45 protein-coding genes, 1 tRNA gene and 1 pseudogene (1 of these 47 running past the window's edge) are annotated in these 41,639 nt (G+C 58.0%); 33 read left to right on the forward strand and 14 right to left on the reverse strand.

The window, feature by feature from the left end:
* From V7650_RS15275 to V7650_RS15285, 3 genes are all read right to left on the reverse strand, one after another.
* On the reverse strand, window positions 1-339 hold the beginning of the coding sequence (locus tag V7650_RS15275; protein ID WP_335657105.1) for an HprK-related kinase A. It extends 534 nt beyond the left edge of the window; the window shows 339 of its 873 coding nt (coding positions 1-339); it begins with the start codon at window positions 337-339; its stop codon lies off the left edge, out of view.
* Entirely contained in the window at window positions 336-620 is a 285-nt protein-coding gene (locus V7650_RS15280) for an HPr-rel-A system PqqD family peptide chaperone (protein WP_335657106.1), read from the reverse strand. The genes V7650_RS15275 and V7650_RS15280 overlap by 4 nt, the downstream gene beginning before the upstream one ends.
* Window positions 621-692: 72 nt before the next feature.
* Complete coding sequence (locus V7650_RS15285; protein WP_335657107.1) at window positions 693-1,109, reverse strand: hypothetical protein; 417 nt, start codon at window positions 1,107-1,109, stop codon at window positions 693-695.
* A gap of 144 nt (window positions 1,110-1,253) precedes the next feature.
* Here V7650_RS15285 and V7650_RS15290 point away from each other — a divergent pair, with 144 nt between their 5' ends.
* From V7650_RS15290 to phoB, 7 genes are all read left to right on the forward strand, one after another.
* The gene (locus V7650_RS15290) at window positions 1,254-2,618 is read left to right on the forward strand and encodes a sensor histidine kinase (protein WP_335657108.1); all 1,365 of its coding nucleotides are present in this window, start codon (window positions 1,254-1,256) and stop codon (window positions 2,616-2,618) included.
* Between the two features lie 182 nt (window positions 2,619-2,800).
* Complete coding sequence (locus V7650_RS15295) at window positions 2,801-3,844, forward strand: substrate-binding domain-containing protein (RefSeq protein ID WP_335657109.1); 1,044 nt, start codon at window positions 2,801-2,803, stop codon at window positions 3,842-3,844.
* A 125-nt stretch (window positions 3,845-3,969) separates the two neighbouring features.
* Window positions 3,970-5,289, forward strand: a complete 1,320-nt coding sequence (gene pstC / locus V7650_RS15300; RefSeq protein WP_442955316.1) for a phosphate ABC transporter permease subunit PstC — start codon at window positions 3,970-3,972, stop codon at window positions 5,287-5,289.
* The gene (gene pstA, locus V7650_RS15305; RefSeq protein ID WP_335657111.1) at window positions 5,282-6,544 is read left to right on the forward strand and encodes a phosphate ABC transporter permease PstA; all 1,263 of its coding nucleotides are present in this window, start codon (window positions 5,282-5,284) and stop codon (window positions 6,542-6,544) included. The genes pstC and pstA overlap by 8 nt, the downstream gene beginning before the upstream one ends.
* A 52-nt stretch (window positions 6,545-6,596) precedes the next feature.
* Window positions 6,597-7,394: a phosphate ABC transporter ATP-binding protein PstB gene (gene pstB / locus V7650_RS15310; RefSeq protein WP_335657112.1), complete on the forward strand. Its 798-nt coding sequence runs from the start codon at window positions 6,597-6,599 to the stop codon at window positions 7,392-7,394.
* Between the two features lie 23 nt (window positions 7,395-7,417).
* Complete coding sequence (gene phoU, locus V7650_RS15315; RefSeq protein ID WP_335657113.1) at window positions 7,418-8,149, forward strand: phosphate signaling complex protein PhoU; 732 nt, start codon at window positions 7,418-7,420, stop codon at window positions 8,147-8,149.
* Window positions 8,149-8,850, forward strand: a complete 702-nt coding sequence (gene phoB / locus V7650_RS15320; protein ID WP_335657114.1) for a phosphate regulon transcriptional regulator PhoB — start codon at window positions 8,149-8,151, stop codon at window positions 8,848-8,850. The genes phoU and phoB overlap by 1 nt, the downstream gene beginning before the upstream one ends.
* Window positions 8,851-8,892: 42 nt before the next feature.
* Here the strand turns inward: phoB and V7650_RS15325 are convergent, their stop codons facing one another.
* Together V7650_RS15325 and epsC are read right to left on the reverse strand one after the other, a co-directional pair.
* On the reverse strand, window positions 8,893-9,243 hold the full coding sequence (locus tag V7650_RS15325; protein WP_335657115.1) for a DUF2794 domain-containing protein: 351 nt from the start codon (window positions 9,241-9,243) through the stop codon (window positions 8,893-8,895).
* Window positions 9,243-9,947 (reverse strand): serine O-acetyltransferase EpsC, encoded by a 705-nt coding sequence (gene epsC, locus V7650_RS15330; protein WP_335657116.1) that lies wholly within the window; start codon window positions 9,945-9,947, stop codon window positions 9,243-9,245. Before epsC ends, V7650_RS15325 begins: the two co-directional genes overlap by 1 nt.
* A gap of 153 nt (window positions 9,948-10,100) precedes the next feature.
* On the opposite strand from epsC, the gene V7650_RS15335 reads away from it, so the two are divergent.
* Entirely contained in the window at window positions 10,101-11,024 is a 924-nt protein-coding gene (locus V7650_RS15335; RefSeq protein WP_335657117.1) for a hydrogen peroxide-inducible genes activator, read from the forward strand.
* Between the two features lie 7 nt (window positions 11,025-11,031).
* On the opposite strand, the gene V7650_RS15340 is transcribed toward V7650_RS15335, so the two are convergent.
* From V7650_RS15340 to pgsA, 3 genes are read right to left on the reverse strand one after another with little or no spacing between them, the layout of a single operon-like run.
* Window positions 11,032-11,475: a molybdenum cofactor biosynthesis protein MoaE gene (locus V7650_RS15340; RefSeq protein ID WP_335657118.1), complete on the reverse strand. Its 444-nt coding sequence runs from the start codon at window positions 11,473-11,475 to the stop codon at window positions 11,032-11,034.
* On the reverse strand, window positions 11,472-11,735 hold the full coding sequence (moaD, locus tag V7650_RS15345) for a molybdopterin converting factor subunit 1 (RefSeq protein WP_335657119.1): 264 nt from the start codon (window positions 11,733-11,735) through the stop codon (window positions 11,472-11,474). The genes V7650_RS15340 and moaD overlap by 4 nt, the downstream gene beginning before the upstream one ends.
* Window positions 11,735-12,307, reverse strand: a complete 573-nt coding sequence (pgsA, locus tag V7650_RS15350; protein ID WP_335657120.1) for a CDP-diacylglycerol--glycerol-3-phosphate 3-phosphatidyltransferase — start codon at window positions 12,305-12,307, stop codon at window positions 11,735-11,737. Before pgsA ends, moaD begins: the two co-directional genes overlap by 1 nt.
* Before the next feature lie 164 nt (window positions 12,308-12,471).
* On the opposite strand from pgsA, the gene V7650_RS15355 reads away from it, so the two are divergent.
* The 5 genes from V7650_RS15355 (at window position 12,472) to V7650_RS15375 (ending at window position 17,370) form a co-directional block, all read left to right on the forward strand.
* Window positions 12,472-13,758, forward strand: coding sequence for an MFS transporter (locus tag V7650_RS15355; RefSeq protein ID WP_335657121.1), 1,287 nt, complete (start codon window positions 12,472-12,474; stop codon window positions 13,756-13,758).
* 534 nt (window positions 13,759-14,292) lie between these two features.
* On the forward strand, window positions 14,293-14,532 hold the full coding sequence (locus V7650_RS15360; protein WP_335657122.1) for a hypothetical protein: 240 nt from the start codon (window positions 14,293-14,295) through the stop codon (window positions 14,530-14,532).
* Between the two features lie 162 nt (window positions 14,533-14,694).
* Complete coding sequence (gene hslV, locus V7650_RS15365) at window positions 14,695-15,261, forward strand: ATP-dependent protease subunit HslV (protein WP_335657123.1); 567 nt, start codon at window positions 14,695-14,697, stop codon at window positions 15,259-15,261.
* A 41-nt stretch (window positions 15,262-15,302) separates the two neighbouring features.
* The gene (gene hslU / locus V7650_RS15370) at window positions 15,303-16,604 is read left to right on the forward strand and encodes an ATP-dependent protease ATPase subunit HslU (protein ID WP_335657124.1); all 1,302 of its coding nucleotides are present in this window, start codon (window positions 15,303-15,305) and stop codon (window positions 16,602-16,604) included.
* 133 nt (window positions 16,605-16,737) lie between these two features.
* Window positions 16,738-17,370, forward strand: a complete 633-nt coding sequence (locus V7650_RS15375; protein ID WP_335657125.1) for a peroxiredoxin family protein — start codon at window positions 16,738-16,740, stop codon at window positions 17,368-17,370.
* Here the strand turns inward: V7650_RS15375 and V7650_RS15380 are convergent.
* A complete protein-coding gene (locus V7650_RS15380; protein ID WP_335657126.1) occupies window positions 17,367-20,285 on the reverse strand; it encodes a M16 family metallopeptidase in 2,919 nt (972 codons plus the stop codon). The genes V7650_RS15375 and V7650_RS15380 overlap by 4 nt on opposite strands.
* Before the next feature lie 122 nt (window positions 20,286-20,407).
* On the opposite strand from V7650_RS15380, the gene V7650_RS15385 reads away from it, so the two are divergent.
* The 11 genes from V7650_RS15385 to V7650_RS15435 all read left to right on the forward strand — a co-directional run bounded on the left by V7650_RS15385 (window position 20,408) and on the right by V7650_RS15435 (window position 28,464).
* Entirely contained in the window at window positions 20,408-20,980 is a 573-nt protein-coding gene (locus V7650_RS15385; protein WP_335657127.1) for a NifU family protein, read from the forward strand.
* Between the two features lie 25 nt (window positions 20,981-21,005).
* On the forward strand, window positions 21,006-21,599 hold the full coding sequence (locus tag V7650_RS15390) for a malonic semialdehyde reductase (RefSeq protein WP_335657128.1): 594 nt from the start codon (window positions 21,006-21,008) through the stop codon (window positions 21,597-21,599).
* A gap of 7 nt (window positions 21,600-21,606) precedes the next feature.
* Window positions 21,607-22,233 carry a tRNA (adenosine(37)-N6)-threonylcarbamoyltransferase complex dimerization subunit type 1 TsaB gene (gene tsaB, locus V7650_RS15395; RefSeq protein WP_335657129.1) on the forward strand — a complete coding sequence of 209 codons (627 nt, stop codon included), beginning with the start codon at window positions 21,607-21,609 and terminating at the stop codon, window positions 22,231-22,233.
* A 3-nt stretch (window positions 22,234-22,236) separates the two neighbouring features.
* Entirely contained in the window at window positions 22,237-22,740 is a 504-nt protein-coding gene (rimI, locus tag V7650_RS15400; RefSeq protein WP_335657130.1) for a ribosomal protein S18-alanine N-acetyltransferase, read from the forward strand.
* A 106-nt stretch (window positions 22,741-22,846) separates the two neighbouring features.
* Window positions 22,847-23,263, forward strand: coding sequence for a MucR family transcriptional regulator (locus V7650_RS15405; protein ID WP_335657131.1), 417 nt, complete (start codon window positions 22,847-22,849; stop codon window positions 23,261-23,263).
* A gap of 113 nt (window positions 23,264-23,376) precedes the next feature.
* Window positions 23,377-23,799 carry a Fur family transcriptional regulator gene (locus tag V7650_RS15410; RefSeq protein WP_335657132.1) on the forward strand — a complete coding sequence of 141 codons (423 nt, stop codon included), beginning with the start codon at window positions 23,377-23,379 and terminating at the stop codon, window positions 23,797-23,799.
* 79 nt (window positions 23,800-23,878) lie between these two features.
* Window positions 23,879-24,625: a lysophospholipid acyltransferase family protein gene (locus V7650_RS15415; RefSeq protein WP_335657133.1), complete on the forward strand. Its 747-nt coding sequence runs from the start codon at window positions 23,879-23,881 to the stop codon at window positions 24,623-24,625.
* Between the two features lie 9 nt (window positions 24,626-24,634).
* A complete protein-coding gene (gene miaB, locus V7650_RS15420; RefSeq protein WP_335657134.1) occupies window positions 24,635-25,972 on the forward strand; it encodes a tRNA (N6-isopentenyl adenosine(37)-C2)-methylthiotransferase MiaB in 1,338 nt (445 codons plus the stop codon).
* Between the two features lie 23 nt (window positions 25,973-25,995).
* The gene (locus V7650_RS15425; protein ID WP_442955317.1) at window positions 25,996-27,012 is read left to right on the forward strand and encodes a PhoH family protein; all 1,017 of its coding nucleotides are present in this window, start codon (window positions 25,996-25,998) and stop codon (window positions 27,010-27,012) included.
* Entirely contained in the window at window positions 26,999-27,517 is a 519-nt protein-coding gene (ybeY, locus tag V7650_RS15430; protein WP_335657154.1) for an rRNA maturation RNase YbeY, read from the forward strand. The genes V7650_RS15425 and ybeY overlap by 14 nt, the downstream gene beginning before the upstream one ends.
* Window positions 27,518-27,525: 8 nt before the next feature.
* A complete protein-coding gene (locus V7650_RS15435; RefSeq protein ID WP_335657136.1) occupies window positions 27,526-28,464 on the forward strand; it encodes a hemolysin family protein in 939 nt (312 codons plus the stop codon).
* A 3-nt stretch (window positions 28,465-28,467) separates the two neighbouring features.
* Here V7650_RS15435 and V7650_RS15440 read toward each other — a convergent pair whose 3' ends face one another.
* The gene (locus V7650_RS15440; RefSeq protein ID WP_335657137.1) at window positions 28,468-29,121 is read right to left on the reverse strand and encodes an MOSC domain-containing protein; all 654 of its coding nucleotides are present in this window, start codon (window positions 29,119-29,121) and stop codon (window positions 28,468-28,470) included.
* 63 nt (window positions 29,122-29,184) lie between these two features.
* On the opposite strand from V7650_RS15440, the gene V7650_RS15445 reads away from it, so the two are divergent.
* The 7 genes from V7650_RS15445 (at window position 29,185) to V7650_RS15475 (ending at window position 36,487) form a co-directional block, all read left to right on the forward strand.
* Entirely contained in the window at window positions 29,185-30,366 is a 1,182-nt protein-coding gene (locus V7650_RS15445) for a glycosyltransferase family 4 protein (RefSeq protein WP_335657138.1), read from the forward strand.
* Window positions 30,367-30,368: 2 nt separating this feature from the next.
* Window positions 30,369-31,688: a replication-associated recombination protein A gene (locus V7650_RS15450; protein WP_335657139.1), complete on the forward strand. Its 1,320-nt coding sequence runs from the start codon at window positions 30,369-30,371 to the stop codon at window positions 31,686-31,688.
* Complete coding sequence (locus V7650_RS15455; RefSeq protein ID WP_335657140.1) at window positions 31,669-33,063, forward strand: serine hydrolase domain-containing protein; 1,395 nt, start codon at window positions 31,669-31,671, stop codon at window positions 33,061-33,063. Before V7650_RS15450 ends, V7650_RS15455 begins: the two co-directional genes overlap by 20 nt.
* The gene (locus V7650_RS15460; RefSeq protein ID WP_335657141.1) at window positions 33,060-34,061 is read left to right on the forward strand and encodes an NADPH:quinone oxidoreductase family protein; all 1,002 of its coding nucleotides are present in this window, start codon (window positions 33,060-33,062) and stop codon (window positions 34,059-34,061) included. The genes V7650_RS15455 and V7650_RS15460 overlap by 4 nt, the downstream gene beginning before the upstream one ends.
* A gap of 113 nt (window positions 34,062-34,174) precedes the next feature.
* Entirely contained in the window at window positions 34,175-35,422 is a 1,248-nt protein-coding gene (locus tag V7650_RS15465) for a mechanosensitive ion channel (protein ID WP_335657142.1), read from the forward strand.
* A gap of 86 nt (window positions 35,423-35,508) precedes the next feature.
* Window positions 35,509-36,381 (forward strand): hypothetical protein, encoded by an 873-nt coding sequence (locus V7650_RS15470; RefSeq protein ID WP_335657143.1) that lies wholly within the window; start codon window positions 35,509-35,511, stop codon window positions 36,379-36,381.
* A 30-nt stretch (window positions 36,382-36,411) separates the two neighbouring features.
* Window positions 36,412-36,487 (forward strand) — tRNA-Thr (locus V7650_RS15475).
* A 237-nt stretch (window positions 36,488-36,724) separates the two neighbouring features.
* Here V7650_RS15475 and V7650_RS15480 read toward each other — a convergent pair.
* From V7650_RS15480 to V7650_RS15495, 4 genes are all read right to left on the reverse strand, one after another.
* Entirely contained in the window at window positions 36,725-38,434 is a 1,710-nt protein-coding gene (locus V7650_RS15480) for a recombinase family protein (RefSeq protein ID WP_335657144.1), read from the reverse strand.
* Window positions 38,421-38,888 (reverse strand): DUF2924 domain-containing protein, encoded by a 468-nt coding sequence (locus V7650_RS15485; RefSeq protein WP_335657145.1) that lies wholly within the window; start codon window positions 38,886-38,888, stop codon window positions 38,421-38,423. Before V7650_RS15485 ends, V7650_RS15480 begins: the two co-directional genes overlap by 14 nt.
* On the reverse strand, window positions 38,885-39,118 hold the full coding sequence (locus tag V7650_RS15490; protein ID WP_335657146.1) for a DUF3489 domain-containing protein: 234 nt from the start codon (window positions 39,116-39,118) through the stop codon (window positions 38,885-38,887). The genes V7650_RS15485 and V7650_RS15490 overlap by 4 nt, the downstream gene beginning before the upstream one ends.
* A 487-nt stretch (window positions 39,119-39,605) precedes the next feature.
* Entirely contained in the window at window positions 39,606-40,313 is a 708-nt protein-coding gene (locus V7650_RS15495; RefSeq protein ID WP_335657147.1) for a ThiF family adenylyltransferase, read from the reverse strand.
* 357 nt (window positions 40,314-40,670) lie between these two features.
* Between V7650_RS15495 and V7650_RS15500 the strand changes: the two genes are divergently transcribed.
* Together V7650_RS15500 and V7650_RS15505 are read left to right on the forward strand one after the other, a co-directional pair.
* Window positions 40,671-40,907, forward strand: coding sequence for a hypothetical protein (locus V7650_RS15500; RefSeq protein WP_335657148.1), 237 nt, complete (start codon window positions 40,671-40,673; stop codon window positions 40,905-40,907).
* Window positions 40,898-41,095 (forward strand): annotated as a pseudogene (locus tag V7650_RS15505) (transposase); the annotation flags it as partial. The gene V7650_RS15500 and the pseudogene V7650_RS15505, both read left to right, overlap by 10 nt.
* Window positions 41,096-41,639: the final 544 nt, after the last annotated feature.

Here is a 41,639-nt window from a genome sequence, read left to right on the forward strand (position 1 = left end):
CTTTTCGACGCTGCTGGCATGGAGCAGGAGATGCCGGCGCCAGCCGAGCGCCATTTGCAGGTTCATCCCCATCTCGGCGGCCAGTAGTCCCTGCGCGAGTGGCAGCGGCGCGGCGTCGGGCAGCCAGAAATCGCCACCAATATGGACGGAGGGACGGATATGGCGGCGCCAGGGCTTTTCCGGTTCCAGCCGCACCGTGAAGTCGACGATGTCGTCCGGTGGTGCCGGATATTGCGCATATAGCGCGGCCAGTTGATCGAGCGGCTGCTGCCAGGCGGACGCGATCCGGAAGGCCGCCGGTCCGATTTTCAGCGAGATCTGATTCAGGCCGGGCATCATCCCGTGATCCTCGAGACCAGTCCCAGCGCGGACAATTCTTCCAGCCGCGCGAGGACAATGGTCTCCGTGTCGGTCGCCAGCTCGACATCATATTCGGTCGCGAGGAATGCAGCAATTTCGGGTGCCGACATCGCGCGGTCTGCCATCACGTCCAGGATCGCTGGGGCAGGATCCGCGAGCATATGGGTGATCCCGGAGGTGCGATGAAACAGCAAGGTCATGCTGTCCAGCTCGTGCCAGATCAGATCATCCGCGGCAGCGGCCCGATATTTAGGGGTCATGGCATATTACCTGCGATTCTGGTCCGACATGCCGGCCTGATAGCAGGGAAATGTTAAAATAGGCTGGTAATATCAGCGCGGCATTTGCAGCGAGGCGTAGCAGGTAAAGCCGCTCTGCCCCGCCTGCAGACGCCGGATGTAGTTGACATAGGCCTGGGACTGATCGGGCGCGGTGCCCGGCAGCGTCCGTCCGTTCATCGCCCGACGCACCTCCTCGCCGGTGAAGTTGCGACCGGCAGGCGGAAACGCGCCCGGTGTGTCCGCCGAGACAATCGAACCGTCCGCGCCAATATAGCCACCGGCGGCGTTGTTGCTGGGAACCGGGATTTCGCAATTGAGCACGGAGCCCGCGGTTTGCGCCAAGGCCGGCTTGATGCTGACCACCGCCGAAGCGGTTATGGCGCCCATCATCAGCGCGCGACGGCGGGTTACCACGCCGGATGCCTGCGGGCCAGCGGCTGCCGATTCCGGTTGAATTTGGTCTGTCATCAAGCTCGGGTCCGTGGTTTTCCTAGTTTCAGTTTTCGACGCATAAGCAGAAATCTCGCAAAAAGCGAGCAATCAGTCGCCGCCGGAAGAAGGCGTCTCCTATCGGGACATAGACATGAAAATTGTTAACATCGCCTATACGCGGTGCTGGTTGGTGCAGCGTCCGGCAATATTCCGTTTGCCGATCCGGCCCGGGTCCGCCTAAATGCCGCCCATGAATATGTCAGAATCGGCCAGATGACCGCGATTTCCCCCCTTCGGCTGCTGGTTGCGCTAGCATTCCTGGTCGGTGGCGCAATTCTCGCCGGACAAATGTCGCAGCCCGGCCAGCAGTTTATCGTGATCATCGCGAGCGGCGCCATCGCCCTGTTCACGGCGCTACAGGACCCCCCTGCCCCTCCCTTGCCCGATCCCGCGACGCTGGAACGCCAGCGCAAGCAGATATTGTATCAGGGACGGTCCGAGGCCTATCAGGATGTCATCGATCCGCTGACCGATCCGATATTGCTGGTGCGCAATGCCAAGGTGGCCGCTGCGAATCCGGCTGCTGCAAAAGTGCTCGGCAACCATATTGTCGGCGAGGATGTGCGGATTGCCATTCGCCATCCGGCTGCGGCCGACCGTCTCTCCAACCCCGAGGCGCGGCACACCGGCGAGCCGATCCTGCTGGTGGGGGTCGGGAGCACCGACCAGCGCTGGGAGCTGCGGATCAATACGCTGCAAGACGGTCTGAAGCTGGTCCAGCTTTCGGATCGCAGCAGCCGCTATGCCGCCGAGCGCATGCGCACCGATTTCGTCGCCAATGCCAGTCACGAGCTGCGAACGCCGCTGGCTGCGATCAAGGGCTTTCTCGAAACACTGGAGGATCCGGAGGCCGGCAAGGACGACGCGACCCGCGCCCGCTTCCTGAAGATCATGTACACCGAAGCCGATCGCATGCAGCGCCTGGTCGAGGACCTGATGTCGCTTTCCCGGATCGAAGCGGAAAAGTTCGAACTGCCGTCCGAGCAGATCGACCTCAGCGAACTGGTCACCGAAGCGAGAGACTTTTACATCAACAGCCGCGGCAAGAAGGAAACCGAGATCGTGGTCAATCAGCCGGTCAATATCCCGCTGATCCGGGGGGACCGGGCGCAATTGTCGCAGGTCGTGAACAATTTGCTCAGCAACGCATTCAAATATGGCAAGAAGGGTACGCCGGTCACGATAGATCTGGCGCCGAACAGAACCGGGACGATGCTTTGTCTGGCGATCCGGGACCAGGGCGACGGCATTGCCTCCGAACATATTCCCCGCCTGACCGAACGCTTCTACCGGGTGGACAAGGGGCGCAGCAAGTCGATCGGCGGGACGGGCCTCGGCCTGTCGATCGTCAAGCATATTTCCGAACGGCACGGCGGGCGCATGGAGATTGCCAGCGAAGTCGGCGTCGGCACGACCGTGTCGATCCTGCTGCCGATCGCAAGCAATTCTCTTGCCGGGGAAGATAGCCAGAATGCTCCGGTCTAGAGGCCCGATCCCGGTCGCCCTGCCGGCCGGGTACCGCAACTTCCGGCCTCGTCACATATCTGTAACATATCTGTAATGATCAGGACATTGCCTCTGCCTAGAAGCCACCGCATCGAGCCTGTTAAACGGGACCATGGCAGCTCTTGCCACGGACCCAACGCAGAGAAACTGGGGATTTTTTCATGACAGCACGACTCGCAATATTTGCGACCGCCTGCCTTGTCCTGTCCGCCTGCCAGGATCAGGCTTCCGGGGGCCAGGGTGGCACCAGAAGCGAGATCCGTATCGTCGGTTCGTCAACCGTTTTCCCCTTTGCGAAAGCCGTGGCCGAACAGTTCAGCATCAACGGTTCCAATCCCTCTCCCATTCTCGAGTCGACCGGCACCGGCGCCGGGATGAACCTGTTCTGCTCCGGTGTCGGTGCCGATACACCCGATATCGAGAATGCGTCGCGCCGGATAAAGGCTTCCGAACTGGAATTGTGCCAGAGCAATGGCGTCAACGATGTGGTCGAGGTGCAGATCGGCATCGATGGAATTGCCGTTGCCCAGGCCAATGAAGGGCCGTCCTATTCCCTGACCCCGGTGCAGATTTACCGGGCGATTGCTGAGCGGCCGTTCGGCAAGGAGAACAACGCCCGGAAATGGTCGGACATCGACGCCGCGCTGCCGGACCTTCCGATCAGCGTCTACGGCCCGCCATCCACATCGGGGACGCGCGATGCGCTCACCGAGCTGATCATGGAAGTCGGCTGTCTCACCGATCCGGCTATCAAGGTGCTGAAGGACAGCGACAAGGCCCTGTTTGACGCGGTGTGCCACGAAATCAGGGCCGACGGCGCCTATATCGACGCGGGCGAGAATGACAATCTCATCGTCCAGAAGCTGAAGGCCAATCCCAACAGCGTCGGCATTTTCGGCTTCAGCTTTCTCGAGGAAAATCTCGACAGCGTGCGCGGCATCCCGGTTTCCGGGGTCGGCCCGACCTATGATGCGATCGCCTCGGGCGAATATCCCGGAGCGCGGCCCTTGTATATCTATGTCAAGAAGCAGCATGTCGGGGTCATTCCAGGCCTGAAGGACTATCTGATGGAATTTCTCGATGGCGGGAAGCCGGAAGGCTATCTGGTCAAGGTCGGCCTGATCGCCTCTCCGGACGCGGTGCGGGAAAAGATGATCGGGGTGGTGAGCAACATGACCCCGCTTGCCGTCGGTGACCTCAAGTAATCGCGCCGTAACCGGCATTTTTTACAGATGATTTTGATACAAGGGCGGAACCAGATATAGTGACAAGCGCGACGCTTCTTTTTCTCGTGATCGGCCTCGGCCTGGTGGCATGGTTTTTCGGTCGCCTGAAGGCTGCCGGAATGCAGTCCGCCGGCAAGAAATCCCGTTCGGTGCTGCACAGCCTGCCGAATTATCATGGCTGGTATGTGGCGCTGTGGGCAATTATCCCGGCGATCATCTTCCTTACGTTCTGGAATGTCGTCAGCCCGGCGCTGATCACAGACGCTGCGCTGACCAGCCCGGCTGCCGCGGCCCTGCCGCAGGACGGCTTTGCCCGCGCGGCGATCCTGTCGGAGGCCCGCGCGATTGCCTATGGCAACCAGGTCAACGCGTTCAACCCGCTGTCCCAGTCGATGGTCGAACCCTATCGCGACGCGATTGCCTATTATCAGATGATCGGCGCGGTCGCCGCGCTGCTGCTGGTCTTCGCCTGCGGGGTGTATGCGTGGCTACAGATCAAACCTGACCTCAGGGCCCGGACCAAGATCGAACGGGTCACGATGCTGCTGTTGCTGCTCGCCTCGCTGATCGCGATCATCACCACTGTCGGCATTTTCCTGTCGCTTGTCTTTGAATCCGTGCGCTTCTTTTCCATGGTGTCGCCGATCGATTTCCTCTTCGGTACCGAGTGGAATCCGAAAGCCGTCGCCGGGCCGAGGGGCGAAACCGGCTTTGGCGCCATCCCGCTGTTCTGGGGTACGGTGTTTATCGGCGCGATCATCGCGATGATCGTCGCCATCCCGTTGGGTCTGATGAGCGCGATCTATCTCACCCAATATGCCCCGGCCAAGTTCCGCTCCTGGATGAAACCGATTCTGGAGGTGCTCGCCGGCGTACCGACGGTGGTTTACGGCTATTTTGCCGCGCTGACCGTGGCGCCGGCGCTGCGCGACTTTGCTGTCTCTATCGGCATCTCCAACGCATCGTCGGAATCCGCGCTGGCCGCCGGCGTGGTGATGGGGATCATGATCATCCCGTTCGTCTCGTCGATGGCCGATGACAGCATCGCCGCCGTGCCGAGCGCAATGCGCGACGGCTCGCTGGCGATGGGCGCGACCCACAGCGAAACGATCAAGAAAGTCCTGATCCCCGCGGCCCTGCCGGGCGTTGTCGGCGGCGTCCTGCTGGCTGTCAGCCGCGCGATCGGCGAGACGATGATCGTCGTCATGGCCGCCGGTCTCGCTGCAAACATGACCGCCAACCCCTTCTCCAGCGTGACGACCGTGACCACTCAGATCGTCCAGCTGCTGACCGGCGACCAGGAGTTCGACAGCCCCAAGACGCTCGCTGCATTCGCCCTTGGCCTGGTGCTGTTCATCGTCACCCTGCTGCTCAATCTGATCGCCCTGCGCGTCGTCAAAAAATATCGGGAAGCATATGAATAGTCTCACCGACACCAACCGCCGCCCGACCGACTGGCAGGGCGAAGCGATGCAGAAGCGGATCGCCGGCCGTTATGCCGCCGAGCGTCGATTCAAGGCGATGGGTATCGCCGCGATCGTCCTGTCCGCGGGCTTCCTGGCGTTCCTGCTGGTGGTCATGGTCGGCAACGGTTTCCGCGGCTTCACCCAGACCGAGCTGCCGGTAACGATTGATTTTCCCGCCGTTACCGGAGGCGCCTCGCCAAGCCAGTTCCAGGGCCCCAATGCGGATGCCAACCTGCAAGCCATGGGTTTGCGCGATATTGTCGACAGCAGTATCGAGATCCAATATGGCGCGGACGGTGCCGACCTGTTTTCTTCCGGCGCATGGACCGCGGTCAGCGCCCGGATATTGTCCGATCCCGATATCGTGGCGGAAAAGACAAGGGTTTATCTTCCCGTCACTTCTCAACTCGACGTTGCCTACAAGAGTGGCGGAACCGCCGAAGCGGAGCAGACCGTCCGGCGACTGGCCGGCCAGCTGTCGACCGGGTTCAACTGGAACTTCCTGAGCAATTCCGATGCCACCGATCCGATGCAGGTCGGCATCTGGGGGGCGTTCAAGGGATCCCTGATCACCATGATCGTCACGCTGATGCTGGCCTTCCCGGTCGGTGTGCTGGCCGCGCTCTATCTCGAGGAATATGCGCCGAAGAACCGGTTGACCGACCTGATCGAGGTATCGATCAACAATCTGGCCGCCGTACCATCGATCATCTTCGGCCTGCTGGGTCTGGCTGTATTCCTCAACTTTTTCGGAATGCCGCGATCCGGTGCGCTGGTCGGTGGCCTGACGCTGGCACTGATGACCATGCCGGTGATCGTCATTTCCGGGCGCAACGCCGTCAAATCGGTGCCGCCCTCGATCCGGGAAGCCGCGCTGGGCATCGGCGCCAGTCCGCTGCAGGTGGTTTTTCACCATGTCCTGCCGCTCGCCCTGCCCGGCATATTGACCGGCACCATCATCGGCATGGCGCGGGCGCTGGGCGAGACGGCACCGTTGCTCATGATCGGCATGCGCGCGTTCATCGCGACGCCGCCGAGCGGCATCACCGATCCTGCCACGGTATTGCCGGTGCAGATCTTCCTGTGGTCGGATGAAGTCGACCGCGGCTTTGTCGAGAAGACCTCGGCGGCCATCATTATATTATTGTTATTCCTGTTGATCATGAACGCATTGGCGATCTACCTGCGCAACCGTTTTGAAACCCGCTGGTAGTCGTTCCGATGACCATAGATCAGAAACACTTGAACCGAGCGAAAGCGTAAATATGACAGATTCGGCCACTCCAGGCATGACCACCGACGGCGGAACACCGAAGATGACCGCGCGCCATGTCGATGTTTTCTATGGCGACAAGCAGGCGATCAACGACGTCTCGATTGACGTGAACATGGACAGCGTGACGGCCTTCATCGGCCCGTCCGGCTGCGGCAAGTCAACCTTCCTGCGCTGCATGAACCGGATGAACGACACGATACCGATCGCGCGCGTCACCGGCGAGATCCATCTGGAAGGCGAAGATATCTACGCCTCCAGGATGGACGTGGTGCAGTTGCGGGCCCGCGTTGGCATGGTTTTCCAGAAGCCCAATCCCTTCCCGAAGTCCATCTATGACAATATTGCCTATGGACCGCGCATCCACGGGCTGGCGACCGGCAAGGAAGAACTGGACGAGATCGTCGAATCCTCGCTGCAGCGCGCCGGTCTCTGGGGCGAGGTGAAGGACCGGCTGCAGGACAGCGGCACCGCGCTTTCCGGCGGCCAGCAGCAGCGCCTGTGCATCGCCCGGGCGATTGCCGTGGATCCAGAAGTGATCCTGATGGACGAGCCGTGCTCGGCGCTCGATCCGATCGCAACGGCGAAGATCGAAGAACTGATTCACGAACTGCGCGGGAAATATGCTATCGTCATCGTGACGCACAATATGCAGCAAGCCGCACGCGTGTCCCAGAAAACGGCCTTTTTCCACCTCGGTACGCTGGTGGAATATGGCGAAACGACTGATATATTCACCAATCCGCGGGAAGAAAAAACGCGGGACTATATCACCGGTCGCTACGGCTAAGGTACAGATGAACAGGAACAACCATGGTGAATAGCGGCACAGAACATACGGTCAAAGCCTTCGATTCCGATATCAACGAATTGCGCGGGATGGTCGCCGAAATCGGCGGGCGCAGCGAGCAGGCGATTGCCAAGGCGATGCGGGCGCTGGAGAACAGCGATCTGGAACTGGCGGAAGAAGTGGTCAGGGAAGACAAGCTGATCGACGATCTGGAGAAGCGGATCGACGAGCTGACCTTTCAGACGATCGCTCTGCGGGCACCGATGGCGGATGACCTTCGCGAACTGATCGCCACGTTCAAGATTTCCGGCGTCGTCGAGCGGATCGGCGATTATGCGAAAAATATCGCCAAGCGCGTGCCGCTGGTAACCCAGACGCACCGGTTGCGGCCGATCTCGCTGCTGCCCTCGATGTCAAAGATCGCCAGCGAACTGGTCCGCGATTCCCTCGACGCCTTCGCTCGCCGGGATGCGGAACTGGCGATGGAAGTGAACCGGCGCGACCAGATCGTGGACGATTTCTACAACAGCATCTTTCGCGCCGTGATCACCCACATGATCGAAAACCCCAAGGATATCGGCGAAGCGGCGCATCTGCTGTTCATCGCGAAGAATCTCGAACGCATTGGCGACCATGCCACGAATGTCGCCGAAATGGTCTATTTTGCTGCCACCGGCGAGCCGATGCCCGAGCGGACCCGCGGAGAAAATCCGACAACCCCGGTCGATGACACGAACAAGGACGGGGCCAACTGATGCCAAACGCAAAATTATTGCTGGTCGAGGATGATGCCGCGCTCGCGGAGTTGCTGACCTGGAACTTCAAAAAAGAGGAATATGATGTCATCCACACGCCGGACGGCGAGGAAGCGCTGCTACTGGTCCAGGAACATCGCCCGGATGTGATCCTGCTCGACTGGATGCTGGAAAGCCTGTCTGGCATCGAAGTCTGCCGGCGGCTGCGCCGCTCTTCCGAAACCGCCAATATCCCGATCATCATGCTGACCGCTCGCGGCGAAGAGGAAGACAAGATCCGCGGCCTAGAGACCGGCGCCGACGATTATATCACCAAGCCGTTCAGTCCGCGCGAACTGATCGCCCGTGTCAAGGCCGTGCTGCGCCGGGTCCGCCCCGCCCTGGCCGGGGAAAAATTGACCTTCGGCGACCTGGAAATGGACACGGTTGGTCACAAGGTGAAACGCGCCGGCGAAACCATACCGCTAGGACCCACAGAATTTCGCCTGCTCCGCCATTTCCTGGAACATCCCAACTGGGTATTCTCCCGCGAACGCCTGCTCGACAGCGTCTGGGGCCAGGACAGCGACATCGAGCTGCGCACGGTGGATGTTCATATCCGGCGCCTGCGCAAGGCCTTGAATGCCAATGGCCGCTCCGACATCATTCGCACGGTCCGGTCCGCCGGCTATGCGCTCGATACCGACGCGGCGGATAGCTAGCTTCCAGGACTGGCGGGATGCAGAACCGGCGGTCTGTAAACACTAGTCGACCAGCTTCATTAGCTTTCGCTCGACCGGAGCAATGACCCCGGCCAGGTCATGGCCCCGCTTCAATATCTGCCCCTGTTCGCCATGGAGCGACCACATGCCCTGACGGTTGCGCTCTGCCGGTCGCTTTTCGATCCGGATCTGGGGCCGCTCGGATGCCCGGCGGAAGGCGGCGAATATCGCGACATCGCGGCGCATGTCCATGGCATAGTCTTTCCAGTGGCCGGCGGCGACCATCCGGCCATAGAGATTGAGAATGCGGTCGAGTTCCCGCCGTTCAAACCCGACCTGAGACGCCTGGCTGCGGTCGGGAAAGGCCGCAATGTTGGATTCGCCGAAACGCATCAAGCGCTATCGCGTCCCTTTTCCGCAACGCCGCTCCGGTCGCCGTTTCGTTCCTCGGCAAAGGCGGCGATCCGTTTCTGCAATTGCTCCATCTCGCACTGCAGGATTTCCAGTTTCTGCGTCGATGGATCAAAAATCTCGCTGCAGGGCGTGCCATAGGGAATGAATTCCTTCTGGTAATCCTTTGCCTCGACCAGCGTCGGACGCGCCCGCACGCCCACCATCGTGGCGCCTTCGGGAACGTCCTGGGTCACCACCGCATTGGCACCGATCCGCGCCCGCTTGCCGACGGTGATCGGGCCGAGCACCTGGGCGCCCGAACCGAGGATGGCATCATCCTCGATAGTCGGATGCCGTTTGCCGCCCACGCCATTGGCCGGATTGGTACCGCCGAGCGTAACACACTGATAGATCGTGACATTGTCGCCGATTTCGGCGGTCTCGCCGATGACGGTAAAACCGTGATCGATAAACAGGTGCCGGCCGATATTGGCGCCCGGATGAATGTCGATGGCGGTGAGAAATCGCGAAATATGATTGATCAGCCGGGCGAAGAAATACAGTTCGCCGCGGAACAGCCAGTGCGCCAGACGGTGCAGGCCAACGGCCAGAACCCCCGGATACAGGAGTACCTCCCACCGCGAGCGGGGAGCGGGATCCCGGGCCTTGATGGAATCCAGATAAGCGCCCAGTTCCCGAAACATGTTTTTCCTCCGGATATTGTCAGGCTTTCAAACTAGGCATGAAGCCCCTCCATTTCCAGTTTTTTTTTGCAACCGAAACCGGGCAAGGCTTCCAATATTGGTCATTATCACTATATTAGATCAGTAATCTTCGATTGATCGAAAGACTCGATAATGGCGACCTATCTTCCGACGCTCAAGCAGCTCCAGTATCTCGTGGCCCTCAAGGAACACGGCCATTTCGGCAAGGCCGCAGAATCCTGCTTTGTCACGCAGTCGACCCTGTCCGCCGGGATCAAGGAACTCGAAGCCTTGCTGGATATCGTGCTGGTGGAACGCACCCGCCGCGTCGTCCGCTTCACCGAACTCGGCAACCAGATGGTCGAAAAGGCCTATCGCATCCTGCGCGAGGCGGAGGAACTGTCGGAGATGGCGCGATCGGCCGGCAAGCCGCTCGCCGGCGATGTGCGGATGAGCGTGATCCCGACCATCGCCCCGTTTCTGCTGCCACGCCTGCTGCCGCAATTGCGCAAGGAGCGCCCGGACCTGAAGCTCTACCTGAAAGAGGAAACCAGCCAGGCGGCCTGCGATTCCCTGCACCACGGCCACGCTGACTGCGTGCTGCTGGCGCAACCGTTCCCATGCGGGGATGTCGAGGCGGAAGTGCTGTTCAGCGACGAGATACTGGTGGCCTTTCCGAAAAATGATCCGCGTGACCCGCCGCTGGAAGTCGATCCGGCGCATATCGACGAGACCCAGCTGCTGCTTCTGGAAGACGGCCACTGCCTGAAGGATCATGCGCTGGCGGCCTGCAACCGGCCCGAACTCAGGGCCTCGGCCCGGATGATGGGAACCTCGCTGCACACGCTGGTCCAGATGGTTGACAACGGCCTGGGTCTCACCCTTTTGCCCAGAATGGCGATCGATGCCGGGATATTGAACTATACGGACATTGTGGCCAGACCGCTGAAATCGGACCGCGCAACCCGTGACATTGCACTGGTCTGGCGCAAGAACAGCCCCCGGCGCAGCGAATTTCAGCTGCTGGCGGAAATCATGCGGGGGGCCCAGAACTGGGTTTCGAAAGCCCAGCCCTAGCCGGTTGCTAGTCGGCCCATTTTTTCGCTGCGTCGATATCCGACGCCCGTTCCTCGATCCACCGCGTCTCGCCGTCGCTTCGGGTTTCCTTTTTCCAGAACGGGGCCACCGTCTTCAGCCGGTCCATGATGAACGAGCAGGATTCGATGGCCGCTTCGCGATGGTCGGATCCGGTCACCACCAGGACGATATTGTCGCCGACCGCCAGAATGCCCACCCGGTGGATGATGGTGACCGCGTGGAGCGGCCATTGGCTCAACGCCTTGTCGGCAATGTCGCGCAGGGCCTTGGTCGTCATCGCTGGATAATGCTCGAGTTCGAGCGATTGGAGATTGCCGTCGTCGCGGACCTGTCCGACAAAGCTGGCTATGGCACCGCCGCCCTCGCCTGCCACGCTCCGCGTTTCCTCGGCGATGTCAAAATCGTGCGACTGGACCTCGATCCTGATCATCCGCCCGTGACCGGCGGAAATATCGCCAGTTCCCCTGCCGATCCGACCGGCGAGTCCGGACGGCTGTAGTCCTGATCGAGAGCGAAACGCAATTTGTCGACATCCGTGAAAATCTCTTCATGCCCCTCGCCGCGACGGGCAAGCACGGCCAGTACATCAGCGATCGTGTCGATGCCCGCGTCCAGCGACAGCTGCTCGTGGTCAAGACCAAGCCGTTCCCGCACCCAGGAAAAATAGACGATGTTCAGCGAACGGCTCATCAGTCCATGTGCTTCAAGCCGACCCGCAGATAGTCCCAACCCGTTATCAGGGTGAGAATGGCGGCTGCCCAGAGAGTCCACAGCCCGACGGTCTCGACGACGGGAAACTGTGGCAGGCCGCCGGCCAGTATCAGGGCACCCAGCGAGATCATCTGGAACCCGGTCTTCCATTTCGCCAGTTGCGAAACGGGAACGCTGACCTGCAGGCCGGCGAGAAACTCGCGCAGGCCCGAAACCATGATTTCGCGGAGCAATATGATGATCGCGGCGATCGTGTGCCAGCCGTGGATATCGCGGGTGAATATCAGCATCAGGACCACCGCGGCGACCATGATCTTGTCGGCTATCGGATCGAGGAATATCCCCAGCTTGGAGACCGTGCCCTGGGTTCGTGCCAGATAGCCGTCGAAATAGTCGGTGACCGCCATCAGACAGTAGAGGCCAAAGGCCAGCAGATAGTCGATCGGCAACGGCTGCGATGCCAGCAAATCAAAATTCGGCCACAGCAGAAACACCAGAATCGGCACCGCAAATATCCGGGAGAGTGTCAATATGTTGGGCAAATTGAGCATCGTGGCCTCCGCATAAACGGATTTGCGCCAAATGAAAATTGATTCAGCCGATTCGGTGCCGAAATCGTTGCCGCTGCCCCGGTCATACGGTTTGACCCAAGAGCGGAAAGGGTTAAGGATGCCGGTTCGCCCCTTCTTCGTCCCAGCCAGAGATACCAGACCTTATGCAAAACACGGCGCACCTGCTGCGGACCCGAAGGTTTTTACCGCTGTTTCTCACCCAGCTCCTCGGGGCATTCAACGACAATCTCTTCAAATTCTCGATGGTCATTCTGGTGACCTACGGGATCTATGACAGCGAGTCGGAGGATTTTGCGTTCAACGCGCTCGCGTCCGGGCTTTTCATCCTGCCCTTCTTTCTCTTTTCGTCGCTCGCCGGTCAGTTGGCGGACAATTACGACAAGGCGCGCATCACCCGCTTCGTCAAGACACTGGAGATTTTCATCGCGCTTGTCGGAGGGGTCGGACTCTGGCTGCACAATATTCCGATCATGCTGCTCGCCCTGTTCCTGCTGGGGCTGCAATCGACCTTCTTCGGTCCGATAAAATATGCAGTCCTTCCACAACATCTGCAGAAGGATGAAGTACTCGGCGGGACCGGCCTGGTCGAGGCGGGCACCTATATCGCCATCCTGGCCGGGACGATTCTCGGCGGCATCATCATCGACCGTGATGGCAACGGTGTGGAGATTGCCGTATTCGCGGTGTTCATCGTCGCCCTTATCGGGCGCGTTGCAGCCCAGTTCATGCCCCCTGCCCCAGCCCAGAAGGAGGTCGAGAAAATCGACTTCAATTTCGTTCGTTCTTCGATACGGCTGATCTCGGCGACGCTTCATGTCCGCAGGCTTTACCTGGCGATTATCGCGATCAGCTTTTTCTGGACCATTGGTTCGGTCCTGATCATCCAGTTTCCTCCGCTTGTGGAGAATGTCCTGACCGCCACTCCGCAAGTGGCGAGCCTTTTTCTCGGCGTCTTCTCGATCGGTATCGCCATCGGCTCCGTCCTCATAAACCGCTTGCTGAAAAGTGAGGTATCGGCGCGATTTGCGCCGGTGAGCGTCATTCTGATGGGTCTGTTCGTGCTCCTTCTCTATTTTATCGCGCGCAACTGGGACGGCTTGCCCGAAGGCCAGCTCTACACGTTCGAGACGTTCATTGTTCACGATGGAGCTTGGGCGTTGCTCGGAACGCTGGGTGGCGTTGCGATCTTTGGCGGCATGTTTGTCGTTCCGCTCTATGCCTTCCTGACCACCACCGTCGATATCAGTCAGACCGCGCGGACGATTGCCGCCAACAATGTCGTCAACTCCGGCTGCATGGTCGTGGGTGCGTTGGTCGCTCTTGGACTAAGCCTGCTTGGAGTCTCGACCACGGAACAGTTGCTGCTGGTAGCCGCGATGTGCCTGGTCGCCGCATGGCTCGGCCAGCAGCTACACCGCGCCTGCGACTGATCGCGTCACGATCAGAATATAAATGTGTAAAAGGCCGTGAAGAATGCCAGGAAGCTGAGTGCGAACAGGCTGATGTCATCTCCCCTGCGGGCGCGGCGGGTCCGTGCCGAAGAATTCGAATCCCGGTCTTCCCTAGCGATATCCAGCGTCCTTGCGGGCAAGTTTTGCCGGAAGGGATGGCGAATAGCGTCCTTGGGTAGCAGCAGCAATGCAAGTCTGTCTCTGTTCATGACGGCTGGTTAACAAGTTGTTAGCCATTTTTTCCAGCATGAATTTCGAGGCCATGGTTAACGTCTTGAATTGGTACATCGCGCGTCTGCGGCGGGCTGAGGCCCTTACTGGCCCGACAAATTAACGAAGACCGTGATCGCTTGTGCCAGAGCGGTATTTCAGGCCAAGAATTGAATCTGTGTGATCTTTGCAACGGACATCGGATATTCCTAATTTGAACAATAAGATGGTTGATTTCAGTAGGCTGTTATGCCAATGACTCGTGCGTATTGAATGAAATGCGAAACCCTGAAGGAGCAAATTATGCGTTTCGGTAAAATTGGAATGGCTGCAGCCGCAGCCGCATCGCTTGTAAGCGCACCCGTCTTGGCACAGGCTTCCCAGCCTGTCTCGTCCATCGCACGTACCAGCGCGACGGTTGAAGACGAAAGCAACGTCGAGGGTGGATCGGGCATCATTATTGCGATCCTCGCTGCAGCAGCAGTTATTGGCGGCATCATTATCGCAGCCGACGGCAGCGAAAATACGCCAACCTCCCCCTGAATTCAGTTCAGAGATAAAATTTGGAAATGGCGGCCCGTTGGTCGCCATTTTTTTTGGATTCGCAATTCCATGGGTAACCCGGGAATTTGATCCCAGCGTAACATTTGCCGTCATGCATACAGTCGGTTGCACAACGGCTCTGGATTACCCATATCCCGTTTCATGACAGAAAATCAGCAACATGGCCTCCAGCAATGGCACGGCACCACCATCCTCTCGGTCCGCAAAAACGGAAAGGTTGTCGTCGTTGGCGACGGGCAGGTCTCGATGGGCCAGACCGTGATGAAGCAGAATGCCCGCAAGGTGCGGCAACTGCATGACGGATCGGTGATCGGCGGCTTTGCGGGGGCCACTGCGGATGCCTTCACCCTGTTCGAACGGCTCGAGGCCAAACTGGAACGTCACAGCGGCCAGCTGATGCGGGCTGCTGTCGAGTTGGCCAAGGACTGGCGGACCGACAAATATCTTCGCAATCTCGAAGCATTGATGATTGTCGCGGACAAGGACATCACCCTGATCCTGACGGGAAATGGCGATGTGCTCGAACCGAACGAGGGGATCGCGGCGATCGGCTCCGGCGGCAATTTCGCGCTTTCGGCAGCCCGAGCCTTGATGGACTATGAAAAGGACGCGGAAAAACTGGCGCGCAAGGCGATGCAAATTGCGGCCGAAATCTGTGTTTACACCAATGATCAGGTGACCATCGAAACACTCGACAGCAAGGCCTAATCCTTGCTCTTCCTTGAAAATTCGAACGAAGAGAAAAGCTTATGCAGGCGAACCTGACCCCCAAAGCCATCGTCAAGGCACTCGATGAACATATTATCGGCCAGCAGGAGGCCAAGCGCGCCGTCGCCGTTGCCCTTCGCAACCGTTGGCGACGCCAGCGGCTTCCGGCTGAACTGCGGGAAGAGGTGACCCCGAAAAATATTCTTATGATCGGCCCCACCGGCTGTGGCAAGACCGAGATCTCCCGCCGGTTGGCGAAACTCGCCGATGCACCGTTTATCAAGGTGGAGGCCACCAAGTTCACCGAAGTCGGATATGTCGGACGCGATGTCGAGCAGATTGCCCGAGATCTTGCGGAAGAGGCTGTTCGCCTTGAACGCGAACGGCGGCGGATGGCGGTGCACGAAGCCGCAGCGGAAGCGGCAATGAAGCGTCTGCTGGATGTGCTGTGTGGCGAAAACGCCAGTGAAGCGACCCGAGAGAGCTTTCGCCAGCGGGTTGTCGACAATCACATGAACGACACCGAAATCGAAATTGAAGTCGAAGACACGCCGAACATGCCCATGGATATTCCGGGCATGGGCGGACAGATCGGGATGATCAATCTGTCGGACATGATGGGAAAGGCCCTCAATCAAAACCGGATGAAACGCCGGAAAATGAGGGTGGCCGATGCCTGGGACAAACTGGTCGAGGAAGAATCGGACAAGCGTCTCGATGACGAAGATATTTCCCGCGCCGCGATCATGGACGCAGAATCCAACGGTATTGTCTTCCTCGACGAGATTGACAAAATCGCAGTGAGCGACATGCGCGGCGGGTCTGTAAGCCGTGAAGGCGTCCAGCGCGATTTGTTGCCGTTGATCGAAGGCACGACGGTCGCAACCAAATATGGCCCGATGAAAACGGACCATATCTTGTTCATTGCATCCGGCGCGTTTTCCATCTCGAAGCCAAGCGACATGCTGCCTGAACTGCAGGGCCGTTTGCCGATCCGGGTGGAGCTGCGGGCCCTGACAGAGGCAGATTTTGTCCGGATATTGACCGAAACCAAGGCCAATCTTCCCGCGCAGTATATTGCCCTTCTCGGGACCGAGGACGTCAGGATCGAAATCACGCAGGACGCGATAGAGAAGCTGGCGGAAATTGCCGCCAACGTGAACGAAACGGTTGAGAATATTGGTGCCCGACGGTTGCAGACCGTGATGGAAAAGCTGCTGGAAGAAATCAGCTTCACGGCCGAGGATCGCGCGGGCGAAGAGATCAGCATCGACCGGGATTATGTTGAAAAGCAGCTGTCGGAAGTCGCCAAGGACACCGACCTGTCGAAATATGTCTTGTAACGACATCGGCTGATTGCCCATATCATAGCGTAATGCTGTAAACGGGCGCAGGGTTGCAGATTTTGGCTGCCAGTCTGTAACCTGGCCGCAGAGCGCCGCGAACAGCGATCAGGATTGCGATATGGAGCTTCACATGAAACAGACCGGCTTGTTATTTTCCACATTTGGCCTGATCGCGCTGCATGGCTGCTCCGAGCCTGCATCGACCGAGCCGACGGCGAATACCGAACAGGTTGAGAAAACAGCCGAGACCATCGTCATGCCGATCTCCGAGGCGGACAGCATCGATGCCGGCCTGGCGGTCGGGAAGCAGGTCCCGGTTGCCGCAAGCGTGCTTTTGGACGGCAAGACTGTCACTATCGGTGAAATTCTCGAGAAGGGCCCTGCCCTGTTTGTCCTGACCCGCTCGGTGGAATGGTGCCCCTACTGCCAGACCCAGCTGAAATCGATCAATGCGATCGTTGGAGATCTGGAGCAGCGCGGATACACGCTCTACGGCCTGAGCTATGACAGCCCCGATCAGCAGGATCGCTTCTCGATGAACCAGATGCTGACATATGACATGCTGTCTGACCAGACATCGACCGTCATTGATGCGCTGGGTCTGCGCGATCCGCAATATACCGAGGGCCGCGCCGCTGGAGTTCCCTATGCCTCGGTACTGATCGTCGACAAGAATGGCACAATCATAGCGAAATCAGTCTCCGGCGATTATAAGAAACGACCGAGCAACGACCAGATATTAGCCCTGGTCGATTCCATCTAGTTGCTGATCGCGCTGTCGGATCGAGACACCGAAGACTCGTTGTCATTGGCGGCAAGCCTCTGGGATTCCGGCAGTACGACCAGTTTCCATTTCCTGCTATCATCGAGATATTTGACGGCCAGAGCTTGCACTTCCTCCGGGGTAATCACGGTATAGTCACTGAGCAGGCTCTGCAATGCGACGAATTTGCGGGGATTGAAGGTTGCTCCTTCCAGCTGGCTCATCCAGAAACTGTTGCCGCTGCTGGCGCGGGCGATAAGCTGACGGAGAGGTTCAACGACGCGCTGCAATTCGTCGGAGCTGACCGGCTTTTCTCGCAAATCCTTGGCGATCATGTCCACGACATTGTAGAAGCGGTCGATGTTATCGGGGGTCAGTTGGCTTTGCGCACCGATATAGCCGCCGGATTCAAATTCCACGGGCCAGCTGTTGACCACCTGCGGACTGTAGCTCGCCCCTTGCTGGGAGCGGAGAATTTCAAACAGTCGATCATTGAAGATGGAGGTCAGCACCTCGAGCTTGCGGCTTTCGCGTATATTGTCCAAACCCCCTCCGGTTGGCCATGCGACCATGGCTGCAGCGCGCTCCTTGTCGCCCTTGTGGACCAATATTTCGGGGCCTGCCTTGGGCTCCGGAAACTGCGGCGAAACGGCCAGCGGAGCAACGGTCTTCGACTGGCGATTTTTTAGCGCGCCAAATGTCCGCAATATGGATTCCACCGCCTGGTCCCGGTCGAAATCGCCAAACAGCATCACTTCAATTGGTCCACTGGCCAGCACGGGCTGCCAGAATGCACGGAATTTTTCGGCTGTCAGCTGTTCAAAATCTTGCTTGTCCGGGGTCTTCCACCGCGGATCCTTGCCTCGCAAGAGCCATTCCAGATCGCGGTCGAGCACCGCTTGCGGAGAAGCGGAAAAACTGTCGTAGCCGATCAGGGAGGCTGCCTTGCTGCGAATGACGGGTGCAGCGTCCCATCGCGGGAAGGCCAGCTTCGCGGCCATCAGGTGCAGTTGGTCCTCAAGATCGGAAGGCCTCGTGTCGGCGGCAATTTCGAAGGCATCATTATCGATATTGAAGCCCAGACCTATCCGGCGACCGGTTGTGATCTTGTCGAGCTCCTCCTGCCCGAGTTCGCCCACGCCGCTAGCCATCAGCGCCATCGCACCCGACCAGGCGACCGTCTCCTGTTCCGAGGACAGACCGCTGTACCCGTTGCCAAAGCGGACATTGACCATGATCTTGTTGCGTTCCGCGCTATTGGGAAAGAGCAGAACCCTCACGCCATTGGCAAGTTCCAATTGTTCCATGTCAAAGCGCTCGATCTTGTCCGAAGACCTGACGGTCCCCTTTTTTCCGATTTTCTTCAGCTTTTCGAAACCGATATCGGACTGCACGACGCGAACATCGCTTGCCGCGTCGACCGGTTTGCGCAGCGCTTCCGCCAGTGCCACCGCCCCGTTTGCAATCTGATCGGGGGAGGTCAGCAAGGCGCGGGTAGATACGCCGGAGAACAGGTCACGGGTCGATTGAAGCAAGCGCGCCGGCGTATAGAGATCGCGCATCCCTCGAAACATATCCAGTGCCACCTGGGGCGTTGCAATGGTTTCCCGGATATCGACGGCATTGATGATATTATCCGCCTGCTTTCTGGCGGCTTCGGTCTGATAGCTTTCGACGCCGATCGCCAGCGCCGCATCAAATTCGGCAATTTCCCGAGCGATATCTGCTTCCGAAGGTTCCTGCGCGGTGGCGTCGGCAATAACCGCGCGGACATCCCTGAGCGCGGCTTCCCAGTCGTCGCCCAGCGGCACGATGCTGACAAATGTGCCGTCGATCGAGCGGCTTACGTCTTCCTGTCCCACGCTGGCCTGCAAATAGCTGCCGCCACCCCGTGCCCGGGCTTCCAGTCGCCTGTTGATCAGCTGCAAGGCAAGCAGGTCGATCAGAATTTGCTGGTTGTACACAATCGTGTCCTCGACCTGCTCCCATGGCCGGGCGATGACCATCGATATGAAGCGCGGCAGCGTAGGCTCGACCACCAGCGTGCTGATGTCGTCGATCTCCTCCGGCTGACCGAAATCGGGGATGGTTCCCGCCGCGCCCTCGCCCTGCCACTGGGAAAAATGCTTGTTCAGCAACTCTTTGAACATTGCCGGGTCGCCATCACCGGCAATGACGATGACGGTGTTTTCGGGTCGATACCAGCGGCGATGGAACAGCTGCAGCATTTGCGGCGTGGCGCCTGCCAGCGTTTCAGGCGTTCCGATCGGCGCGCGATTGGCCATGCGCTGACCGGCAAAGAACAATTCCCGCGTCGCATTTTGTACCTTGGTCTGCGGTCCGGCGCGCTCCCGCAATTCGGCCAGTACTACCGGCCGCTCTGCATTGACCGCGGTCATGCTGAGGCCGGGCGAACCGACCATGCCGGATAATATCTTCAGGCTTTCGTCGAGGCTGGCCCTGCTGGCGTTCGGCAGATCGAGCTTGTAGACCGTCTGGGTGGGCGTGGTTTCGGCATTGCTGTCGCTGCCGAATGTTGCGCCCAGTCGCTGCCACACGCGCTTGGCCTCGCCATCGGGCACATGGGTCGACCCGCGAAAGGTCAGGTGCTCCATGAAATGCGCAAAGCCCTGTTCCTCATCGGTTTCCATCAGCGATCCGACATCGACGCGCAGTCGGATCGAGACCTGTCCCGGAGGAACGCCATTGCGCTTGACCGCATAGCGCATGCCGTTGTCCAGTTCGCCAAAGGTCCAGCTCTTGTCCACGGGAACATCGCTGTTCTTGTACAGCCATGGCAAGGTATCGTCTTCGCCTGGTTGCTGCGCTGAGACCGCCGTCGGCATCAGCGTCGCGCTTACTCCGGTCAGGCAAAGGGACAAATAGAAGGCGATGTTTCTGGCGATGGATTTCATGACGAGGATATAAGCAGACCCATTCTTGCTGGCCAGTGAATATTGGGTGGATTCATGTCCTCATATTCCGCGACACGTCTTTAGGCCTTGATCGGCACCCTGATAATCGCCAGATAACAGTCATGTTGATAGAAACCGAAAAAACCCCAAATCCCTCGACCCTCAAGTTTCTGCTGGGGCAGCCCGTCATGACCGACGGAACGCGCGATTTTGCCTCGCCCGAAGATGCCGAAATATCGCCGCTGGCGGAGGCCCTGTTCACGCTCGGCGATGTCACCGGAGTGTTTTTCGGGTCGGACTTCATATCCGTAACCTGTGGACCGGGAGCGGACTGGAGCGATCAGAAGCCGCAAGTGTTGAGCATCCTGCTTGATCATTTCTCGGCCGGATTGCCACTGTTCAAGCCCGGAAGCGCGGGCGAAATCGTCGTCCCTCCGGAAGAGGAAGTGCACGACGATCCGGAAGACGCGGATATTGTCGCCCAGATCAAGGAACTGATCGAGACACGGGTTCGTCCGGCGGTTGCCAATGATGGCGGTGATATTATTTATCGCGGTTTCAACAAGGGGACGGTTTTTCTGAAGATGCAGGGCGCGTGTGCCGGATGTCCGTCTTCTACCGCAACCCTCAAGCACGGCATTGAATCGCTCCTGAAGCATTATGTGCCTGAGGTTGTCGAAGTACGGGCAGCTTGATCATTCACAAGGCAAAGGCAGTTACATGAATTCACCACTTGGCCAGGCAGCGCTCGATCAGCTGTTTCTGGAAGCGCGAACCTATAATGGCTATCAGGACCGGCCGGTCTCCGTTGACCAGCTCCATGCGATCTGGAATCTGATGAAAATGGGACCGACCAGCGCAAACATGCTGCCCGCGCGGCTGATCTGGTGCCACAGCCAGTCGTCTCGGGACCGGCTTGCCGCGCTTTCGTCCGAAGGCAATCAGGACAAGATACGCAAGGCCCCGGCCGCTGTCATCATCGGCATGGACCAGGATTTCCACGAGCATCTGCCGGAACTCTTTCCGCACGCCGATGCCAAAAGCTGGTTCGAGGGAGATCCTGAGGCGAGAAAAACACACGCCATGCGCAACAGCTCGCTCCAGGGTGCCTATTTCATCTTTGCTGCCCGCGCCATCGGACTCGACACGGGTCCGATGTCGGGGTTCGACAATGACGCGGTCGACAAGGAATTTTTCTCCGATCAACTCCGCGTCAAGTCCAATTTCATTTCGACGCTGGGCTATGGCGATCCTTCGACAATTTTCGAACGCAGCCCCCGGCCGGAATTCGACAAATTCAACAGCCTGATCTGAACGGCTGATGGCCGCGCGGCTTCTCGTGATCGACACGGCTACCATTGCCTGTTCGGTTGCACTCTTCGAAGACGGCGACCTTCTCGCCTCTCATTACGCGGAAATTGGGCGCGGGCACGCGGAAAAGCTTGTTCCTGCCATCGCCGAGCTTCCCGGCAGAGGCAAGGCAGAGAATATCCTGGTCAATTGCGGACCGGGGAGCTTTACCGGCGTGCGTATCGGGATTGCCACGGCCACGGCCCTGGCACTGGCATGGGGATCAGAGGTCCATGGATATAATTGCCTCGCGCTGGTGGCGGCGCAAGCCCAAGCTGGGCTCGATGCGCCCCAGTCCGTGTGTGTCGCCATGGCGGCGGGACACGGTGAATATTTTGTGCAGAATTTTTCCGCAGCCGGACAAGCGCTCGGCGCCTTTCTGACACTTCAGCCGGATCAGGCCGCCGACCAAGTTCGTGCTGACCTCATAGTCGGAACGGCAGCGGCCGATCTCGGCCTTGCCATGGGTGTCGATACTCATTTTTCGATATTGCCAAATGCGGTTCATGCCCCTTTAGTGCACGGCGATATGAAGAAAATGCCAGCCAAACCAGTATACGGGCGAAAACCAGATGCCCAGCCAGCAATCAAAAGCTGAACAATGGCCAGTCGCCGACCCCCATGGGAAGAGGATATATTTGCTCCGGTCGATATAAGGTCTGGCGATCTGTCGGATCTTGATGCCGTCATGGGTGTCATGGAAAAGGCGTTTCCGAAGACCTACGGCGAAGGCTGGAACAATCACCAGTGCCGGTCGATGCTCGTGATGCCCAGCGCCAAACTGCTCATCGCAACGCGTGACGAAAATATCTGCGGATTCGTGATCAGTCGGCAAGCCGCGGATGAGGAAGAGCTTCTGATGATCGCCGTTGCCCCGGAATGTCAGGGTCAGGGCATAGGTTATTTGCTGCTGGAGGAAATGCTCGCATGTGCCAGAAGTGACCAGGTAGCTTCTGTCTTTCTTGAAATGCGGGCGGATAATCCGGCAGAAGCGCTGTATAGCAAGTTCGGTTTTCACCAGATCGGGCTGCGCAAGGACTATTATACTGGACCAAATATGGAAAAGTTTGATGCGCTTACTTACAAGACCATACTAACAATTTAACCGGTTCGCCGATGCGGTTGCCTGTTGCAGCTTGCCGCAGTTCGTGCAAATACCGCCGCGCTAAAAAAGCAATAAAACAATAATGGTCGCACAAAGGTATTATAACATGACAGACGAAGAAATTGCGCTGAACGAGACGCTCATCACGCTCACTTCAGATATTGTTGCTGCGCATGTCAGCAACAACAGTGTCGCGGTATCCGATTTGCCGCTTATTATCAGCAGCGTTCATGGTGCTCTGGCGGGGCTGTCGGGACAGGCCGTCGAACAGGCCCGCCCGGAGCCGGCGGTTCCGGTGAAGTCATCGATCAAGCCCGACTATGTGGTGTGCCTTGAAGATGGCAAGAAACTGAAGATGCTGAAAAGGCATCTGATGACCCATTATGGAATGACGCCCGAGGATTACCGGGCGAAATGGGGCCTGCCGAATGATTACCCCATGGTTGCGCCCAATTATGCCGAAAAGCGCCGGCAGCTTGCCAAGGCAATCGGCCTGGGCAAGAAAAAGGGCAAGAAGAACTAAATCTAATTATTGTTATGCGGGTTCGGTGAAATTGCGGCAAGTTTGCCGCAATTTTCCCTTTGCAATATCGGGCTCGCCGCATAGAGTCTCCGCCAGCGTAACGGAAGGGTTCCATGCCGCAAAAAATAGATCTCGAAGCATTGTGCGCAGAAAAAGGACTTCGCATTACCGATCAGCGTCGGGTCATTGCGCGCGTCATTTCCGATGCCGAAGACCATCCTGACGTCGAAACGCTGCATGAGCGCGCGTCTGCGGTTGATTCCCGCATTTCGATTGCAACCGTTTATCGGACCGTTCGCCTGTTCGAAGAGGCGGGGATACTGGATCGGCACGATTTTGGAGACGGTCGTGCGCGCTATGAAGCGGTGCCCGAGGCGCACCATGATCATCTGATTGATGTTGAAACCGGTCGCGTGATTGAATTTGTCGACCCGGAACTGGAAGCACTGCAAAAGCAAATTGCCGAGAAACTGGGCTTCCGGCTGGTTGACCATCGCATGGAGCTATATGGCGTATCTCTCGCCAGAAAAAGCTGACGTGCCGTATCCCGATCCGGATGCACGGCCCTGCGACATCCAGCCAATGGCGTATCGGCTATGGGACGGAGCCACTTCCATGGGTTACATAAGATTTGCTTTGCGGATGGCGCTGATCTTTATAGCGCTGTTTTTCTGCATCCCTTTTTACTATTTGTGGCGACTGTTCGGGATATCCAATCCCTGGCCGCGGACATTCCTCAAGATTGCTGCCTTTGGCTGCGGTGCACGAGTGAAAATTATCGGCACGCCGATCAAGCGTGATGTTTTCTTCATTTCGAACCATCTTTCCTGGGTCGATATTGCGATATTGGGGGGGCACAGCGGCACAGCATTTGTGTCGAAGGAGGAAATCGGGGACTGGCCGATCATTGGCTGGCTTTGCAAGCTCAACGATACCGTGTTCGTTTCGCGATCCGACCGGATGGGTGTCGCCCAGCAGATAAATCAGCTGCGCGATGCGCTTGAGCAGACCTGGGCGATAACGATTTTTCCGGAAGGTACCACCACCGACGGGTCGACCCTGCTTCCGTTCAAGGCACCGCTGCTAAAAGTGCTGGAACCGCCCCCCGCCGGGATCATGGTGCAGCCGATTTTCCTCAACTACGGCGACAATGCCCGCGAGATCGGATGGACTGGCGAAGAAAGCGCGCCTTCCAATGCATGGCGCCTGCTAACCCGCAGAGGCAGCTTTCTGGTTGAGGTGCATTTTCTTGAACCGTTCGATCCCAACCATCATTCCGGACGAAAGCAAATCGCGGCAGAGGCACGGCGCCGGATCGCCATTCCGCTTTCGGCTTCCCTGGGGGGGAAAGCCATTGTATAGGCCTGCCATATGACACAGGCTGATCCCAAGAAATTCCATATCAAATCCTTTGGCTGCCAAATGAACGTTTATGACGGTGAGCGGATGTCCGAATTGCTTGTCGATCAGGGAATGAGCGCTGCCGGAAATAGCGAGGAAGCGGACCTGGTCGTCCTCAATACTTGCCATATCCGGGAAAAGGCGGTCGACAAGGTTTATTCCGATATCGGACGACTGAAACGGAAAGACGGCACCAGGCCGATGATTGCCGTGGCCGGCTGCGTCGCGCAGGCCGAGGGAGCGGAAATCTCCCGTCGTGCGCCCAGCGTGGACATCGTGGTCGGACCGCAGGCCTACCACCGGCTGCTCCATCTGTTGGACCTGGCCAAGTCGGGCAAGAAGGCGCTTGATACAGACATGCCTGTCGTGTCGAAGTTCGACGTCCTGCCAACGCGTGGCAAACAGGCCCGACCAAATGCCTTCCTGACGATTCAGGAAGGGTGTGACAAATTTTGCACCTATTGCGTCGTTCCCTACACCCGCGGCGCGGAAATCTCGCGGCCCTGGATCGATCTCGTCGAGGAAGCACGGGCCCTGGTCGATGGCGGTGCTCGCGAAATCACGTTGCTCGGCCAGAACGTAAACGCGTGGTCAGGCGAAGATGACAAGGGCCGGAAAATCGGTCTCGACGGCCTGATCAGGGCGCTCGACAGATTGTCGGGACTTGAGCGCATCCGCTACATGACAAGCCATCCGAATGACATGACGGATGCTCTGATATCGGCGCATGGCGATATACCAACGCTAATGCCGTTTCTTCATTTGCCCGTGCAATCCGGCAGCGATCGGATTCTCAAAGCCATGAACCGGTCCCATGACTCCAGCAGCTATCTCGCAATACTGGAAAAAATGCGTCAAGTTCGCCCGGATATCGCGCTGTCCGGTGACTTCATCGTCGGTTTTCCCGGCGAAACGGACGAGGACTTTGAGCAAACACTGCAGATCGTCCGTGCCGCGAAATATTCCCAGGCATTTTCCTTCAAATATTCGCCGCGTCCGGGCACCCCGGCAGCAACGATGGATGACCAGGTCGCCCCCGAGGTCATGGACGAGCGACTGCAGAGACTCCAGGCGTTGCTCAACGAGCAGCAATATGCCTTCAACCAAGATACCGTCGGCCGCGTTACGGACGTGTTGCTGGAACGGGACGGCAAGCTCGAAGGCCAGCTCATCGGGAAAACGCCATGGCTCCAGTCGGTTCATCTGATCTCACCCGATTTGCGGATCGGAGACATGGTCGACATCGAGATCACCCAGGCCGGTCCGAATAGCCTGACTGGTCAAATCACAGAAAGACTTGCTGCCTGATGGCTCAGAAAACCAAAGCGGCGATGGCCGGAAAGCTGATCAAACTGGATATCGAATTTGCCGATCCGCAAATTCTCGGCGATCTGTTCGGCGAATATGACCGCAACATTGTCGCAATCGAAAATCGCCTTGGTGTCTATATCGCGGCCCGGGGGACCAAGCTGAAAATTGAAGGCGAGGAAGATTCTGTCGCTCGGGCCCGGGACGTTCTGAACGGTATCTACAACCGTCTGGAACAGGGACAGGAAATAGACAGCGGTGCGGTGGAGGCCATCATCGCGATGGCTGCGGATCCGCGGATTGCAAAGGTCGCGAAACAATCGGCGGCAGGCGACGAAGGCAATAACGACGACAAGAATAATGTCGCTGATGCACCAAAGGTAATGATCCGTACCCGCAAGAAGACGATTTTTCCGCGGTCCGTTCGCCAGGCCCATTATATGGAAGCGCTCGCCCGCGACGACATGATTTTTGCCCTTGGGCCGGCAGGGACCGGCAAGACCTATCTGGCTGTAGCCCAAGCGGTGTCCCAGCTGATCACTGGCTCTGTCGATCGCCTCATTCTGTCGCGCCCGGCAGTCGAAGCGGGAGAAAAGATCGGCTTTCTGCCCGGTGACCTCAAGGAAAAGGTCGATCCCTTTCTTCGTCCGCTCTACGATGCGCTCTACGATACGCTGCCTGCCGAGCAGGTTGAACGCCGGATCGAAAGCGGCGAGATAGAAATCGCTCCTATCGCCTTCATGCGCGGAAGAACGCTCTCGGACGCTTTTGTGATCCTGGACGAGGCGCAAAATACCACGGCGGCGCAGATGAAAATGTTTCTGACTCGCTTCGGCATGAACAGCCGGATGGTGATCTGCGGCGACCCGAAGCAGGTCGACTTGCCGAAGGAGGCCGTATCCGGCCTGGCCGATGCGGTCGAAAAGCTGAAGGATATCGAGAGAGTCAGCACCGTTCAATTTGGTGCCAGCGATGTCGTCCGTCATCCGCTGGTCGGCAAGATCGTGGAAGCCTACGAAGGCAAAGATGCTCCAGACTGAACTGACCGCTTCTTCGCTCTGGGAGGCGGATCGGAACTGGACCGATCTGGCCGCGAAAGCCGCCGACGCAGCCATAACCGCGTCGTCGCACGCCGATTTGCTGACCAAGGCGGTCACGATCGAAGTCAGCGTCAAGCTTTCGGATGACCGCGAGGTCCACATGCTCAACAAGGCCTATCGGGCAAAGGACAAGCCAACCAATGTCCTGTCCTTTCCTCAAATTCAGCCGGATCTGCTGGATATGCTGGCCAATACGGATGACGGAGAGGCATTGCTCGGCGATATCATCCTGGCGCATGAAACATGCTCTGCAGAAGCATCGGCCAAGGAAATTCCGTTTTCGGATCATATTTCACATTTGATTGTCCACGGGGTCCTGCATTTGCTAGGATATAATCATGAAAATGATCCGGAGGCCGGGCTCATGGAAGATTGCGAAGTAAAAGCACTCTCGGCACTCGGAATAGCCAATCCTTACACAGAACAAGCGCAAAACAGGTTTTAAAGAAAAGAATGAACGAAGTTGAAAATGAGAATGGTGCCGGCAAGTCTCGCAGCGGCGGCCAATCCCGGGAAGATGACGAACCAGGACGAATATGGCGGAGCCTGAAGGCTCTGCTATTCGGCAATACCGATGACCATAGCCTCCGTGCGCAGATTGAAGAAGTCATCGATGACCATGAGAATGATGCCGACGCCGGCGCCAACGGCCAGCGCGACGTTTCGTCGCTCGAACTGGAAATGCTGCGCAACATGCTGCATTTCAGCGAAAATCGCGTGGATGATATTGCGGTCCCGCGCGCCGATATAATTGCGATCGAGGAAAGTTCGGCGTTCAGCGATTTCGTCGATATTTTCTCGGAACATGGCCACAGTCGCATACCGGTCTATCGCGAAAATCTGGACAATATTATCGGGATGATCCACATCAAGGACATATTCGCGATCGTCGCAAAAGGCGGTCCGTTCCCCGATGACATCACCCCGTTTCTCCGGCAGCCCCGCTTCGTTCCCGAATCCATGGGCGTTCTTGACCTGCTCGCCGAAATGCGGGCGACCCGGACCCACCTGGCCATCATTTTTGACGAATATAACGGAACCGAAGGACTTGTGACCATCGAGGATATTGTCGAAGAAATTACCGGCGAGATCGAGGATGAACATGATGACGAGCCGGTTCCGCTGCTGGTCAGGGCCGAGGACGGGATATGGGACGCCGATGCCCGTGCCGAGCTCGACGAGGTCGGTCAGAACATTGACCCGGCCCTTGCCGAAATTGACGAAGATGTCGACACGATAGGCGGACTGTCGTTCGTTCTCGCGGGTCACATTCCCACCGTTGGTGAGCGGCTGGAACATCCCAGTGGCTGGACATTGGAGATTACCGAAGCGGACGACCGCCGCGTCACCCGTTTGCGCCTGCATCCGCCCGCACCGCAACAGACCGAATAGCGGTCAGTTCGCGGCGAGTTGTGCGGCCCGGACGCGCCAGGTCTTGGCCAGAACCGGATTTTCCGACAGGAACCTGAGTTCGGCGCCCTGCCCCTCATGCTCGCCTGCTACAAGCAGCCCGAACAGCCGGTCCAGCGGCCATTCGGGAAACGGCTGCTCGAGCTGGATCAATTCGTCCCCTGCCCTGATCATCCCGGGTTCCAGAACGCGGAAATAGCTGCCGGATTTCGTGGTTCTGACCACCGTTTTCAGAACATCACGCTTGCCGAAGCGATGGTTGAGTTTCCAGCAAGGCTGCCGCGCGTGGCTACACTGGATGAGCGCCTCACCGATCCGGAAAATATCCCCAAGGCACAATATTTGTTCCGTCATCCCGGAGCAGCTCAGATTTTCACCGAATGCGCCCTTCTCATCGAGCACCGCCAGGTCGGGATATTTCTCCTGCCAGAATTGGTAATGCTCGGCGGGATACAGGTGCACCGCCTTGTCCCGGCCTCCGTGGTGAATCGGATCGGCGACCTCGTTCCCCTCCAGCCCTTCAACCCCGAGCATGAGCGGTTGGTCGGTGGCCGTTTTGACGATCGCGCTCAATTCCCCCTCGTCACCAAAAGGTCGAGGAGTGCCTATCAGCAGCTGTGTCAGGCGCGTCCGGATCATGAGTAATAGCCGGGGAGCAAGTTCATATTGGCAATTCCTCACCGACTATGCTTGAAGGAGCCTATGGAAATCAGTGATCTACGCATTGCCCTTTACAGCGGCAACTACAATTTTGTGCGCGATGGTGCCAATCAGGCGCTCAACCGTCTGGTAGACTATCTGCTCCGCCAGGGTGCCGCCGTGCGCGTATACTCGCCGACGACGGACACACCGGCATTTGAACCGACGGGCGATCTTGTCAGTGTCCCGTCGGTGGCCTTTCCCGGTCGCGGCGAATATCGCTTTCCGACGCGGATTTCGGGGGAGGTGCGGCGGGATCTCGAGCAGTTCAACCCCAATATCATGCAGATATCCAGTCCCGACCGGGTGGGCCACAAAATGGTTTCTTGGGCGCGGCGGCGCAACATTCCCGTCCTGGCATCGGTACATACCCGCTTCGAGACCTATCCCCGATATTATAATCTGGCATTCCTGGAGCCGGTCATCGAAGCGATCCTGCGGCGCCTATACCGGCGTTGCGATGCGCTCGTGGCACCATCGGAGTCGATGGCCCAGGTCCTCCGCGACCAGCGCATGAACTACGACGTCGGCATCTGGTCGCGCGGTGTCGACCGCGAGATCTTTCATTCCAACCGCCGCGACAATGAATGGCGCCGCTCGCTTGGCATAACGGACGACGAACCGGTCATCGGATTTCTGGGAAGGCTGGTGATGGAAAAGGGACTTGATGTCTTTTCCGACACTATTGACGAGCTTGCCCGCCGCAATGTCATGCACAAGGTACTGGTGATCGGCGAAGGACCCGCCCAGCAGTGGTTCAGGGACAGAATTCCGAGTGCCATATTCGCAGGATTTCAGGAGGGTGACCAACTGGGGCGTGCGGTGGCCAGTATGGACATGCTGTTCAATCCATCGATCACCGAGACATTTGGCAATGTGACGCTCGAGGCCATGGCCTGCGGACTTCCGGTCGTGGCGGCCAAGGCCACCGGCAGCCAGAGTCTGGTCAAGAACAACGAATCCGGAACGCTGATCACCCCCGGTGCGATCCGTGGCTTCGCCGATGCATTGCAAGCCTATTGCCAGGATCAGAGCCTGCGCCATGCCCATGGCTCGGCGGGAGAAAGGCGAGCGGAAGAGTTCAGCTGGGACCAGATCAACAATGTCGTTGCGCAAACCTATATGCGACTGGTCCGCCAGCGGCAGGCAGGCCATGGGCCGATCAAGCAAGCCGCCGTCCGCTAGCCATGGCGGGTCTGTTTGACGATCAGGAAGACCGGCAGCGGGATCCCGATGTATCTGCCAGCGCTCCTCTGGCCGACCGGCTAAGACCCCAGGAGCTGGGAGATATCGTGGGGCAGGAACATCTCGTTGGTGCCAGCGGCACCATTGGCCGCATGGTCGCCGCTGGCCGCCTGTCCTCGATCATTCTCTGGGGACCGCCAGGAACGGGCAAGACCAGCCTCGCCCGCCTGCTGGCAGATCATACCGACCTGCATTTCAAGGCGATCTCCGCCGTCTTTTCCGGCGTGGCCGAGCTGAAAAAAGTCTTCGCCGAAGCCGAAATGCATTTTCAGTCGGGCAAGGCAACGCTGCTGTTCGTCGACGAGATCCATCGGTTCAATCGCTCGCAGCAGGACAGTTTCCTTCCCTATGTTGAGCGGGGAACAGTGGTGCTTGTGGGCGCGACCACCGAAAATCCTTCCTTCGAACTGAACGCGGCGTTGCTCAGCCGGACGCAGGTGTTGATCCTCAACCGGCTGGATGCTGCCGCGCTAGGAGGTCTTCTGGACCGGGCAGAGCGTCTCGAGTCCAAGGCGCTGCCGCTGACCGATGATGCGCGGGAAGCCCTCATTGCCAGCGCCGACGGCGATGGACGATTTCTTCTCAACCAGGCCGAAACCCTGTTCTCTCTGGATATTCAGGAGCCCCTGGATCCGCCGGAACTCGCGAAGACCCTGCATCGCCGCATGCCGGTTTACGACAAGGACCGCGAAGGCCATTATAACCTGATATCTGCCCTGCATAAGGCGCTACGCGGATCCGATCCGCAGGCATCGCTCTATTATCTCGCGCGAATGCTGGTTGCCGGTGAGGAACCCCTTTACGTGCTGCGCCGGATCGTCCGCTTTGCCAGCGAAGATATCGGCCTCGCCGATCCGCAGGCCCTGGTTCAGGCGCTGGCGGCAAAAGACGCTTATGAATTTCTGGGTAGTCCGGAAGGCGAACTGGCGATTGTCCAGGCCTGCCTGTACTGCGCGACCGCGCCGAAATCCAATGCCGCCTACAAGGCGCAGAAACAGGCCTGGAAGTCTGCCCGTCAGACCGGATCGCTGACGCCGCCGCAAAATATTCTCAATGCACCGACGAAGCTGATGAAGGATATCGGCTATGGTTCGGGATATAGTTATGATCACGAGACTGACGACGGCTTTTCCGGCGACAATTACTGGCCTGCCGAGATGTCACCGGAAGTTTTTTACGCACCGGTCGACCGCGGTTTTGAACGCAAGATCCGGGAACGGCTTGATTACTGGGAGAATTTGCGTGCTAAGAAAACTGGTTAGCCTGGGGCTTTTGGGCATAGCGTTGCCGGCGGCCGCCCTTGCGCAGGATAGTGAAGCCACCCGCTATGACAAGGCGCTGGCAGCGGGATACAAGGCTCAGTTCCTCTGTTCCGGCTTGTGGAACGGGGGAAAATCGCTGGCCGATATCAAGGCGGACGAACTGACGGGCATTTACGAGCGGATTGCGGATATCGTCCCTACCCTGACCGAGGAAGTCGACCATACCCGACGACAGGTCCGGGTCGGCTATGCGAACGATGCACCGCCCCGTATCGCGGTCTGGAACGCCCGCAGTGGTTGCACCGGAATGCCCATTGGCGTCGGAGAGGTCGCGAGCGGATCACCGGCAATGCCGCGTGAATATTTTGACGATAGATCCTGGCCGATGGGCGATCGCAACGCCGCGGCACCGGCGACTGCCGCTTCGGCCGCGCTCAACGCCGTGGCCGGGCGCGCATTTGAACCGGAGAGCTTTGGCGGACGAAGCAGCGGCGTGCTGGTCATACGGCATGGCAAGATCGTTGCGGAGAAATACAAGCCAGGCCACGATCTTCATACCAGCCAGCGGACCTGGTCGGTAGCCAAATCCATCGCCGGAACGTTGATAGGGCATTCGGTCCAGCGGAATATCGTCGATGTGAACATCCCGGTCCGGATCGCGGCATGGCAAAGTCCTGGCGATCCCCGTGCATCGCTTACGATCGACCAGTTGCTCCGGATGAGCAGCGGCCTGGTCAGTGACACCGCCGGCAACCGCACCGATCCGGTTTACATGGGCGGTGCTGCGGTCAGTGAACGGGCAACAGCTTGGCCGCTTTTGTACAGGCCGGGCACACGCTATCGCTATGCCAACAACGATACGATGCTCGCCGTTCTGGCCGCGCGGGCACAGCATCGCGGTCACCAAACTGCCATTGGCGGTCCTCAGGCCGACCTCCGTGGATTTGACCCCTACGTCTTTTTCCAGAAGCTCGGGATGACCCGGACCTATGCCGAAACCGACTGGCAAGGGGATTACATCCTGTCCAGCCAGGTTTGGACGTCGGCGCGGGATCTTGGACGGCTTGGTCTGCTCTATCTGAACAACGGCATGTGGAATGGTGAACGCCTGTTGCCGGAGGGCTGGCGGGATTATGTTTCTGCACCGTCGGGACCGCAGCCGGACCGGCAATTTGGTTATGGCGCCTCCTTCTGGTTGCTCAACCGGTCGGAAGGGATACCCAAGGATGCGTTTGCCGGCTTTGGCAATCGCGGCCAATATCTGGTGATCATTCCCTCGCTTGATCTTGTGATCGTCCGTCGCGGCTATGATAGTGCTGAAGATCGGTTCGATATCGAAGCGTTCACGAGGGAAATCGTGGCCGAAACGAAATGACAAGGCTTTGCTATCTCGCCGCCACCTGCACGACCCTTACCGGTCCGTCCTCGATTCGCATCCTGGATCGGGAACACCGGCCCTTGCAAAGCGGCGAGGTCCGAGTTCGGGTGCGAGCGGCGGGTCTCAATTTTCCCGACCTGCTGATGACCCAGGGCAAATATCAGTTTCGTCCCGACCCGCCGTTCGTACCGGGGTTGGAAGCGGCAGGAGAAGTGCTCGAAGTAGCACATGATGTCGCCAGCGCAGCACCCGGAGACAGAGTCATGGTCGGCGGCAAGGGTGGAGCGCTGGCCGAACAATGGATTGTCCCCGAGAGCGCTGTCTCGCCTTTGCCGCCCGCTCTCTCTTTCGTCGAAGGCGCCTGCTGGCAGACGGCCGCATCCACCGCCTGGCATGCGCTGGTAGAGCGGGCGCATTTGCAGCCAGGCGAAGCCGTACTGGTCCTCGGCGCGAGCGGCGGTGTCGGCATGGCCGCCGTACAAATGGCAAAGCATCTTGGCGCCAAAGTCATCGGCACCGGGTCGAGTGGGCAAAAGCGGCAAGCGATTGTTGATGCCGGTGCGGATCATGTGCTTGATCCGGCAGACCCCGAACTGGCGGCAAAGGTCAAAGCGCTGACCGATGGAGCAGGTGCTGATGTCATTTTCGATCCGGTCGGTGGAGAACTTGCGCTCACGGCAACCCGCGCGATAGCATGGAGCGGACGCTATCTCATCGTCGGCTTTGCCAGCGGCGTGATCCCGTCATTTCCTGCCAATCACACGCTGATCAAGACCTACAGTCTGATCGGCGTTCGCGCGGGGGAAAGCCCGCGCCGCGATCCCCAACTGGCCCGTCGACAAACCCGGGCGTTGCGGGAACTGGCAGCGCAGGGCGTCATGCGTCCGCACGTATCGCATCGCTTCTCGCTGCAGGAGACGGCGCAAGCCCTGGCAGTGCTGGAACGGCGCGAAGCGATTGGCCGGGTGGTGGTTGAACCTGCAGAAACCGACTGAAATTCTCAGGTTTTTACATCCTCTGGGCCGGTAAAAACTATTGCTTCCTGTCAATTGGCCGGTGACCATGCTATCCCCTTGATCATCAGAACCACCAGAATAGGGGAAGCTACATGGATGGGATGCGAATAGGAAATTATGCTCTGGATACGGAGCTGATGATGGAATGGGGCGAAAAACTTGGTTTGGCGCTGCTCATTCTGCTGGGCACATGGGTCCTGGCAAAGGCCGCCAAATGGGCCTTTGCCAAGCTGGTCGACAATGTGAAATTTCTGCAGCGGGACACGTCGACGGGCACGTCCGTTGGCGAGGCGCTGGGAAAGATTGTTTCCTTGCTGATCTGGCTGTTCGGCCTCCTTGTCATCCTGCGCGTACTCGGCCTGGGCGGCGTTGACGCCCCGATCCAGACCTTGCTCAATTCGATCATGGGCTTCGTTCCCAATCTTCTGGGCGCAGCAATCATCTTCTTCATTGGTATCGTGGTCGCCCGCATCGTCAGGGACCTTGTCGTGACCTTCCTGCAGACGGTTGATCTCGACAAATGGGCCAATCGCGGCGGCATTGACACGGTCACCGGCAATTCGGCAATCAGCAAGACCATCGGCACGATCGCCTATGTCCTGATCATCATTCCGGTGGCGATACTGGCGCTCGAAGCGCTGCAACTGGAAACCGTTTCCGGTCCGGCCAGCGACATGCTCAGAATGATACTCGAAGCGATACCGAATATTCTCGGTGCAGCGGTGATCCTCGGTATCGGCTATCTGATCAGCCGGTTCGTGGTACAGATCATCTCCGAAGTCCTGCCGGGTCTCGGCGTCGATCAATCCGTGGCAGCGATGGAAATCCTGCCCGCATCAACATCACTGACCACGATTATCGCCCGGATAGCGCAAATTGCCATCATGCTGGCTTCTGCCATTGCTGCGACCCATTTGCTCGGATTTCCCGAACTGACCGCCATTCTTGATCAGATTCTTGAGCTTGGCGGCCGTGTCATTTTCGGTAGCGTGGTGATCCTGGCCGGCTTCCTGATCGGAAACCTGCTCGCCAAGATCATCGGCGGGGCTGCCGAGGGTAACATGGCGGCGACGATCGTGCGCTATGCCACGATCATCCTGTTCACGTTCATGGGCTTGCAGTTCATGGGTGTTGGGGAAGAAATTGTGCAGACGGCCTTCACCGCGCTGGTCATCGGCGGAGCGGCCGCGGCCGCGCTGGCCTTTGGATGGGGCGGTCGCCATGTAGCCGGAAAGCTGCTGGAGGATATCTACGAAAATCCGCCAAAGCCGAAAGCGCCGACGGTCCGCAAGCCTGCTGCCAAGAAACCGGCAGCCCGAAAGCCAGCGACCAAGAAATAGCGTTCGGCTGTCTAGCAAGCAATGAAGGGCGGGTCCGGTTGGGCCTGCCCTTTTCTTTTGTGCTCCAGCTGCGCTAGACAAAGGCTGTGCGACACTTCACCCATTTTGCCTGCGTGGACTGGTCCGGCGCCCGCTCCGAACGGCCTGGCGGCCTGGCGGTGGCAAGAATCGGACCAGAAGGCCCGCCGCGCCTGCTGTCCCCCGAACCGCGTTGGTCACGGATGGATATTCTCGAATGGCTCTTGGGTCTTGCAGCGGAGGCAGAGGATATTCTGATTGGCTTTGACCTGTCGATGGCCCTGCCCTTCCTCGACGAGGAGGGCTATTTTCCGGACTGGCATCAAAGCCCGGACAATGCCAAGGCGCTCTGGCATATGGTAGACCGGATTTCCGGTGAAGATCCGCATTTGAGTGTCCCGACCTTCTTGGATCACAATCAGGCAAGCCGCCATTTTCGCCACAGCCGTGACCAAGTTGGCGATCTGTTCGGCAAGGGTATAGGCCGTCTGCGGGAGGTCGAACGCCACCAGCGCGCCACCGGGCAGGCCAATAGCGCCAGCTGCTTCAACTTGATCGGAGCCGCACAGGTCGGCAAGTCCAGCCTTACCGGCATGCGCTTGCTGCACCGGCTGGGCGGCGCCATCCCCGTCTGGCCGTTTGATCCGGTTCCGGAACAAGGTCCGGTGATCGTCGAAATCTACACGACCATCGCCGCCCTGGCAGCCGGTCAGCCAAGGGGCCGCAGCAAGGTCCGCGATCGGGCCGGTCTCGAGACCGCGCTGCGGCGGCTTGATACGCAGCCTCCGAGGCAATTGACCCGCTATGACGATCACAGCACCGATGCCCTGATCACGGCGGCATGGATGAAGCGGGTTGCATCCGATCCGGCGCTCTGGAACCCGCCGGCAATGACGGACCGGGTCGCGCGAAAAGAAGGCTGGACCTTTGGCGTCGTTTGACGCTAATAGCGCGCAGCAAATCCAGTGCATGCCGAATTAGCTCAGCTGGTAGAGCAACCGCCTTGTAAGCGGTAGGTCATCCGTTCGAGTCGGATATTCGGCACCACCCAGTCCTCTGCATTTACGGTCTCCAAAAATTCGCGGACGACGGACCCGACAATACCGCAGTTCTGCGGCTTTTGGCGGATATGAATGTTCAGACCAGGACACGGAGACCGCTGAGTTGCGGCTAAATACCCGAAAATGGAGTATTTTCTCCGTCGGCCAAAAACTGTCGTAGGATGCTGATTTTGGGGGATTTCGTTGCTTTGGCGTTCGGCGGCTTATTTTGCGGGCTATCGAGTCATTCGAACCCGAAAAACACCCTCTGGGCCTTCCAGCAATGTGGAATGCAAGTGGCGCGCAGCATCTTGCGAGCGCTAAGCATGGCAGGCTGCCGCCCTTCCAATATGGCGGTAACAATATCAGGGGCCAAAAACTTTAGCCGCGCAAGCCTCGCCAGATGAGGCCTTTGCTCCGAATGAACCGACTCGCCGATGGCCAAGGTGAAATATGCAGCTTCTGCTTTCGCAATCAGAGCAATCAACTTTGTATCGATTCTTTTGGTTTGAACCGGTTCGCTGGAAGCAAAAACCAGTCTCAGTTCCTGGCCCCGCTTGGCAAGAGTCATCGCGATGGGGATTGTTACTTTGGCAGAGGTCTCGTTGATGCTCAGTTTCGGATATAAATACTGCGCCAACTTGCTGGCATCAAAATTCAAAGTGACGGCATCATCTGCCAATTCAATCATTAAATCGATACCAAGCAGAATATCCCGCAACCGCGATGGTGACGCAGTTTTGATTCTGACCGCAAGCTCAACGCAGTCACTGATCAGGTTCTGGGATGGTACTTCGCTGACCAAATCACCACACTGTGCAACGATGCCTGCCTCGTCCCGGAGCCATGCGGCGAGCCGCGACTGGACGGGCCGTTCTATTTCCCTCGCCGGAATCCGCCATGCATCAGGTGGCGATTTACCATCGGCGGATTGAGTCCGCGTAACGTAATAGCGATATCGTCTGTTTGCGCGCTTCGCATGTGTCGGGGTCATCGCCCTGCCCAATCCATCAGTTAGCATTCCAGCAAATGGACTCGGCTGATCAGCTTGGGACTGCAAACGATGATTGTTGCGATTGTCATGAATAAGAGCCTGCACCGTGCCCCAGAGTTTGCGATCAATGATTGCCTTATGCTCGCCCGCATAGCTTTGGTCCTTATGGGTGATCTCGCCGATAAAAATGCGGTTTTGCAACAAATGGGCCAAGGCCCCTTTACCAAACACCTGATTGCCAGCCTTGCGTCCGTCCCGATAGGTTCGTGGTTTGCTGCGGATACCATCGCGCTCGAGTTCGCCTGCAAGCGCGCCGATGGATTTGAGCGCGCAATAGCGCTCGAAGATATGCCTGACGATTTTCGCTTCCCTCTCGTTAATCATCAGCTTTCGGTCTTTGACATCATAGCCGAGCGGTAATGGTCCTCCCATCCACATGCCTTTCTTTTTGGAAGCAGCTATCTTGTCACGAATGCGCTCGCCGGTCACCTCGCGCTCGAACTGCGCGAAGGATAAAAGTACGTTCAATGTCAGCCTGCCCATGCTGGTAGTAGTATTAAACGACTGGGTGACACTGACGAAACTAGCCCCTGCCCCGTCCAATATATCAACGATTTTTGCAAAGTCGGATAGGGCGCGGGTTAGCCGGTCCACTTTGTAGACAACAATGACATCGACCTTGCCTGCTTCCACATCAGCCATCAGTCTTTTAAGGCCTGGTCTTTCTATGCTTCCGCCCGAATATCCGCCATCATCATATTGTTTATCAACTGGGCTCCAGCCTTCATGTCGCTGACTGGTTATATAGGCAGCGCAGGCTTCTGCCTGAGCATCAAGACTGTTAAATTCCTGCTCCAGTCCTTCCTCGGTTGATTTACGAGTATAGATAGCGCAGCGGATAGATTTTGCGCCTTCGCCGCGGCCATTGGGTTTTGCAGAACAACGCTCAGACACCGGCATCAGCCCGCTTTGGTTTGCGATCAGCGCCTTTACGATCCGCAAGACCGAAGAACCTCGGCCCTGACCATTTGGTACCGGTTATAGCGTTGGCGATTTGCGATAGGGAGCGATAGCGCCGGTCCTCGAATAGGAAACCCTCCTCCATCACGAGCACATGGCACGTGTTTCCATGCCAATCGCGGCTGAGACGCGTTCCCGGCTTCAGGTCGCCATGCCGACTGATGGATACTTCCGCGCCACTGCCCAGCTGCTTCGCCAACCGTTTGATCTGGCGGCGCGCAGTGGTTGTGAGGCCGCCATATTGACGCTCTTGCAGGCGATAGGCGATGCTGCGGAATAACAGGTCGGCACCAAGCGTGGGTGTTGGCTTTTTATAGAGCCGTTCCCATTCTGAACCGAGTTCGGTCAGCGACATCGACGATATGGCTTCGAGCCGGTCGGAAAGCCCGCTCACGATCGATCACCGATTTTCTCAGGCGCGATGTGATAGCAGGGCGCACCGTCGCGGCTTGTCTTGAGGATATTATGGCCTTTTTTTCTCAAGCCCGAAAGGAAGGCCCGGACACTATGGGGTTGCCAGTTGGTCACTTTGCATATCTCGTCCAGCGCTGCGCCTTTGGCTCGGCCTAATAGTGCGATAACAGTGTCAGACTTGGTTTGCGGTTTTGCTTTTGTGGTTGGCATTGGGGTTCTCCCGTGCGGCGCTGGAGGATCCATCGCTTCCACTGAGACAAGCCGCAGGTGGTAATTTACCCCTGCGGCCTGTCGCGAACATTACCCTGCGACACCAACAGCAATGCTCGAACCAACGACGAAGTCCAGTGGATTTGCTGAATTTTAATAAAAACACCCATTCGGCAAACACCCCATTTTCGATTCTGAAAGCTGCCGCTAAGGGCTCAGAATTTTGTTCGCGCCGGAACGGCACCACTGGGTGATTAGCGGACGTCCGGGTAGGCCGAGACAGCGGGTGCTTCTGGGCCGTCTGCTGGCAGGCACGTTTCAGGTGAAGAGCTCCCGAAAGCCACCGAACTATTCCGGACGTGATAGGAGGCATTCAGTCCACTCGCCCTTCGACGGCACGATGATCGTGACGCCTTCTAAGTCAACTTCTGTCCGTCGCCTGCACCCGGATTATCCGCCCTGTCCGCTGAACAGCATCGGACTCATCTCAATAGTCATTGCGTTCAACCCCGCCGCCCGCAGTTCGACGATAATGCACGCGTTTGCGGCTCCTTTCGAGTATTGCTTGCTGGATGAAGCTTACACCCTGCGAGGCCCAAAACATCGTGTCGTTAGCTCGTGCCGGGAAGACAGGATGCCAACGACCGAGGCCTTCCATCGGCATCTCCTCATCCGGTCGATGCGGAGCGACTTCAGCGAAGAAGCTTCGAGCATCCAGAGACGGGAATATGGACTCCGGCGCTGCAAACGCCACAAGACCTTCGGCGGCCCATGTCATCCCGAGGCTGATGAAAATCTTCTCCTCGTTCCACGGGTAGGCGGCAAGATCGTCGAGGACCACATCCGACCCCGTGCAATCGACAATCACGTCGAAACCCTGCACTACAATGCGTGAGGAGTCCTCGATTGGCGGAAAATTGGTCCGAATCGGCTTAATGTCGGCATCGGGCATAGCGGTGCTCAGCCGACGGGCGAGGGCAATCGCCTTGAAGTGTCCGACATCCTCGATCGACAATATATGCCTGCAGAGATTTCTAGCCTCGACACGATCGCCGTCCATCACGCCCACCCGTAACGTTCTTGGACTACCACCGGTAGACCAGACGAGTTTATCATATTCGATAATTTCACCGCCCTTGGTCGTGACGCTTTTCGCGGCGGGGTTGACCGACACAACTCGCTGTCCAGTCATCATAGTAATTTGCCGATCATTCCAAAAAGATTGAGGACGGATCATCTCTCAAGAGCTGTTTGGTCTTGTCCAGTCCAACTTCCAGATAAATCGACGCACAAATGCGCTTAGCACGAAAAGCGGCAATCCCGGCCTGCTAACCGGAATGATAACAGATCCCGATGGCAAACCGATGACACCCACCCATGCAGCGAGCTCTCATCATGGGACGAGGATCTTCTCAAGGAAGAGCTTGAAGCGCTGTTCGATTCCGACTGCCTGGACATTACCGGCTTCAGCGCCGCGGACCTGGATTTTGCGATTCTTGATGACAAGCCCGCTCCGCAGGAAGAGAGGGTCGAGCTCCCCGATCCGGGGATCATGCCGGTTTCGCGGAATGGCGATATCTGGATCGCAGGGCCTCACCAGATCGGCTGCGGCGATGCGGCCGATACCTGCTATGTGGAACTGGTGTTCGACGGCAGGCTGGCCGTTCTCGTTTTTGGGGACTTACCATACAATGTGCCGACGGTTGGCCATATCCAGTCCGGCAAGGGCAAACACAATCACCGCGACCTGGCAGGTGCATTCGGACAAATAAGCTCGGCCGGATCGTGATCGACGGTCTGCGCGATGACAGCATTGCCGAACTATGCCGCCGTGAAGGTATCGCGCAGGGCGTATATTACAAATGGTCGAAGAATTTTATGAAAGCCGGTAAGCGCAGGTTTGCTGGCGATACGGCGCGCGCTGCCAACAGCGACGAGGTCCGTGATCTTCGTAAGGAAGCCCGCGATCTAAAGAAATCGTGATTTAAGCGCCACTTCATTCGAAGACAGCCAAGGACAACTCGCGGGTGGAAATTGGCCAAAATTCGCTTATGAGTGACCGGAAATAATGTATCATATCAGAACATTAAGTATGATCATCGGCTAGGTATGATCCCACTTCGTAAACCACGAAAATGGCGCAAAAGCGGTGCTTTCCGTCAAAACATAACAGATTAATTGATAGAATTTATCTCGCTTTTCTAACGATTAGCTTGATTATGACTCGCCATGAGCGAAAAAAAATGCTTAAAGAAAAATTAACGACGAGAGTGGAAAAACTGAATAAAAGTTTGCGTTACCGCGAAGCACTTCAGAAATAAAAGACCTGTAGGTCGCGTCTATGTCAGCTTAATCTAGCGATCCCTTTCATTGTTAACGTTACATCTGGGGATGGGTTCCACGGATGCAGCCATCGGGCAGGCACCGCTGTGCTTTTGGCTTCCTGACGTGACCCCCAACGTTCATCCATTTGCGATTAGAGTCTCGGCATCGTTATTGCGCGACTGCGCGGGTGAAGCAA

It is taken from the genome of Parasphingorhabdus sp. (assembly GCF_036964565.1).
GTDB lineage: Bacteria > Pseudomonadota > Alphaproteobacteria > Sphingomonadales > Sphingomonadaceae > Parasphingorhabdus.

What these genes read in the sequence shown, in the direction of transcription:
- V7650_RS15280 (WP_335657106.1), bottom strand. Translation starts at nt 620, where the DNA reads ATGACCCCTAAATATCGGGCCGCTGCCGCGGATGATCTGATCTGGCAC.
- V7650_RS15285 (WP_335657107.1), bottom strand. Translation starts at nt 1,109, where the DNA reads ATGACAGACCAAATTCAACCGGAATCGGCAGCCGCTGGCCCGCAGGCA.
- V7650_RS15295 (WP_335657109.1), top strand. Translation starts at nt 2,801, where the DNA reads ATGACAGCACGACTCGCAATATTTGCGACCGCCTGCCTTGTCCTGTCC.
- pstA (WP_335657111.1), top strand. Translation starts at nt 5,282, where the DNA reads ATGAATAGTCTCACCGACACCAACCGCCGCCCGACCGACTGGCAGGGC.
- pstB (WP_335657112.1), top strand. Translation starts at nt 6,597, where the DNA reads ATGACAGATTCGGCCACTCCAGGCATGACCACCGACGGCGGAACACCG.
- phoU (WP_335657113.1), top strand. Translation starts at nt 7,418, where the DNA reads ATGGTGAATAGCGGCACAGAACATACGGTCAAAGCCTTCGATTCCGAT.
- phoB (WP_335657114.1), top strand. Translation starts at nt 8,149, where the DNA reads ATGCCAAACGCAAAATTATTGCTGGTCGAGGATGATGCCGCGCTCGCG.
- V7650_RS15325 (WP_335657115.1), bottom strand. Translation starts at nt 9,243, where the DNA reads ATGCGTTTCGGCGAATCCAACATTGCGGCCTTTCCCGACCGCAGCCAG.
- epsC (WP_335657116.1), bottom strand. Translation starts at nt 9,947, where the DNA reads ATGTTTCGGGAACTGGGCGCTTATCTGGATTCCATCAAGGCCCGGGAT.
- V7650_RS15335 (WP_335657117.1), top strand. Translation starts at nt 10,101, where the DNA reads ATGGCGACCTATCTTCCGACGCTCAAGCAGCTCCAGTATCTCGTGGCC.
- V7650_RS15340 (WP_335657118.1), bottom strand. Translation starts at nt 11,475, where the DNA reads ATGATCAGGATCGAGGTCCAGTCGCACGATTTTGACATCGCCGAGGAA.
- moaD (WP_335657119.1), bottom strand. Translation starts at nt 11,735, where the DNA reads ATGAGCCGTTCGCTGAACATCGTCTATTTTTCCTGGGTGCGGGAACGG.
- pgsA (WP_335657120.1), bottom strand. Translation starts at nt 12,307, where the DNA reads ATGCTCAATTTGCCCAACATATTGACACTCTCCCGGATATTTGCGGTG.
- V7650_RS15355 (WP_335657121.1), top strand. Translation starts at nt 12,472, where the DNA reads ATGCAAAACACGGCGCACCTGCTGCGGACCCGAAGGTTTTTACCGCTG.
- V7650_RS15360 (WP_335657122.1), top strand. Translation starts at nt 14,293, where the DNA reads ATGCGTTTCGGTAAAATTGGAATGGCTGCAGCCGCAGCCGCATCGCTT.
- hslV (WP_335657123.1), top strand. Translation starts at nt 14,695, where the DNA reads ATGACAGAAAATCAGCAACATGGCCTCCAGCAATGGCACGGCACCACC.
- hslU (WP_335657124.1), top strand. Translation starts at nt 15,303, where the DNA reads ATGCAGGCGAACCTGACCCCCAAAGCCATCGTCAAGGCACTCGATGAA.
- V7650_RS15375 (WP_335657125.1), top strand. Translation starts at nt 16,738, where the DNA reads ATGAAACAGACCGGCTTGTTATTTTCCACATTTGGCCTGATCGCGCTG.
- V7650_RS15380 (WP_335657126.1), bottom strand. Translation starts at nt 20,285, where the DNA reads ATGAAATCCATCGCCAGAAACATCGCCTTCTATTTGTCCCTTTGCCTG.
- V7650_RS15385 (WP_335657127.1), top strand. Translation starts at nt 20,408, where the DNA reads ATGTTGATAGAAACCGAAAAAACCCCAAATCCCTCGACCCTCAAGTTT.
- V7650_RS15390 (WP_335657128.1), top strand. Translation starts at nt 21,006, where the DNA reads ATGAATTCACCACTTGGCCAGGCAGCGCTCGATCAGCTGTTTCTGGAA.
- tsaB (WP_335657129.1), top strand. Translation starts at nt 21,607, where the DNA reads ATGGCCGCGCGGCTTCTCGTGATCGACACGGCTACCATTGCCTGTTCG.
- rimI (WP_335657130.1), top strand. Translation starts at nt 22,237, where the DNA reads ATGGCCAGTCGCCGACCCCCATGGGAAGAGGATATATTTGCTCCGGTC.
- V7650_RS15405 (WP_335657131.1), top strand. Translation starts at nt 22,847, where the DNA reads ATGACAGACGAAGAAATTGCGCTGAACGAGACGCTCATCACGCTCACT.
- V7650_RS15410 (WP_335657132.1), top strand. Translation starts at nt 23,377, where the DNA reads ATGCCGCAAAAAATAGATCTCGAAGCATTGTGCGCAGAAAAAGGACTT.
- V7650_RS15415 (WP_335657133.1), top strand. Translation starts at nt 23,879, where the DNA reads ATGGGTTACATAAGATTTGCTTTGCGGATGGCGCTGATCTTTATAGCG.
- miaB (WP_335657134.1), top strand. Translation starts at nt 24,635, where the DNA reads ATGACACAGGCTGATCCCAAGAAATTCCATATCAAATCCTTTGGCTGC.
- V7650_RS15425 (WP_442955317.1), top strand. Translation starts at nt 25,996, where the DNA reads ATGGCCGGAAAGCTGATCAAACTGGATATCGAATTTGCCGATCCGCAA.
- ybeY (WP_335657154.1), top strand. Translation starts at nt 26,999, where the DNA reads ATGCTCCAGACTGAACTGACCGCTTCTTCGCTCTGGGAGGCGGATCGG.
- V7650_RS15435 (WP_335657136.1), top strand. Translation starts at nt 27,526, where the DNA reads ATGAACGAAGTTGAAAATGAGAATGGTGCCGGCAAGTCTCGCAGCGGC.
- V7650_RS15440 (WP_335657137.1), bottom strand. Translation starts at nt 29,121, where the DNA reads ATGATCCGGACGCGCCTGACACAGCTGCTGATAGGCACTCCTCGACCT.
- V7650_RS15445 (WP_335657138.1), top strand. Translation starts at nt 29,185, where the DNA reads ATGGAAATCAGTGATCTACGCATTGCCCTTTACAGCGGCAACTACAAT.
- V7650_RS15450 (WP_335657139.1), top strand. Translation starts at nt 30,369, where the DNA reads ATGGCGGGTCTGTTTGACGATCAGGAAGACCGGCAGCGGGATCCCGAT.
- V7650_RS15460 (WP_335657141.1), top strand. Translation starts at nt 33,060, where the DNA reads ATGACAAGGCTTTGCTATCTCGCCGCCACCTGCACGACCCTTACCGGT.
- V7650_RS15465 (WP_335657142.1), top strand. Translation starts at nt 34,175, where the DNA reads ATGGATGGGATGCGAATAGGAAATTATGCTCTGGATACGGAGCTGATG.
- V7650_RS15480 (WP_335657144.1), bottom strand. Translation starts at nt 38,434, where the DNA reads ATGCCGGTGTCTGAGCGTTGTTCTGCAAAACCCAATGGCCGCGGCGAA.
- V7650_RS15490 (WP_335657146.1), bottom strand. Translation starts at nt 39,118, where the DNA reads ATGCCAACCACAAAAGCAAAACCGCAAACCAAGTCTGACACTGTTATC.
- V7650_RS15495 (WP_335657147.1), bottom strand. Translation starts at nt 40,313, where the DNA reads ATGATGACTGGACAGCGAGTTGTGTCGGTCAACCCCGCCGCGAAAAGC.
- V7650_RS15500 (WP_335657148.1), top strand. Translation starts at nt 40,671, where the DNA reads ATGCCGGTTTCGCGGAATGGCGATATCTGGATCGCAGGGCCTCACCAG.